At 40.9% G+C, this 57,671-nt stretch carries 50 protein-coding genes (1 of these 50 running past the window's edge); 21 read left to right on the top strand and 29 right to left on the bottom strand.

Annotated features, from left to right (window positions below; all coding sequences use genetic code 11):
• The 3 genes from glpK to IQ274_RS14290 all read right to left on the bottom strand — a co-directional run.
• A protein-coding gene (gene glpK / locus IQ274_RS14300) for a glycerol kinase GlpK (RefSeq protein WP_194142645.1) crosses the window boundary here: on the bottom strand, nt 1-320 show its 5' portion. Its footprint begins 1,195 nt before the window's first position; 320 of the gene's 1,515 nt are visible here — the first part of the coding sequence; it begins with the start codon at nt 318-320; its stop codon lies off the left edge, out of view.
• A 130-nt stretch (nt 321-450) separates the two neighbouring features.
• Nucleotides 451-1,620, bottom strand: coding sequence for a helix-turn-helix domain-containing protein (locus tag IQ274_RS14295; protein WP_194142644.1), 1,170 nt, complete (start codon nt 1,618-1,620; stop codon nt 451-453).
• 950 nt (nt 1,621-2,570) lie between these two features.
• Nucleotides 2,571-3,863: a hypothetical protein gene (locus IQ274_RS14290; RefSeq protein ID WP_194142643.1), complete on the bottom strand. Its 1,293-nt coding sequence runs from the start codon at nt 3,861-3,863 to the stop codon at nt 2,571-2,573.
• Nucleotides 3,864-4,624: 761 nt separating this feature from the next.
• On the opposite strand from IQ274_RS14290, the gene IQ274_RS14285 reads away from it, so the two are divergent.
• Entirely contained in the window at nt 4,625-4,939 is a 315-nt protein-coding gene (locus IQ274_RS14285; protein WP_163926896.1) for a hypothetical protein, read from the top strand.
• A 563-nt stretch (nt 4,940-5,502) separates the two neighbouring features.
• Here IQ274_RS14285 and egtC read toward each other — a convergent pair.
• Nucleotides 5,503-6,291: an ergothioneine biosynthesis protein EgtC gene (gene egtC, locus IQ274_RS14280; RefSeq protein ID WP_194142642.1), complete on the bottom strand. Its 789-nt coding sequence runs from the start codon at nt 6,289-6,291 to the stop codon at nt 5,503-5,505.
• Between egtC and IQ274_RS14275 the strand changes: the two genes are divergently transcribed.
• A complete protein-coding gene (locus IQ274_RS14275; protein ID WP_202985774.1) occupies nt 6,290-7,057 on the top strand; it encodes a DNA polymerase beta superfamily protein in 768 nt (255 codons plus the stop codon). The two genes, egtC and IQ274_RS14275, sit on opposite strands and share 2 nt — an antisense overlap.
• A gap of 189 nt (nt 7,058-7,246) precedes the next feature.
• Here IQ274_RS14275 and IQ274_RS14270 read toward each other — a convergent pair whose 3' ends face one another.
• On the bottom strand, nt 7,247-7,627 hold the full coding sequence (locus IQ274_RS14270; RefSeq protein WP_194142699.1) for a DUF423 domain-containing protein: 381 nt from the start codon (nt 7,625-7,627) through the stop codon (nt 7,247-7,249).
• Nucleotides 7,628-7,721: 94 nt separating this feature from the next.
• On the bottom strand, nt 7,722-8,210 hold the full coding sequence (locus tag IQ274_RS14265) for a hypothetical protein (protein WP_114081027.1): 489 nt from the start codon (nt 8,208-8,210) through the stop codon (nt 7,722-7,724).
• 198 nt (nt 8,211-8,408) lie between these two features.
• On the opposite strand from IQ274_RS14265, the gene IQ274_RS14260 reads away from it, so the two are divergent.
• Nucleotides 8,409-9,065: a DUF1295 domain-containing protein gene (locus IQ274_RS14260; RefSeq protein WP_194142641.1), complete on the top strand. Its 657-nt coding sequence runs from the start codon at nt 8,409-8,411 to the stop codon at nt 9,063-9,065.
• 171 nt (nt 9,066-9,236) lie between these two features.
• Here the strand turns inward: IQ274_RS14260 and bchM are convergent, their stop codons facing one another.
• Nucleotides 9,237-9,923: a magnesium protoporphyrin IX methyltransferase gene (bchM, locus tag IQ274_RS14255; RefSeq protein WP_163926899.1), complete on the bottom strand. Its 687-nt coding sequence runs from the start codon at nt 9,921-9,923 to the stop codon at nt 9,237-9,239.
• Nucleotides 9,924-10,339: 416 nt separating this feature from the next.
• On the opposite strand from bchM, the gene IQ274_RS14250 reads away from it, so the two are divergent.
• Nucleotides 10,340-12,421 carry a cation:proton antiporter gene (locus IQ274_RS14250; RefSeq protein ID WP_163926900.1) on the top strand — a complete coding sequence of 694 codons (2,082 nt, stop codon included), beginning with the start codon at nt 10,340-10,342 and terminating at the stop codon, nt 12,419-12,421.
• Between the two features lie 57 nt (nt 12,422-12,478).
• Here IQ274_RS14250 and IQ274_RS14245 read toward each other — a convergent pair whose 3' ends face one another.
• A complete protein-coding gene (locus tag IQ274_RS14245) occupies nt 12,479-13,444 on the bottom strand; it encodes a DUF4351 domain-containing protein (RefSeq protein ID WP_194142640.1) in 966 nt (321 codons plus the stop codon).
• Between the two features lie 421 nt (nt 13,445-13,865).
• On the opposite strand from IQ274_RS14245, the gene sbcC reads away from it, so the two are divergent.
• Nucleotides 13,866-16,892, top strand: a complete 3,027-nt coding sequence (gene sbcC, locus IQ274_RS14240; protein ID WP_194142639.1) for an exonuclease subunit SbcC — start codon at nt 13,866-13,868, stop codon at nt 16,890-16,892.
• On the opposite strand, the gene IQ274_RS14235 is transcribed toward sbcC, so the two are convergent.
• The 12 genes from IQ274_RS14235 to IQ274_RS14180 all read right to left on the bottom strand — a co-directional run bounded on the left by IQ274_RS14235 (nt 16,889) and on the right by IQ274_RS14180 (nt 26,103).
• Entirely contained in the window at nt 16,889-18,370 is a 1,482-nt protein-coding gene (locus IQ274_RS14235) for a peptidoglycan-binding protein (RefSeq protein WP_322745235.1), read from the bottom strand. The two genes, sbcC and IQ274_RS14235, sit on opposite strands and share 4 nt — an antisense overlap.
• A gap of 194 nt (nt 18,371-18,564) precedes the next feature.
• Nucleotides 18,565-19,113 (bottom strand): SH3 domain-containing protein, encoded by a 549-nt coding sequence (locus IQ274_RS14230; protein ID WP_194142638.1) that lies wholly within the window; start codon nt 19,111-19,113, stop codon nt 18,565-18,567.
• Nucleotides 19,114-19,232: 119 nt separating this feature from the next.
• Entirely contained in the window at nt 19,233-20,744 is a 1,512-nt protein-coding gene (locus tag IQ274_RS14225) for an AAA family ATPase (protein WP_194142637.1), read from the bottom strand.
• Between the two features lie 240 nt (nt 20,745-20,984).
• Nucleotides 20,985-21,293, bottom strand: coding sequence for a hypothetical protein (locus IQ274_RS14220; RefSeq protein WP_194142636.1), 309 nt, complete (start codon nt 21,291-21,293; stop codon nt 20,985-20,987).
• Between the two features lie 259 nt (nt 21,294-21,552).
• Nucleotides 21,553-22,074: a YceD family protein gene (locus IQ274_RS14215; RefSeq protein WP_194142635.1), complete on the bottom strand. Its 522-nt coding sequence runs from the start codon at nt 22,072-22,074 to the stop codon at nt 21,553-21,555.
• A 162-nt stretch (nt 22,075-22,236) separates the two neighbouring features.
• A complete protein-coding gene (locus IQ274_RS14210) occupies nt 22,237-22,764 on the bottom strand; it encodes a protein jag (RefSeq protein WP_114081017.1) in 528 nt (175 codons plus the stop codon).
• Nucleotides 22,761-23,912, bottom strand: coding sequence for a membrane protein insertase YidC (gene yidC / locus IQ274_RS14205; RefSeq protein WP_163926908.1), 1,152 nt, complete (start codon nt 23,910-23,912; stop codon nt 22,761-22,763). Before yidC ends, IQ274_RS14210 begins: the two co-directional genes overlap by 4 nt.
• Before the next feature lie 206 nt (nt 23,913-24,118).
• On the bottom strand, nt 24,119-24,511 hold the full coding sequence (locus IQ274_RS14200; RefSeq protein ID WP_163926909.1) for a PH domain-containing protein: 393 nt from the start codon (nt 24,509-24,511) through the stop codon (nt 24,119-24,121).
• The gene (gene rnpA / locus IQ274_RS14195) at nt 24,498-24,920 is read right to left on the bottom strand and encodes a ribonuclease P protein component (protein WP_114081015.1); all 423 of its coding nucleotides are present in this window, start codon (nt 24,918-24,920) and stop codon (nt 24,498-24,500) included. Before rnpA ends, IQ274_RS14200 begins: the two co-directional genes overlap by 14 nt.
• Before the next feature lie 26 nt (nt 24,921-24,946).
• Complete coding sequence (rpmH, locus tag IQ274_RS14190) at nt 24,947-25,081, bottom strand: 50S ribosomal protein L34 (RefSeq protein ID WP_012408291.1); 135 nt, start codon at nt 25,079-25,081, stop codon at nt 24,947-24,949.
• Nucleotides 25,082-25,185: 104 nt separating this feature from the next.
• A complete protein-coding gene (locus tag IQ274_RS14185) occupies nt 25,186-25,698 on the bottom strand; it encodes a DUF2808 domain-containing protein (RefSeq protein WP_194142634.1) in 513 nt (170 codons plus the stop codon).
• 228 nt (nt 25,699-25,926) lie between these two features.
• Nucleotides 25,927-26,103 (bottom strand): hypothetical protein, encoded by a 177-nt coding sequence (locus IQ274_RS14180; RefSeq protein ID WP_194142633.1) that lies wholly within the window; start codon nt 26,101-26,103, stop codon nt 25,927-25,929.
• A 361-nt stretch (nt 26,104-26,464) separates the two neighbouring features.
• Between IQ274_RS14180 and IQ274_RS14175 the strand changes: the two genes are divergently transcribed.
• The 3 genes from IQ274_RS14175 to IQ274_RS14165 are packed head-to-tail and all read left to right on the top strand — an operon-like array spanning nt 26,465 to nt 29,359.
• Nucleotides 26,465-27,631, top strand: coding sequence for a Re/Si-specific NAD(P)(+) transhydrogenase subunit alpha (locus IQ274_RS14175; RefSeq protein WP_163926913.1), 1,167 nt, complete (start codon nt 26,465-26,467; stop codon nt 27,629-27,631).
• 31 nt (nt 27,632-27,662) lie between these two features.
• A complete protein-coding gene (locus IQ274_RS14170) occupies nt 27,663-27,956 on the top strand; it encodes an NAD(P) transhydrogenase subunit alpha (RefSeq protein WP_012408294.1) in 294 nt (97 codons plus the stop codon).
• A complete protein-coding gene (locus tag IQ274_RS14165) occupies nt 27,953-29,359 on the top strand; it encodes an NAD(P)(+) transhydrogenase (Re/Si-specific) subunit beta (protein ID WP_194142632.1) in 1,407 nt (468 codons plus the stop codon). The genes IQ274_RS14170 and IQ274_RS14165 overlap by 4 nt, the downstream gene beginning before the upstream one ends.
• A gap of 499 nt (nt 29,360-29,858) precedes the next feature.
• Here IQ274_RS14165 and IQ274_RS14160 read toward each other — a convergent pair whose 3' ends face one another.
• From IQ274_RS14160 to petN, 4 genes are all read right to left on the bottom strand, one after another.
• Nucleotides 29,859-30,032, bottom strand: a complete 174-nt coding sequence (locus IQ274_RS14160) for a hypothetical protein (protein WP_194142631.1) — start codon at nt 30,030-30,032, stop codon at nt 29,859-29,861.
• 185 nt (nt 30,033-30,217) lie between these two features.
• Nucleotides 30,218-33,346 (bottom strand): GAF domain-containing protein, encoded by a 3,129-nt coding sequence (locus tag IQ274_RS14155; RefSeq protein ID WP_194142630.1) that lies wholly within the window; start codon nt 33,344-33,346, stop codon nt 30,218-30,220.
• Between the two features lie 152 nt (nt 33,347-33,498).
• Nucleotides 33,499-33,660 carry a hypothetical protein gene (locus IQ274_RS14150; protein WP_012408301.1) on the bottom strand — a complete coding sequence of 54 codons (162 nt, stop codon included), beginning with the start codon at nt 33,658-33,660 and terminating at the stop codon, nt 33,499-33,501.
• 7 nt (nt 33,661-33,667) lie between these two features.
• On the bottom strand, nt 33,668-33,757 hold the full coding sequence (gene petN, locus IQ274_RS14145) for a cytochrome b6-f complex subunit PetN (protein ID WP_012408302.1): 90 nt from the start codon (nt 33,755-33,757) through the stop codon (nt 33,668-33,670).
• 277 nt (nt 33,758-34,034) lie between these two features.
• Between petN and IQ274_RS14140 the strand changes: the two genes are divergently transcribed.
• The 4 genes from IQ274_RS14140 (at nt 34,035) to IQ274_RS14125 (ending at nt 38,546) form a co-directional block, all read left to right on the top strand.
• The gene (locus IQ274_RS14140) at nt 34,035-35,921 is read left to right on the top strand and encodes an ATP-binding protein (RefSeq protein ID WP_194142697.1); all 1,887 of its coding nucleotides are present in this window, start codon (nt 34,035-34,037) and stop codon (nt 35,919-35,921) included.
• Nucleotides 35,922-35,951: 30 nt separating this feature from the next.
• Entirely contained in the window at nt 35,952-37,217 is a 1,266-nt protein-coding gene (locus tag IQ274_RS14135) for a response regulator (protein WP_194142629.1), read from the top strand.
• Between the two features lie 121 nt (nt 37,218-37,338).
• On the top strand, nt 37,339-37,773 hold the full coding sequence (locus IQ274_RS14130) for a hypothetical protein (protein ID WP_194142696.1): 435 nt from the start codon (nt 37,339-37,341) through the stop codon (nt 37,771-37,773).
• A 209-nt stretch (nt 37,774-37,982) separates the two neighbouring features.
• Complete coding sequence (locus IQ274_RS14125; RefSeq protein ID WP_194142628.1) at nt 37,983-38,546, top strand: 3'-5' exonuclease; 564 nt, start codon at nt 37,983-37,985, stop codon at nt 38,544-38,546.
• A gap of 74 nt (nt 38,547-38,620) precedes the next feature.
• On the opposite strand, the gene IQ274_RS14120 is transcribed toward IQ274_RS14125, so the two are convergent.
• Nucleotides 38,621-39,010, bottom strand: coding sequence for a hypothetical protein (locus tag IQ274_RS14120; RefSeq protein WP_194142627.1), 390 nt, complete (start codon nt 39,008-39,010; stop codon nt 38,621-38,623).
• 680 nt (nt 39,011-39,690) lie between these two features.
• On the opposite strand from IQ274_RS14120, the gene IQ274_RS14115 reads away from it, so the two are divergent.
• Nucleotides 39,691-40,488 (top strand): superoxide dismutase, encoded by a 798-nt coding sequence (locus IQ274_RS14115; protein ID WP_322745234.1) that lies wholly within the window; start codon nt 39,691-39,693, stop codon nt 40,486-40,488.
• Nucleotides 40,489-40,608: 120 nt separating this feature from the next.
• Here IQ274_RS14115 and IQ274_RS14110 read toward each other — a convergent pair whose 3' ends face one another.
• Entirely contained in the window at nt 40,609-41,925 is a 1,317-nt protein-coding gene (locus tag IQ274_RS14110) for a hypothetical protein (protein ID WP_228058192.1), read from the bottom strand.
• Nucleotides 41,926-42,035: 110 nt separating this feature from the next.
• Nucleotides 42,036-42,674, bottom strand: a complete 639-nt coding sequence (locus IQ274_RS14105) for a hypothetical protein (RefSeq protein ID WP_163931548.1) — start codon at nt 42,672-42,674, stop codon at nt 42,036-42,038.
• Nucleotides 42,675-43,684: 1,010 nt separating this feature from the next.
• Between IQ274_RS14105 and IQ274_RS14100 the strand changes: the two genes are divergently transcribed.
• The 7 genes from IQ274_RS14100 (at nt 43,685) to IQ274_RS14070 (ending at nt 51,058) form a co-directional block, all read left to right on the top strand.
• Complete coding sequence (locus IQ274_RS14100; protein WP_194142626.1) at nt 43,685-44,113, top strand: hypothetical protein; 429 nt, start codon at nt 43,685-43,687, stop codon at nt 44,111-44,113.
• A gap of 956 nt (nt 44,114-45,069) precedes the next feature.
• On the top strand, nt 45,070-46,428 hold the full coding sequence (locus IQ274_RS14095) for an amino acid permease (protein WP_163931541.1): 1,359 nt from the start codon (nt 45,070-45,072) through the stop codon (nt 46,426-46,428).
• A gap of 104 nt (nt 46,429-46,532) precedes the next feature.
• On the top strand, nt 46,533-47,192 hold the full coding sequence (locus tag IQ274_RS14090) for a class I SAM-dependent methyltransferase (RefSeq protein ID WP_163931538.1): 660 nt from the start codon (nt 46,533-46,535) through the stop codon (nt 47,190-47,192).
• A 219-nt stretch (nt 47,193-47,411) separates the two neighbouring features.
• Nucleotides 47,412-48,221, top strand: coding sequence for a glucose 1-dehydrogenase (locus tag IQ274_RS14085; protein ID WP_114080999.1), 810 nt, complete (start codon nt 47,412-47,414; stop codon nt 48,219-48,221).
• A 314-nt stretch (nt 48,222-48,535) separates the two neighbouring features.
• Complete coding sequence (locus IQ274_RS14080) at nt 48,536-49,945, top strand: glycoside hydrolase 100 family protein (protein ID WP_194142625.1); 1,410 nt, start codon at nt 48,536-48,538, stop codon at nt 49,943-49,945.
• Nucleotides 49,946-50,177: 232 nt separating this feature from the next.
• Nucleotides 50,178-50,480, top strand: a complete 303-nt coding sequence (locus tag IQ274_RS14075; RefSeq protein ID WP_012408314.1) for a hypothetical protein — start codon at nt 50,178-50,180, stop codon at nt 50,478-50,480.
• Between the two features lie 104 nt (nt 50,481-50,584).
• Entirely contained in the window at nt 50,585-51,058 is a 474-nt protein-coding gene (locus IQ274_RS14070; protein WP_194142624.1) for a hypothetical protein, read from the top strand.
• A 57-nt stretch (nt 51,059-51,115) separates the two neighbouring features.
• Here IQ274_RS14070 and IQ274_RS14065 read toward each other — a convergent pair whose 3' ends face one another.
• Entirely contained in the window at nt 51,116-51,298 is a 183-nt protein-coding gene (locus IQ274_RS14065) for a hypothetical protein (protein ID WP_012408316.1), read from the bottom strand.
• A gap of 123 nt (nt 51,299-51,421) precedes the next feature.
• Nucleotides 51,422-54,451 carry a UPF0182 family protein gene (locus tag IQ274_RS14060; RefSeq protein ID WP_194142623.1) on the bottom strand — a complete coding sequence of 1,010 codons (3,030 nt, stop codon included), beginning with the start codon at nt 54,449-54,451 and terminating at the stop codon, nt 51,422-51,424.
• An 883-nt stretch (nt 54,452-55,334) separates the two neighbouring features.
• Between IQ274_RS14060 and IQ274_RS14055 the strand changes: the two genes are divergently transcribed.
• Nucleotides 55,335-57,398 carry a serine/threonine-protein kinase gene (locus IQ274_RS14055; protein ID WP_194142622.1) on the top strand — a complete coding sequence of 688 codons (2,064 nt, stop codon included), beginning with the start codon at nt 55,335-55,337 and terminating at the stop codon, nt 57,396-57,398.
• The last annotated feature ends 273 nt before the right edge of the window (nt 57,399-57,671 follow it).

Here is a 57,671-nt window from a genome sequence, read left to right as displayed (position 1 = left end):
CTATGGAGTGGTTGACCAGTAGTTTTGTCCCAAATCAAGCAGGTTTCACGCTGTACAGTTAGTCCCAATGCTGCGATCGTTGATGGAACAATCTGAGCATTCTCAATTGCCTTTTTTATTACCCAACACGTATCTTCCCAGATTTGTTGAGCATCGTGTTCTAACCATCCGGGCTGAGGATAATACTGAGTTAATTCTTTGTATGCCTGCCCAACAATCTTGCCATCTGCGTTAAACACAAAAGCGCGGTTGCCTGTTGTACCTAAGTCTAGTGCTAAGATGTATTCCGATGATAGAGTTGTGTTGCCAAGTGTGTGCATAGCTGCTTTGACATACTGCGTAGGCGTAGCCCAACCTAGGCATAGTGATTTTAGAAATGCGTATTAAATCACATATACATTATTTTGTGTACATTTAGGTCATCTTTTCTCACCAGATACCCATCTGTAATTAATGGAAATCTTTCAAGATGATGTGTTTTTTTGAGTCAAAACTGATAATACCTTCTTCTTGTAATTTACCCATCAATCGTGTAATTGTTACCCTGGTAGTACAACAGGCGCTAGCAATATCTTCGTGAGTAAAGCGAACACTTAGGCGAGTTCCCTCCGACACAGTTTCACCCACTTCTCGTTTCAAAAGTTCTAATAGATAGTGCAAGCGCTCTTGTACTCTTCGCCTTCCAGAAATAGCTAAAAAAGATTCTGTTTGCCGTAACCTCTGATTGATTTTTGGTAAAAGCGTATGGCTCAGATTTGGAGAAGCCTCTATCTCTGCCGCGTAAATTGATACCAACTTAACATCAGATAAGGCTGTTGCTTGGTAGATATTTAAAGAAGTCAAACTAGAGCCAAAAACCATTCCTGCTGTTGCCAATCCTATCAACACTTCTTCACCCGTTTCACAGTAAGTACTGAGTTTGACCAAACCCAGAGAAACATACCAAATTACTAGTGGATTGAGGGGAATAGTTTCTCCTTTAGAATATTTATGCACTTGACCATCGTTAAACAAGTTGTCGTCATTCTTGACTGTTCCTGATTCTAAATACTGACGGTCACTAATATTACGCACCATCCAGCGCAGAGAGATTGCCTTACCTTGCTGATTGCGGACAACTGTTACTGTCAAAGCTGCATCAAAGGACTCACCATGACGTTTTTGCAAGCTTACCAATAACTCTTCAACTCTGTCTGATTCAGATAATTGGATGAGTTCGCACCGAACCTGTTGACGTTCTCCTAGAGAAACAAAGTTCATCATTGGTTTACCCACCAAAAAATGCTTTGAAACATTGAGTAACCTCGCTGCGGTATGGTTAGCTTCTTGAATGATTCCTTCTGTATTAGTCACTAAATAGCCGTCCGGCGCAAACTCGAATAAATCTTGGTAGTGTTGGCGTTCTGCTTCTAGCCTATTTCGTGTTTCTAATAGTTCCTCATTTTGCTGATACAGTTCTTGTGCCGCTAACTGTACTATCTTTAAGGTGTTATAGAGTTCCTTTAAAGCTTGCGGCAGTAGATCCGGTGGAATCCAAGGTAATACACTAGCAGTTTGGTATAAATCTGCTAAACGCTTGTGTAATATTTCTGTACGTTGGATAAATTTTTCTATGTTCACCTTAAATTGCCGCTACTTGTTTGCAGAGGTTGAGCAAAAAAAATCTACTAGGTAAGAAATTATGGAGTGTCTATTAATACTTATAGATGCTTGAATACTTTATTACATCAAGCCTACGGTATTTTGATAGTTATTACGTCTACCTTTGGTCGGACAATTCGGTAAAATCAGCCAATAGGAGCGCCTAACTTGCTGAACTAAGATTAGGCTCATTTATAACCAAACTAATAAACCAGTAAAAATTGTGACTAGTAGACAAACTTAGATAAGACAGCATAACCAGAAAAAACCCGTTCTCAAGCTGAATTTCTCGCTATTGTTTAAGCCACTTTGTCATTCCCCCAATGAATGATTTAGTATTAATGATAATTATTTTCAATATTAGCTAGAATAACTCATAATATTTTCCCTAACTTCCATCACAAGAATCAAGCCACCACCACCAAAGACATATAATCTAAGTTAAGTTTATTTGTGCTTATGAATACATTTATTGGTAACAAATTTCACAACAAGATTTCCAACTTCTGTAAAAAGTAGGGAATCAAAGTCTTTCGCTCTTAAAATCAATTATGGAATTCTCTAGCATAGGCAAAGGAAAACTGAAGTTTGCTAGTCATATAAAATACCAAACGGAATTCTAATTACTGGATTCTGTTTGGTAAATTAAAAATAGACGTATAGGAAATCACATAACAACTTAACAATTATCCGCCTCTTTAGTTAGAGGATAAATGAAGCAGTCAGCTGATGTAATTTAACAATGCGTAACAGCTAATCAACGCGCAAGTTATAAGGAGTGATGGGTGAGGTGTCAATACTATAAAATCTCGTCACTCCCTTTTATTTGCTTCAATTTACAGCGCTTTTCAAGTAATTGAACTGCACTGTCCTATTCTCAACTCCTCGTCTCAGTTGTGGTGTAAATACCTAAAATCTGCTGTATTAACTTAACGGATGCCATCATTATCAATAGCGCTGTAGCTATCGCTGGGGAAAAGCCCTAACCAGGGGTCAAAACTAGGAGTTAAAAATAGTTGGGCGTATACTTGCTCATTTAGGGCTTCCACACTGCTTGTTTGCTTTCCTTGCATAAACCATTGATGAATTTGGCTGTGTAGCATATATTCATTTCTGACTGTATCTAAAGCCATTGTGGTTTCAAATTTTTTCACTATGATCGGCAAATTATCTTCTTTCGTGTTGACAGGCTGAGACTTTTTAGCTCTGATCAAAGAGATGCTATTTTGATCTAGCTTGACATCAGCGGCATAGAGTTGAGCGATTTTGTTCCAAACTTCCTGGTCGGTAATTTCAGCTAAAGCATTTTGATTCCGTTCAGCATCAGACTGAAAAGCACTCAGCATTGGCGTTTCAACTCTCATCTTAGAAACTGCTAAAGAACTTGCTCTTTCTGCTGTAGGTGGCTGACTGGGATTGCTCGGAACTTTCACCAACTTAGGGGGAGACTGGATACCCAGGCGGGATAAATCTGCAACCCATTGGGCTTGGATAGAGTTTAAACGATCGCTGTGGTATTTTCTTAAAAAAGCCCCGCGATCGCTTTTTGCAAGTTTACTATAATCTTTTACCGCTACTTCAGCCTGCTGTAACTGACGTAAAAATTCTCTGGGACTATATAATCCTGGAATTGCGTCGATTGGACGACCCGATGCATCTAATATATAGTGAATGCTATTACCTGTAATAGTCCGTTCCAACTTGCGTCCGTCGCCAAAATCAATCGTTACTTTAGGTACAGGGCGCACCGATTGCCAGTGCAAGATAAAGTGGTCTTGAAGGAGCTTAGAAATTTCACCATTCGGATACAGCGCTACCCTGAAAAACCTACTATTGGCACAACTCAAATCCTGATCCAGTCTGCCCAGCAAACGCAGAGATAAAATAGGTTTACCACTAGTTCTAGCAGCAGCTTTGGCTTGTTCTATGTCAGTGTACCAGTACAGGCGAGAGGCATAACAATCTCGTTGTTGACAGAGTTCGTCTAAAGCTACCCGGAGTGCAGAAGAAGGTAGAACTGCATCTGAAGAATTAATATCTAGCGTATTCCTATGAGATTTGAGAAATAGTTGTAACCCGCTTGGACCTTGTTTCCGAAGTACTGAAACTTCTTGAGATAACTTGGAGATTTCAGCTACAGGAGTTTGAGCATCAGCTGTCTGCAAAAGACTGAAGCTGGCTAGCATGAGTGCGAAAGGATATTTGAAGATTTTAAATTCCATATATTTCCAGAAAAATAGGGGCGTGGGTATCGTTATTCCTAACTAGAGAAGTCTAGTCTAACTTGTAAGAATCTCCAGATGCTCTGAAAGTTTCAGGTGGGATAGTAAAGCTTAAAATCTCAACAGCTCAAAAAATTATCACTTGATTGCTGGCTGGTTCCTCTGATACGAGCGGGATGCGGCTTTAGGATGTATGGAGATAAACGAATAGTATCTATTACTGAACGTATACACGTATTTATTTACAGAAGCTACTTCATAAAGCTCAGGTTTTATTAAAAGTTCATATACTTTCTGCTTTAGTTACTTAAATATGCGAGTTAAGAGTTGATTTCTTATAAACTAGCTTTATTAAAAAATCAGTAGTATTCCTCTTTTAGTAATAGGTCAAATACAACTAAAGTATAAATGGTTGTGCTGGCTTAGTTGATGAACAAAAACGTCAGCTATTTCAGGTGTATATATTTTATATCTCTCTAACAGACTGATTCAGCAGTCTTGAAATAGCCATTCTCTTTTTATTAAAGGGAAATTTACATCACCCTTAATTTATAGGGATTTGACTCGGTACGCTTAAGCTTTTTCAGATAATTAATTTACTAGTAAGTGCTAGTATTCATTCACTTATGAAACCCGAAAATCAGGTTCCATAGGGCAACATTGCCATGATTTACATCCTATAGCTACGGTTTATTTCTAACTAGGAGCAAGCACAACTTCTTGAAAATTTGAATATTTACCAACCCATTTTGCAAATCTCCATGCAACAATATTTTTCTCATTTACTCATACTGGCATTAGGAACAACTTCGACTTTGATAATTACTCCATGTCAAGGTCAAACTCCGGTAAAGCCCAACAATCAAAATACTGAGAATATTAGTTCCCTATCTTCAAATTCACCTTCGGCTATTCCATTGAGTGATTCTGCTAATTCTACTAATAACAAACCAACTATCCTCTCTGAGGTAAGCAATAACTCTTCTGCTGCGAATGCAAATATAGCTGCAACGAAGCCAAAGCCACGGCTTCCTATATTCAGCAGAATTTTTCCCACACCTTCGATGCAGCAATAATCAACGGCTAATATTCACAGGAAGTTCAAATTTATTGAGTGAAAATATGACCCCAGCAACAAAGGTTCTAATTGTTCTCTTTTGCTGGGGTGAGAAAAATATCATCCATAGCAGTTCTCGTTTGTATGCAATATATCCTGACTTCACTTCCATTTCCCTCTTTTAAAAAAAGAGAAGATTTGAGTGTTATCCCTCAACACAACAAGGTTGGGGCTAGGGTCTATATTGAACTTAACTGAGAACCGCTATATATGTTAGGCATACCCTGACTTCCTTGATGCTTGCATTTGACAAAGCAATAAACCAAACCATTGATTTTGATCTGTTTATATTTGAAGAGGTAATAAACCTTTTACAGTCAGTTACTCCTTGATAGTATCAAGGTCAAATTTGCGGGAAATTTCGGTGAGGATAGTCTCACCTAGTGCAGAATTCACCTTCAAATGAAGAATAATCCCCCTAATAGCTGATTCATGCTACTTTCCAACATATCTGCACACGCATCAATCAGCCGGTATTGCATGGATAGCCTCGATAAGGTTTGAAAAATAGCTTCTTTTATACTAAATTTGCTCGATTTGGATCTCACAATCTGCTCCCGCAGTAATTATGCTATTTTCTGGAAAAGCATTCCAGTTACCTATAAATAGAGGTTCAGACGCAATAATTAGAGAATTTGAAAAAGTCGGATCGTCTCTAATCCAATAAAGAGATGGAGCCGGAGAACTTGTGGCAAATCGAGAAGCTATCAGGCGATGTCCGTCACTAAAGATTACATTGATTGAGGCTTCTACTTGATAGCGCTTTGCCATCTCTAATAGTGTTAATAATGTAGTACGTAAAGCATACTCTAGAGGCCGATGTTTGTTAATTTGACTTTGTGAAAGTAACAATGCAAAAATGTGTTCAGAGTCAGTATTACCATTAATTTTTTCGTAAAAATCTTGAGTTAAAGTGCTGCGGATTTTTCTGTGTAATGTTTTGTGGAAATTTTCAATCCTTCCATTGTGAATAAATAGCTGTTGTTGATGTTTAAAGGGCTGACAATTAGCAAAATCTACAGCTTGTTCGGATGTAGCACTGCGGACATAAGCAAGCACACACTTGGATTCAACATAACGGCTGAGACTGGGTAAGTTTATGTCATTCCAAATAGGTAGGGTATTTTTGTAGGTAAATGGTTCGATATCTTTTTGGCTATGATACCAACCCACACCAAAACCATCTGCATTTACTACCCCAGAAGTCATTTCGCGGGGTTTATAACTCTGAACTATGAGTGAGTGTTCTGGTTTATACAAAAGATACTCTAAAGAAACAGGCGAACCAAGGTAAGCAAGTAAACGGCACATGATGAATATTCCACCTTCTATTAACACAATTATTGGGCAACAGCCTTACCCGCTTTTATTCGCCATCATTAGTGGTTCCCACTTATATGGTTTTCCGTCACCTGATTCTGATTATGACTTGCGTGGGGTGCATATTTTACCAGTTGAAAAAGTTGTAGGATTAGAAACTGGGAATGAAACTATTGAAGTTTCAGAAATTCGCGAAGCTTTAGAAATTGATTTAGTAACTCATGATGTCAAAAAATTCTTTTTAATGCTGCTTAAAAAAAATGGCTACGTATTAGAACAACTATACTCACCTTTGGTATTGAAAAATTTACCCGAATATGATGAATTAAAATTTATTGCCAAAGGTTGTATTACCCGTCACCATTATTACCATTATATTGGTTTTGCAGCAACACAATGGAAACTTTTTGAAAATGAACACACGTATCGGTTAAAGCCTTTACTTTATGTTTATCGAGTTTTATTGACAGGGATTTATTTGATGCAAACAGGTATAGTTGAAGCTAATCTCATGAAATTAAATGAGGTTTTCAATTTACCATATATTCATGATTTAATTGTCCAAAAGCTAGCAGGGAAAGAAAAGTCTGTTGTGTCAAATGTTAATGTAGATTTTCATCAAATAGAATATGAACGTTTACGTAATAAGTTACAGGAAGCATACGAATCTAGCCTATTACCTGAAGTACCTTCAGCAAATGCGGCTTTACATAATTTGCTAGTACGCCTGAGAACTAATGTAAAACTACGGAAATAAGTTTTATTTGTAAATCTTATTTAAAAATATTCTTCTTGCTTTCAAGACTTCCAACTAAAAAAATATCCAATTTGTAGGATGCGTTAGATAGAACGAGGTAATACACTGCGATATGTGAACTAAAAGCACCCTACAAATATCGGATAATTTATTTTTTGGTATTCCCTTAACTATTAATTTCTAACTTTTTTACAACTTAAAATTCCAAGCAGCAAAAGCTAAGGTACCCCAACCAGCGAGAAAGGCTGCCCCGCCTAGTGGTGCGATCGCTCCCAAGGACTTAATACCAGTTAAGCTAATGGCATACAAGCTACCTGAGAAAATAGCAATGCCAGCGAGAAACAGCCATCCACTAGCGATGAGAGTGGGTTGAGGGGACTCAGTGCGACTAATTAGTATTGCTACTAGAAAAAGTGCCAGAGCATGATACATTTGGTAACGAGCGCCAGTTTCAAAAATTTCTAGCGATCGCTCACTAATTTTTTCCCGCAAGGCATGGGAAGCAAAAGCACCAGCAGCAACTGACAAACCGCCTAAAATGGCAGCTATGCTCAAAAAAATCTGCGTCATTAGACCTAGCCGTAAGTTGGTAAAATAGTCATTGGTCATTAGTCATTGGTAAATAACAAAGGACAAATAACAAAGGACTATTGACAAATGACAATTAGACATCAAAATGATATGATACTGCCCCTTCTTCGTTCACCTTAAAGTTTGCATTGAATTCTTTAGCTTTTTCGTCTAAATACTGCCTAGCATGGGCTGCGGGTAGTTGTGACTTCATTGCGAAGCCTAAAACAGTTACACGCCCATGATTTTCTTGTAGCATCCCATAAAAAATCGATTGCAGGCGATCGCTAACTTGTTGATTAAGGGCCTTTTTTTCTTGCCGACTTTGACGATATAATCCCAATGCTAACCATGTGCCCAATGTTAGGCTGGGAACACCAAAAATTAGACGTTCTACCGCAGTATTATCAATTACAGGGGTATCTGTTGGTGCTACGAACTCAATCGAGCCATCCCAGGATAAGGGTAGGGTGATTGATTTTTCCATAGTCGTTTTATTAAATACCTCTGCTGCTGATAGCATTACAAACATAAATCCAAATGTCAGTAGCCAACCGGCAGCCAATTTTTCAGCAGTTTTCATAGTTCCACTTCAAATTTGAACTTTGCTAGCGATTTTAACCTGACTTTCGTAAAGGTTCCAATATTTGAACCTCACACAACTCAAAATCGCGTGATTCTTGCTTCAACGATCTTCGCTTAAATTGCTCGCTTGTCTTACAAACTCTCTACAGATGTATTTAGCATAATAAGTAATGAAGAGCTTTTATTTCAATAACTTATGCAGAACACTGTCAACGCTGAAAACTCTGGAATAACCGTATTAAAAGCCATTAATTTGGCAAAAGTCATTACAATTATTTCTTTGATTGGTTTTGCTATCGTTTTCGGTATCCAAGACTGGCGACAGGTTATTTATATGTGTCTACATATTAGCTACTGTCTGTGGTGGTTGCTGGAACAATGGTTGTTTCCAGAACGACAAAAGATATTCAATGAGCCATCTGGGGTAGTAACTCTCATTTTTACAGTATTAATTGTAGGATTTTTTTATGTCTTACCTGGATACTTAGCATTTATCAATCCTGTTCCCTTATCAATGGCAACAGCGGCTATTGCACTTTTACTCTACATTTTTGGTAGTCTGATCAATGCCACTGCTGATGTCCAAAAGCTCACCGCTAAACAGTTTCAAGCTGGACTAGTACGTGATAATATTTGGCGTTTTTCTCGCAATATCAATTATTTTGCAGATTTGCTGCGGTACTTAAGTTTTAGCGTTGTAGCTGGCTCCTTTTGGGCTTATTTAGTGCCGGGATACATTTTTATCTTCTATCTTTGGCGTATATCTCAAAAAGAACAGGCAATGTCTGTCAAGTATCCAGAGTATGCAGAGTATCAACAATCTAGTTCTCGTTTGATTCCATTTATTTGGTAAGATACAGGATAAATTTTGCCTTTATTACTTAAATATGGCTATGCGATCGCTATAATAACTGTTTATGCTTCCAATCAGAGCGATCGCTGTACTAGAATACTTACCAGTGTTAAGCCTTCAGATTTTTAAATCGCAGCAAAGGTATAATTTGATCTTGCTGCGATCCCAAACTTAGTTGCGTGTAGCTTCAAGTAGGCGAGAAAAATAGAAGCGAGTCTTCGTCATCGCCTTTCTTTGCAATGAAAAGCCATTACTTTCCAAGATTCTCACCACATCAGCTTCACGATGCAAATATGCCCGAGTCGCTTTACTTGGCCCAGGAAAGAAACTGCCAATTTTCTTGAGTATAGTCAGGGCACAGGTCTTTGGCGCAAAACTGAGAATTATCCGTGACTGTGCTAAAGAACAGAGATGAGATATCATCTCATCGGCTTTTTCTTGGGGATAGTGAATGAGAACATCCAAGCAAATAACGGTATGGTAACTACCGCTCAACGATTCCAAGTCCTGCACAGCAAAAGTGGGATTTTCCTCATTTCCCAAGGTAAGCTTTGCTCTATCCTTGCCTTCTTCTACCATTTTTTCAGAGATATCGGTGGCATAGACTTTGGCACCATCTACCGCTAAAGGGATGCTGAGACTACCGACACCACACCCAGCATCGCAGATTGATAGCTCTGGTAAATTGTTATCAGCCTTTAACCAGCCGATAACTGTATCTACGGTTTGCTGGTGTCCATTGCGAATGTCTAATTGAACTTTGTTGACTTCGCCATCGCCGTAGATTCGCTTCCAACGGTCAAACCCTGTGGAATTGAAATACTCACGAACAATCGTTTTATCGTCGGCTGCGTTCATAAACTCTGATTTTTAGGGGTTCCCAATGCTTAAAATTATCATTGATAGGAACTCATAAGTACGGTCTTCCAGATTTTTCTAGATATGGCACATAGAAGTAGGGACACAAATATGTGCGCCTCTAGTCATTTTAACGAGAACTGCTATTTTTAAGTAAATATCAGCGTTTTATGACTTTTTGGTACTATTTACTAGTATTTAAACATTTAATCTTTTTTTTACTATAAATTCCATTATTATTTAAACCTGTAGATGGAAACAACCCCTTCTTTAGGTAGAGTCGTGATTGCGATCGCAACATTTATGCTGTTAACGATTTAGCTTTTTGTAACCAATAAAACTGAATCATAGACAAGTTTTAAGTAAATTTTCTTAGAGCTATTGTATGTTTTCTATTTAATCTTAATTATTTAGACATGGCACTGAACTCGTTAACAGACAGTCCTATCGTTGCATTTACGATTCTCCTAACAGTAATCTTTACTGTACCCCCTATATTTGAGCGACTAAGACTACCTGGATTAGTGGGGTTGTTAGTCGCAGGTATATTATTAGGACAAAATGGACTAAAGTTATTAAACCCTGAGTCTGAAACTATCAATCTGCTCTCGGAGATCGGCAAACTTTATTTGATGTTCGTGGCAGGTTTAGAAATTGACTTAGAGCAGTTTCGTAAAACTAGAAATCGCTCAATTGGGTTTGGCATTTTAACATTTTTAGTTCCACTTCTTGCTGGCATTGCTACAGGAAGATTATTCAATTTTGGTTGGAATGCCTCCTTCCTCATTGGTTCTTTACTGGCTTCTCATACTCTCTTAGCATATCCAATTGTAAGTCGTCTGGGAGTGGTCACGAATGAAGCTGTAACCGTCACGATTGGTGCCACAATTTTTACTGACACAGGTGCTTTGCTAGTATTAGCGATTTGTGTTGGAATTCATGGAGGGCAATTCTCCGCCATGAGTTTAGCGATTTTATTGGGTGGATTAGCAATTTACACTGCTGTTGTCCTGTTTGGCTTTGACTGGGCAGGAAAAGAGTTTTTTCGCCGCTCTGGGGATGAACAAAGTAACCAGTTTTTGTTTATATTACTAGCATTATTTTTGGCATCTGTCGGAGCGCAGGTAATTGGAGTTGAAAAAATTGTTGGTGCGTTTTTAGCAGGTTTAGCTGTCAACGACGTTCTGGGGCGTAGCCCAGTCAAAGAAAAAATCGAGTTTATTGGTAGTGTTTTATTTATCCCTTGTTTCTTCGTGGACATGGGATTATTGATCAATATCCCTGCATTTATCAAAACCCTCAGTTCAATTTGGCTGACTCTGGTAATTGTAATAGCTTTGATTGGCAGCAAATTTATAGCAGCATTCTTAGCCAAATTGTTGTATCGCTACAACACGGCGGAATTGCTAACGATGTGGTCATTGTCACTACCACAGGTAGCAGCCACACTAGCAGCAACGTTGGTTGCTTATCAAACTGTAAATCCTGCTGGTGAACGCTTAATCAGTGAAGCTGTCTTAAACAGTGTGATTGTCCTCATGCTGGTGACTGCTATTTTAGGCCCAGTGATCACATCACGATTTGCTCCTTCCCTACAGCTTTCTCAGACAGATTTTGAAACAGATAGTTTGACAACTTGGTGGCAAAATAATGAAGATGAGCAAGTAGAAAAAAATCAGTATCCATTTACTGTAGTAGTGCCAATATACAACCCTCAAACCCAGCGCTATCTAATAGAAATGGCAGCACTACTGGCTAGTCATGAATCTGGAAAAATTGTGCCATTGGCTATTACTAGAGCGCATATTCAGATGGATGATCCGCAATTAGTAACAGCACTCGACCAAAGTCGAGAAAGATTGAATTTAGCTAAAGAAATTAGTCAAGAATTTGAGGTAGAAGTATCGCCAGCAATTCGGATTGATGATGATGCAGCGTTGGGAATTAGCCGTGCCAGTCGAGAACAAAATGCTAGCTTAGTAGTCATGGGCTGGTCGCGGACAACAGGTTTGCGTGCCCGCTTATTTGGTAGTGTAATTGATAGCGTTTTCTGGTCTTCTCACTGTCCAGTAGCAGTAACACGCCTTTTGAGCAGTCCTAAAACAATCCAAAGAATTCTTGTACCAGTTGGAGACTTAACACGCCAAACCATCGGTGCTTTACGGTTAGCCCAAATTTTGGCTGATGTTAATCAGGCTGAAGTTGTGCTGTTACACGTATGCGATCGCAAAACACCTCAGACTCGAGTAGAAAACTTTGTATCTCAATTGTCTGATATTACCTCTAAAAGCCAATTAGAGGTGAATACAAATATCCAAACAATCAGGGGTGATGATGTTGCTAGAGTGATAATTCGGGAGGCTCAGGCGTTTGATTTAGCGGTGTTGCGTTCCGTTCGTTATCGCACAGCCGGCGGATTAGCCGTCAGCGAAGTGACAACGCAGTTAATTCGAGAATTGAAATGCTCAATTGTATTGTTGGGAGAACCTCACTCGTGATGTGGGGAGTAGTGTGGGCTACTTTTCATAAATCAATGAAAGGTGCGATCGCATGCACTAAACTGTTTGATGAGCTTGTAGCCAATTAAGCAAATCAGCGATCGCACTAAAATCTAACAAAGCCTCACCTAGTGCTTCCAACTGTTCTAGAGAAAGACTTTGAATTCGTTCCCGAACTTCGTCGGGTAACTCTCCTACCCGTTTTTGTAGCTGTCGTAAGACAAGTGCTTGCTCACCTTCCTGTTTTCCTTCTTCCTTTCCTCGCTCGTAGCCAATGCGCTCGCCTGTAGTGATGTAACTCATGGTACGCTCCTGCTCGAATAACTTAAATTCTTGCCAAAATTCTGCTTCTAACGCTTTTGGTAAAATCATAACCCAATCGATAAAACGATAGAGGTTGCGAATATCCCTTTCTTGCAGCCCTTGTTCATATAATCGCCGAATTAAGCTAAATTTCCAATTTTTCCGTTCTCCTGGCTGTTTACTAGTTTGCTGGGTTGTCAAATGTGCCATTACCACCGTTGCAAACGGATTATCGCTATTCTCTAACTCTGTCCATTGTTGTTGATAATCCAGCAGTTTGATAGTTCCAAATCTAAAATTCAGACCACAATCGGGATAATTGTAACTGTATTGATTTGGTCTCCAAGTAGGGTCAGCATCACACAAAATTGCTAGGCTAATGGCTGGTTGAGCAAATTTGTCAAAAATTCGCAGGTTGTAAGAAAACATCCTTTGAGCAAAGGCATCTTCCGATTTGGCCTGAACTTCGACATGAATCAACAGCCAAATTTCTTCTCCTTGAATTTGCCAGACTTTGACTAACTTATCTGCATATCTTCTACCAAGTTCAGCGTCCCGTGCTATTTGTTGAAATTCCTTATCGAGAAACTCATGGGGACGTTCCCAATTAATTAATGCTGCTGTTTGGGGGAAGAAAAACTGCATTGCTTGGGGAAAGTATGCTTCTAAGATTTCTTTCCACGGCGAATCATTATCGGCTCTTTCTCGTTCCTCGATCATCAGTTGATTGGTAAATTCATGTTCTTAATAGTAAGGTGTGAGCAGCCAATATTTTCAGGCAGGTTAGAAGTTCGGCTTTGGCATACATTCCCTTTAGCTTGTAAATCAGTCAAAAGAGACTTGATGCTTAAAATTGTTTTTGGTGCGATCGCTCATAGTCTTTCGAAAATTCGCCACAGTTCTTATAATTTTTTCACCGCAGACGACAGAAAGAAATAACGATCGCTCTCCACGGAAGTTTCATTTTTCTCCGAAAATAGCAAAAATTTTTCATCCAACAAGAGAAATTTGCTCATCTTATTATTAATTTTTGTAAAATTGATGTCTTCAAGACTAGAAACCTGATATCTAGATAGCTAAACTAACAAACAGTGCATCTGTACTGTTAACTATTAAAAGTAGATGTGGCGCTATAGCGTGAATGATCCCAGTACAACTTATCCTCAAAAACTTTCTTAGTTACCGTGATGCAACTTTAGATTTTCGTGGTTTGCATACGGCTTGTATTTCGGGTTCCAATGGTGCGGGTAAATCTTCGCTTCTGGAAGCAATCACTTGGGCAATTTGGGGTGAAAGCCGCGCCACTGCTGAAGATGATGTTATCTATTCTGGGGCGAAAGAAGTTCGGGTTGATTTTACTTTTCAAAGCAACCAGCAAAAATATCGCGTGATTCGTACCCGAATTCGGGGAGGTACTAGCGTCCTCGAATTTCAAATAGAAATACCATCTGGGTTTCGCTCACTCACTTGTAAAGGGGTAAGAGCAACACAGGATTTGATTTTAGAACACATCAAGCTCGATTACGATACATTTATTAATTCTGCTTACTTACGTCAAGGCCGTGCAGATGAGTTCATGCTCAAACGCCCGACGGAACGCAAAGAAATTTTAGCGGAGTTGTTGAAGCTCAATCAGTACGATGATTTGGAAGAACGGGCAAAGGAATCTTCTCGTCAGTTCAAAGCCAGGGCAGTAGAGTTAGAGCGTTCTTTGGAGTCGATAAAAGTTCAGTTGCAACAACGCGAGACAACTCAAGCGCAAAGAGTAGAGTTAGAAGCCGAACTCAACCAACTGCAACAGGTGCAAGCTTTTGATAATATTCAATTGCAAAGTTTGCAAGTTGTCCAGCACCAGCGCCAAAATTGGGAACAACAACTTAATTTTGTAAAGCAGCAATACCAAAATCTTACCCAAGATTGCGATCGCCTTCAACAAGAACAATCAGCTATAGGCTCTCAGCTATCAGATTTAGAAAAAATATTACACCAAGAAGCTGAGATTAAAGCTGGATACGCCCAATATCAAAGTCTCCAATCTCAAGAAGAAGCCTTTGCTACCAAATTTGAAGAATACACCCGCGCCCAACAGACTCGCCAACAAAAGCAACAACAGCTTACTAAACAAATTCACGAAATCGAACGGCAACTGCAACAAGCCCAAGCCCAAATCGAAGCTTTGCAGCAACAAGAGCGAGATATTCAGCAAACTCTGACTAAATCAGGTGAAGTAGAAGCTGCTTTGTCACAACTAACCGCAGCCCGTCACCATGTTGCGCGTTTAGATCAACTGCAAATGCAAGTTACTCCCTTGTTGCAACAACGAGCAACTTTGCAAAGCCAACTCGATCGCACTCATGCTGGTTTAGTAGCGCGACTCGAACAACTCCAAAGTACTGAGAACCAATTGCAACGCCAGCACCGCCGCCAACCGCAACTGCAACAAGCGGTGATGGATGTGGCAATTCAGATTGAGGAACTGGAGAAAAAGCGGGTTTATCTGCAACGAGTGCAAGAAAAAGGGCAAGAAAGGCGGCACTTTATTGAACGTCTGCAAGCTCACCAACGCGACTATGAAAAACTGCTGGGAGAATTAGAGCAAAAATTACAAATGCTCCAAAATCCTGAAGCACTTTGTCCATTATGCGAACGTCCGCTGGATGAACATCATTGGAGCCGGGTAGTGGAAAAAACCCAGGCTGAGATAGAGGATACTCAAGGGCAGTTTTGGGTAGTCAGAGAACAAATGGCTGTATCTGATCGAGAAATTCAGGTACTTAGGCAGGAATATCGCGAAATTTCCCAACAGTTAGCAGGCTACGATGGTTTACGCGAACAACGGGGACAATTGGCAGCCCAGTTAGAAGCTACAACTGATGTCCAACAACAGTTACAACAAATTGCTGCTGAAAAACAACATTTAGAGCGATCACTCCAAGTTGGTGATTACGCTCCTGATAAACAAGCCGAACTCCGGCAGCTAGACCAATATCTCCAACAAGTTAATTATAATGAGCAAGACCACGCCCTCGCCCGGAGCGAAGTTGAGCGGTGGCGCTGGGCAGAAATTAAACAAGGGCAGATTAAAGATGCGATTAAGCGACAAGCGCAACTATTAGCCCGAAAACCAGAATTACAATCCCAAATTGCTCAATTACAAGTCAGAATCCAGCAAGATCAGACTGATTCAGAATGTGCTAAACAAATCGCGGCTCTTGAGCGCCATATTACTGAAATTGGCTACAGTTCCGAGCAGCACAACAATCTGCGTATAGCTGTTCGCAAAGCTCAATCTTGGCATTTGCAGTATCAACAACTGCTGTCAGCCCAGCAGCAGTATCCCCAACTCCAGATAAGATTGCAAGAGTTAGAGGACTCCAGAAGCGCCAGAGTAACGGAACGGCAAAAACTTGGCGGACAAATCGAAAGCATTATCCAGCAATTACAAGCAACAGCTAACCCATCTGCCCAAATTCAAGCTTTAGAGCAGCAGTTAGCAATCCGCAGACGGCAACTCGATGAACAAATAGCAAAGTTGGGGCGTTTAGAACAGCTGGCGCATCAACTGGAAACGCTGCAAATCCAGTATGAACAACAGCAGCAGCAACTACAATCTTGCAAGCAGGAATACCGTGTTTATCAGGAATTAGCGCAAGCTTTTGGTAAAAATGGTATCCAAGCACTGATGATTGAGAATGTGTTACCACAACTAGAAGCCGAAACAAATCAACTGCTTTCGCGCCTGAGTGGTAATCAGTTTCATGTACAATTTATTACTCAAAAAGCTGGACGCAGTGCTAAATCAACCAAGAAAAATGCCAAGCTGATAGACACCTTAGATATTTTAATCGCCGATTCTAGAGGAACACGAGCTTATGAAACTTACTCTGGTGGAGAAGCTTTTAGAATTAACTTTGCCATCCGTTTAGCCCTGGCAAAATTATTAGCGCAACGGGCGGGGGCAGCTTTGCAATTGTTGATTGTGGATGAAGGTTTTGGTACACAGGATGCCGAAGGATGCGATCGCTTGATTGCAGCGATTAATGCGATCGCCTCCGATTTTGCCTGCATCCTTACTGTCACCCACATGCCCCACCTCAAAGAAGCTTTCCAAGCCAGGATTGAAGTGAATAAAACTCAAGAAGGTTCACAGTTGAGTTTGTCAATTTAATTGAATTTTACCCGTGCATCCAGACCATAGGAGCGAAGCATTTTCGTTAGGGTTTCGGCTTGTGCGCGATCGCTAAATGCTCCAGCATTCACATAATCCCCTAGATGGGATTGCTCTGTCACCGCATTGGGTATATATTGTTGCACCTTACTCAGGGTATCGTTATTCGAAATAGGCACTATTACTCTGTAAGGATTACTAGCAACTAATGTGTTGCCATTAGTCCCAGGTACAGCATAGGCAGTGGCAGGAGGTAATACATAGCGATTATTTTCAGATGTAGCATAGCCAGTATTAACAGGTACTAGATAGCGAGTTTCAGGTAATACAGAGCCATTAGCCTCAGTATAATTGCCCCCAGTTGAGCTATCCAACCCTAATGCTTGCCAAGTTTGCCAATCTACATTTCCAGTAACATTAAGTCGAGAATATTGCTGGAATGAAATTACAGATGCTCTAGTGTAATCACTGAAAAATCCATCAGGATTGGTATTAGAGAAACCCAACTGCGATAAACGCTCTTGAACTAATGCGACATTATCTCCGCGATCGCCTAGAGTCAGATAATCTCTGCTCGGTTGTTGAGTAATAGATCCACCAGTTGAGACTCTACGCACTGCATCTAAAACTTGAGCATTGGCAATGCCATCAACCGGAAGACGATAATTTCGCTGGAATTTGATCACAGCATCTCTAGTCATTGGGCCAATCTTCCCAGTAGGACTAGTATTAAAATAACCTAGCTGCTGCAAGCGCCCTTGTAGTTCTCTCACTTGTTGAGTAGAAAGACTCGACGATCTAGACGATCTAGCTTGGGTTGGAGAGGAACCTAGTAGTGCATTCCAAGTTTGTCGATTCACAATCCCGTTCGCAGCTATGCGATAATTTCGCTGGAATTTGATCACAGCATCTCTAGTCATTGGGCCAAATTTTCCAGTGGCATTAGCATTCAAGTAGCCTAACTGCCGCAGACGCTGTTGTAGCCTTGTTACGGCTGCACCAGTTTTGCCTTGAGAGAGAACAGGATATTGGCCACTTGACCGCGATGCACTACTAGTATTCCTACCTGTAGTTCTACTTTGACATGCTCTTTGTAATGCTTGTTGCGTATTAATACCTACAACCCCATCAGCAGGTATTCTGTTCGCTTGCTGAAATTTAATGACAGCGTTTTGAGTCAGACTAGCAAACTTACCACTCACTGGGCCGTTAAAGTAGCCTAACTTTTTTAAACACCTCTGGCTACTGGTAACTTCTGGCCCATTACTTCCGATTTTTTGGAGTGCGAAAGCTTGCCCTGCGATACTCAGAAGCCCCGTAATTATTGCCGCAGACAAAAGACGCATCGCTGCACCGCTAGATAACTTTTTCCAATTCAAAAATTTGAAATTAGCTACGGTAGGAACAACCTTGACGCTTTCGGATGCCTCATAGACTGAGGCAAGCTTGGTTAAATAGCTATCTACCCCTGTTTTCACTTGCTTTTTTTCAAGTTATGACCATACAAGATTATACTGCTTTCTCTGTGTCATGTTTGTTATTTGTATGATTCTTTACAAGTAATTTTTCAGAAGAAACAGGAGGTAGGGGAACTGCTCTGAACAAGGGAGAAACAAGGGAGAAAAATTAAAAGAGCCATCACGGTTTCAGAGCAACAAAATTTATAGAATTTTTATTGCTCTGGTTTTTGTGTATCTTCTGGTTTTTCAGGCTTTTGTTCATCAACTTTTTCAGTATTACCTGCTTTCACCCAACCTTCTTGTTCGCTATCTTCCAAACGGATCTTTTGCCAACCTTTATCCTCGCTTTCTTCCAAAATAATAATTTTTTGATTAAAAGCAACCCCACCAATTTTTTCAGCCTCTAGATTTGGTTGCGATCGCAAACTCAAGCCTTCAGCCCAACTAACACGCCCTCGGTAAGCTCCCGATGGCAATGCTTTTGGTGATGGGGTAGCCTTTGGTGATGCTGTGGGAGTGGGGCTTGAGCTTGGAGATGGTTTAGTAGATGTCCCAGGTGTCAGGCTGGGTTTAGCTCCTCCAAGCTCAGTTCCTTTTGGAGCTTGGGCTTTCACTGAGGGACTATCGTTGGAATAAACAGGTTTGGCAGGGGGTATGCCGGTGCGATTCATAAAATAGAGTGCAATTGCAGCGCCGCCACCTATTAGCACAGCGATCGCTAAGAAAATCCCAAGTATAAATTTTGTTAAGCCAGACAACATAGTTAAAACCCGATCGCCAGTGGTAAATAGTCAATAGTCAATAGTAATTCATGATTCACTGTTGACTATTGACTCAGCAATTATTAACTGATCAATTATTGTAGCTACTGTTGAAGGGTTCACGTAGTGCGCCGGAGGCGTTCGCTTAAAGGATTATGTTTCGATGCTAAACGCGCTCTCCCAGCCGCCGCCCATTCTTGAAGTTGCTGAATTTGCTCAACAGCAGTTCGCGCCAAGGGGATGATCTGACTCGCGGCTTCTAAAATATCGTCAGTAGCAAAGTCGCGATTTTGGCTAAATCCAATATGCATCGCTTCAATTAAAGTTTGCTCAATCTCTGCCCCAGAAAAATCAGGCGTTTCATAAGCTAACCTTTCGATGTCATAACTTTTCAAGTTATGGGGGCGCAATCGGGATAAATGAACATCATAAATTGCTTTTCTCTCTTCTTGGGTGGGCAATCCCACAAAGAAAATTTCATCAAAACGCCCTTTACGCAGCATTTCCGGCGGTAGGGCTTGGATATCGTTGGCAGTGGCGACGACAAAAACGGGTGAGCTTTTTTCGGCTAGCCAGTTAATAAAAGTACCAAACACACGGCTGGCTGTTCCGGCATCACCTTTGCTACCAATTCCAGCAAAGGCTTTATCTATTTCATCAATCCACAAAATACAGGGCGCTAAGGCTTCAGCTACTTGGATCATTTGCCGAGTTCGAGATTCTGATTCACCCACCAAACCACCAAATAACCTTCCCACATCCAGACGTAGCAAGGGTAAATGCCAGTGATGAGCGATCGCTTTTGCCGTTAACGATTTACCAGTTCCCTGAATACCCACCAACATTAAACCACGGGGGTGCGGTAATCCGTACTGTCGGGCCTTATCAGTAAATGAGCCTCCTCGACGGATCAGCCAGTCTTTCAAGTTATCCAGTCCACCGATATCAGAAATTTGCTCAGTAGCGGGGTAGAAATCCAGGATTTGGGTTTGGCGGATAGTTTGACGCTTTTCTTCCAAAACCAGATCCACGTCTTCTGGTTGCAATTCGCCGTGGGTAGCGATCGCCTTTGCTAAAACCCGACGAATCCGTTCCATCGAAAGCCCTTGACAAGAACGCACCAAGTCATCTAAAACTTGGCCAGAAAGTGAGTTACCAGTACTTTGTAGTAAGCGTTCTACCTCAGTTTTAATTTCTGGGGCAGCGGGTAAGGGAAACTCGACGACTGTCAGAACTTCGGTTAAATCGTCAGGGATGGCGATGCGCGGCGACAGTAGAACAATATTTTTTGGTTGCGACTTGAGGAGTCGGGCGAGGTTGCGGAGTTTACGAGCGATCGCTACATCATCTAAAAAGCGATGATAATCTCGGAGAATCAATACCGCAGGTGCGGAAGCTGGTAATTTTTCGATAAATTCTAAAGCTTGCAACGGGTTACGTCGCCCAAACCCCACATCATTGGGGTTTCCCTGGTAGCCATCGACAAAATCCCAGGTATACACTGGGCGATTACCCTGGTTAGTTGCTTCTTCCCGGATAGCTGCTTCTACCCGCTCCTCCTCATAAGTGGGAATATAAATTAAAGGGTAGCGGGCGCGTAGCAGCAGTTTAAACTCTTCACGGAAGTTCATATTTTGCTGTTGTGATTAGTTCTTCTTTCATTGTTCAGCTTTGTATCGCTTATAACAACTAAAAACTAATAACAAGAATTCTAGGCTACTATCCACAAGTTTACAGAGTTGTCGGTGCGATCACTCTGTTTTGATAGCATGATCTAAATTATTAGGTGGTTGATACAATTTAATTGTGGCACTTCTGTATTTGTCCTTGCCAAAAACTTTTCTCAAATTGGATTGAACTTGAAATTTTTCTCAATAGTCTGGCTTTACAAGAGTGAAATTTGGAATTCGCTTTAAAATTTTTTCTGGCGATAAATTAAAAGAAAGAGCCTGAGCTTGATCGGGAATGCTCACTCTAGAAATATGTATTCCTTGTAAACAAAACGGGCACCATATTACCATGTAGCCTATCTTTGTTTGCAAATCACCAACATATTGAAAATCAACTCCTAGCTGATAACAATTTGGACAAGCTAATGCGGTTGAATTGGGCAAGAAATTATTAATATCACTGACTAAATACATCCATTTTAGAAAAAGACTCTTTCTTTTTTGACTCATGGTTGCAGCGCAAGTTGATATAAATTAAGCTTACATAAACTAATTTAGATACTTTTGTAATAGTGTGGCAAGACTAAGATGATGAATTAAAAATTTTGGGAAAATCCAGTTTAAAATATAATTTAATTTTTCTCTTAACACCATTTTTGTCTTGCAGCGCCATTAGGAGCGTTAGGTACTATAGACACATATTTTTTGTACAAAATAGTTAATTGCGCCGTAACGCACCAAATGGCACTTTAAAAAAGTTAAATTCCAGCTACGATCCCGGAAGTTGCTTTTTCAAAGCTTCCAGAGAAGCCCAACGGTTATCAACTGGAGTTTCAGGACTATCAGAACTATCAACAGTATTACTTACAGGAATACCTGGACAATTGCGATCGCATAACTGTCGCTGAGGTACTGCCAAACACATCTGCTCATACAGCCATTCGTTGGGATAAAAATGACCATCGGGTGGCAGGGTTTCAAGCAACTCTTCCATAATCACTTCCCTTTCTAGGGGCAAGTCATTTACTTGATTTGCAGCTTCGTCTAACCAGATGATTTCTTTGGTATCAAGCCCTAAGCGGCGATTGTATTGCTGCAAGCAGCGATTGCAGGTACAAGTAATAATTGTTTCTGCCTGAGCGGACACTTCCAGGTAAGTGCCATGATGCTGCACGCGCACATGACCGCGAACTGGTGTTAACGTTTCCAGACCAGGCAGAAATTCCTCAACTTGAACTTCCTCTGTCCGCTCCGGGGCTTTAGTTAGCTGCGGAATATAAATTGCGTCCATAGGATTTGTGAGACATCCTCACGAAAATTAATGGTCATTACCAGCAATAATACTGATACTACATTTTTATTTTAGCTTTTAGGAACAAGAGAAATTTTGAAATTATATTGAGCTTTCAATTAACTCTTAACTCCTGTAGAGACGCGATTAATTGCGTCTCTACTAACCTCTAACTTCTTCCAACGAAGCTGGTCGCACAACCAGATGACGGTGCGGCTCTTTACCGCGACTGAAGGTTTCCAAATCTCCAAATTCCTTCAAGAAGGTATGGATTTGTCGCCTTTCAGCAGAACTGAGAGATTTGATTTCCACTTCTCTACCAGAAAAGCGCACTTCATCGGCTGCTGCTTCTGCTAATGCGCGAATTTCGGCTTCTCTTTTGACCCGGTAGCCATTCAACTCAATAGTGTAAGAGGCTTGTTCTTCTGGGGGTTGGCTCAGGTTTAAAACTGAATTTGCTAGATACTGAATCGCATCTAGCACAGAACCATCAGTACCAATTAATATCTGGATTTGTTCTGTCGTCAAATTTGTTTGATCGATTGTCAACCAGTAATTATCTGGTTCTGGGGAATCGCTGTCTTGAGATTGGGGAGTTTCTAAATGACCCTGAATCTCAGCAGGCACTCCAGTGAGTTCCAGCAGGGTTTTTAACCACTGCTGACCTCGCTGCATCGAAATGTTGCTCATGATCCCCCTGTAGCCTTTTTCTTAGAACTTTTCGGTTCAAAAGGCAATGCTTTTTGTTCGATGACTGTTGCTTCTTTCTCTTGGGTTTCTACAATTTTTTGCAGTTCTTCTGGTAGAGGTTCGCGTGAGAGAAGATAAGTTTGTGCAGTTTGGAAAATGTTACCAATCACCATATACATCAACACCCCGGCTGGTAGGGGGAAGAACAAAAACATCCCAGAAAATATGACTGGAGTAATTTTGTTAACTGTATCTTGCTGCGGATTGCCACCACTGGAATTTTGCCCAGAAAGCATTTGGCTAACATAAAGGCTGATTCCAAAGAAGACGATCATAGCGACAATATCCCAGTGGATTGTGCCATCTGCATCTTGTGCGCCAACTCTGCCTAAAGCATCAATGAATAGAAAGCCTTTTTCTGCTGCTAGTCCGGGAATTGTTCCTTGAATGCTAACTTCTCCTGGCTGCAAGGCTTCTACATTGCCATCAGCATCAATTTTTATGCGATCTTCGCCTTTGGTTACTTTCCAATCAGGAGTTAGCTTATTTTCTGGGTGTTCTGCTAAAAGTACCTGAAATGGTTTGCCTTCAACAGTCTGATATTGGATCTTAGTTTGTTCTCCCACCGCTAGTTTGTTACCACTGGGAAGGATTGCAGCTACTTTGACGTGTTCCCCATCTGCAATATAAATATTTTGAGGAGCAGTCGCAAAGGCTTGCGGTTGAATTTGCTCGATTTGTTCTGCGGGAACGATTTGCAGGTTAACGCTGTAGTTTGCACTTGCAAAAGGTGAACCCCGCAAAGTGGCAAACAGCGCTAATAAGACCGGCATTTGCACTAATAACGGAAAACAGCCTGCCAAGGGGTTGCCAAATTCTTTTTGGACATTGACCATTTCCTCCTGCTGCTTTTGCGGTTCATCCTTATAGCGCTCTTTAATTTCTGCCATCCGCTTCTGCATCAGAGGTTGTACAATTCGCATCTTCCGCATGTTGCGAATTGAGCCAGCACTCAGGGGATAGAGCGCGAAGCGGACTATCAATGTCAAAGCAACGATCGCCAATCCGTAGCTAGGCACAATACCATAGAAGAAATCTATGATTGGCAGCATCACGTTGTTCGAGAGAAAGCCGATACCAAAATCCATTATTCTGAATTCAACCTGAGGTACTGTAAACTAACTGAATCTAATTTATCTAAATCATAAATTATGTGCGACTACCCTTAGCTACGGATAGCCGCACATGCCAAAAGTAGGGAAGTAGGGAGTGGTATGTATTTTTTGGTAAGTGCGAAGTTCTGAATTTTGTATTTTATCTGAGCAAATTCGGCATTCCCTATTCCCTACTCCCATCACTTATTAGCAGCTACCGTATATTCGGGATTTTTCGCAGCAATTCTTTCATTAATGTAGTCATAGACTTCCCGGAATTTGGGAATTGCACGCAATTCGAGACGACTGCCGTTTTTTAGGGTTAGTACCATATCTCCCCACAAGCCAATGCCACGGGGGATTGTGACAACTTTGACAATTTCTGAGTAAATTATGTCAGTGCGATCGCGCCCCTGCCAACCTCCGCTTACTGTAACTCGGCGATCGGTGATGCGGAAACGCAGCCACAATGCTCTGACAATTGCCCCAACTGTCAATGGTATCCCGACAATGGTTAGTCCAATCAATAGGTTGACAATTAAATCCCCAATATGGGGGCCACCTTCATAATAAACATCTTCACGAATTCCCATCGAACACCTCAGCTTGTGCCAACAACTGCTCTAATTCTTGCAGAAATTGTGGGCTTACGCACTTAGATTCTGCTGCTGTGGGTTTGACAATGAACACTAACCGCCATCCTGGTGATAATTTGGGTAGCAAACTATATAAAGCAGAAGTAATTTGCCGTTTGATTCGGTTGCGAACCACTGCCCTTTTGCTGACTTTTGTGCTTATAGAAATGCCAATGCGTATGCTGGAAATATGCAGTGAGTCAATTGGTTGTGTAGTCTGAGTGGCAGTGTCCAAAGAAGGTTTTCTTGAAGACAACGGCTTTAAGGCTCTCAATGTTAAATAAGAGCCATTACGCCGAATTCCTTCCCGGAAAACTGCCTGAAAATCCTTGCGGGATTTTAGCCGATTTGCTTTAGGCAAAGCCACAGATACTCTTTTAGCTTAAATATGCCCTAAACGCTCAAACGGTGACGGCCCTTTTTTCTCCTAGCTCTAATCACGTTTCTACCATCTGGTGTCCGCATTCTGGCACGAAAACCAGAGGTTCTTTTTCTCTTACGGCTAGTACCGCCTAGTGTTCTTTTCATACTGTTCTCCTCTTAGGTGATTTTTATAAAAACTCACAATCTCTAATTGTATCACTTTTTTAGTGAATTGGGAATTGAGCATTGGTTACACCCAATCAACACTCTTAATTGATGCTCAAAATCCATGTTCCCATGTAGCGCAATAGTGGCACATCACCAGGGGAAAGCACTTGACAGTTAAAGTAGTAAACACCGCCAAAAGATGGATTTTTCACGTTAGATAAGACTACCTCAACTGCGCTACCTGCTGGTACAGGCTCTTGGGGAAAAATATTAATCAGCTTACCTTCTTTGTCCCACTTCACCTCAGAAAGCGGAACTGCTTTGCCTTTGACTCGGACTTCAATTTTGTTCTGGTCAAAAGTTCCTTTGTAATAATTAGGGTAGGTAATGGCAAATTGACCAACAGCCAATTTCATTCTTTGGGCTGGAATCCTTAATATATATCGATCCCAACCATTGGCTTGTCCACCAAAATCTAGTCGGAAGGGCAGTTGATTTTCGGCTTTAACGCCGCTAAACAGCGTAAATCCAGGTAAACTTTGTGCCCAAGTCAGGGCTGGAAATCCAGTCACTAAACAGCTAGTCACGGCTAAAGCGGAAAGTAAACGTCGCATAATTGAGCTTCCTCTACCAAAAAATAAATCTGTTATCTAAAATAACCGTGTGTTAGTATTCGTTACTAAAGTTTACTACTCACTTCCTGACAATTGACGTTCAGTAACAACAAAAAGTGCCATCCTCTCTGATGTTTAGACGGCAGTAAAATTACTTAGCAATAAATTTTACATCCAACCAATTTACTTCATTACCCTTATAGATTCCTGCTTTGATGACTAGGTTGGTCAAATCTGGAACTCAATAGAAACACCGTTGGGATTGGATTGTGTTTCTAAATATGTATAAGTGTATCTAAATTTGAGAATTTTGTTATAAAAATTGAGGCGTGCCATCAGCGATCGCCAGTTAAGTTGGGCTAAATTGATTAAAATAGGTTGGATTGGAATCAAAGTCGTAATCATTAAAATTTGATTTGGAAATTATAAAGCCTTCAAAATTGGGTCAATATTACTCTATAAGACAGAAATACCAAAATTTCTCAATCCCGAAAATAAGCTGAAGATAAAGATGCAAAATTTGGGAATCAATTTAGGATGTGCAATACGTAACCCTGTTTGCAACTATCTGAAAATATGACATCTGCGAACGGCAAAGTCAGGCATTGCCTGGACAGCTAAGAGTGGGAGAGGAAAGTTTCAAGGTTCAATCTACAAGTAAAAGTCATAGCTGATGTTCCTGCCTAAGTACTATGAATACGGGATATCCCTCATCTAGACAATCACTTACTTGGCAGAGATTAGGTATTTATCTTCAGGAGATTTCATGAGAATAGCAGTTGCTAAAGAAATTGAAGTTTGTGAACGTCGTGTGGCATTAATTCCTGACACCGTTGCTCGATTGGTAAAGCAAGGTTTGGAAGTCTGGGTAGAAAAGGGTGCAGGAGAGCGATCTTTTTTCAGCGATACTGACTATGAAGCCGCAGGAGCCACAATAATTGGCGATACTGCCAAATTATGGGGCGAAACAGATATTCTTTTGAAAGTCAGCCCACCACAAGAACGAGAAGATGGACGTTCAGAAGTTGATTTGTTAAAGGAAGGGGCTGTATTAGTCAGTTTCCTCAATCCTTTAGGAAATCCTGTTGTAGCACAGCAACTAGCAAATCGGAAAATTACAGCCTTGAGTATGGAAATGATTCCCCGTACTACCAGGGCGCAAAGTATGGATGCTTTGTCCTCGCAAGCTTCATTAGCAGGTTACAAGGCAGTATTAATTGCGGCAGCTGCATTACCGAAATACTTCCCAATGTTAACCACAGCCGCAGGTACGATCGCTCCAGCGAAAGTATTTATTATGGGCGCTGGTGTAGCGGGATTGCAAGCGATCGCTACTGCCAGACGTTTGGGAGCAGTGGTAGAAGCCTTTGATATTCGTCCCGCCGTTAAAGAAGAAGTGCAAAGCTTAGGGGCAAAATTCGTTGAAGTCAAATTAGACGAAGAAACCGTCGCCGCAGGTGGTTACGCCAAGGAAATTTCTGAGGCTAGTAAACAACGCACTCAAGAAGTTGTCGCCGAACATATTAAGAATTCTGATGTGGTGATTACTACCGCCCAAGTGCCTGGAAGACAAGCACCACGGCTCGTCACAGAAGAAATGGTGGCACAAATGAAACCAGGTTCAGTAATTGTGGATTTGGCTGCTGAACAGGGTGGTAACTGTGCCTGTACCGAACCAGGTAAAGATATTGTGTGGAACGGTGTGACAATTATCGGCCCCATCAATCTCCCATCATCGATGCCAATTCACGCCAGCCAATTGTATGCCAAGAACGTTACATCGTTGATGCAATTGCTAATTAAAGACAAAGCTTTGCAGGTGGATTTTAGCGACGACATCGTTGATGCAGCTTGTGTTACCCACGCTGGTGAAATTCGCAATCAACGAGTGCGCGATGCATTACAAGCTTTGAGCGGCGTTGGAGCAGGTTAATAGCCAAATTACCATAAGGAGTTTTTCAAGCATGACAGAGGCATTACTTGCTGCTTTGTTTGTATTTGTATTGGCATCTTTTATCGGCTTTGAAGTCATCAACAAAATCCCCCCGACTTTACACACGCCCTTAATGTCAGGCTCAAACGCGATTTCTGGGATTGCTGTACTGGGAGCAATAGTTGCTGCTGGTGCGAGAGATACGAGTGTGTCAGTAATTCTCGGTTTGATTGCTGTGGTATTAGCAACAATCAACGTTGTGGGTGGTTTTTTAGTGACAGATAGAATGTTGCAAATGTTCAAGAAGAAGGAGATTAAGGCGTGAGCGACTTTTTACCAACTGGCATTCAGCTGACGTACTTAGTCGCTGCATCGTTATTTATTCTGGGCTTGAAAAAGCTGGGATCGCCCGCTACCGCGAGAAACGGTAATATTGTAGCGGCTGTGGGGATGTTGCTGGCAATTGTGGCGACAATGCTGGATCAGCATGTGTTGAACTACGAGATGATATTGTTGGGCTTGGCGATTGGATCGGGAATTGGTGCGATCGTTGCCTACAAAGTCCAAATGACCGAAATGCCCCAAATGGTGGGTTTACTCAACGGTTTGGGCGGTGCGGCTTCGGCATTAGTAGCTGTTGCCGAATTCTGGCGGTTATTAGATAGTTCTCAGCCGATACCCCTAGATGTCAACATTTCCATGCTATTGGACGTGTTAATCGGTGGTGTTACCTTCACAGGTAGTTTTCTAGCCTTTGCTAAATTGCAAGGTTTAATTAGCGGTTCTCCGATTACATTTCCATTCCAGCAACCATTTAACCTCTTGCTTCTGGGTGCTTATCTGGTAGGTAGTGCCTATTTAATCATCACACCAGATAGCTTACCCATATTCTTGGGAGTGGTTGGTGTTTCTTTAGTGTTGGGCGTGATGTTCGTCATCCCCATTGGTGGCGGCGATATGCCAGTAGTAATCTCGCTGTTGAACTCCTTGTCAGGTGTGGCGGCGGCGGCGGCTGGATTCGTGGTGATGAACAATATGTTAATCATCGCTGGTGCTTTGGTAGGAGCATCTGGCTTAATCCTCACCGAGATTATGTGTAAGGCGATGAACCGCTCCTTATTTAGTGTGCTGTTTAGCGCTTTTGGTACAGGTTCTAGTTCGGGTGGTGCTGCTGCTAGTGGTGGTGCAACCGATCAAACTGTCCGCAGTATCGATCCTGAAGAAGGGGCAATGATGTTGGGTTATGCCCGTTCTGTGGTAATTGTACCTGGTTATGGTATGGCGGTTGCCCAAGCGCAACATAGCGTCCGGGAATTGTCAGATCAGTTAGAACGGATGGGCGTTGATGTCAAGTATGCCATTCACCCCGTTGCTGGAAGAATGCCGGGGCACATGAATGTGTTGCTGGCGGAGGCAAATGTGCCTTATACCCAGTTGTACGACATGGATGATATTAATCCCCAGTTTGAACAAGCAGATGTGGCTTTAATAATTGGGGCAAATGATGTGGTAAATCCGGCGGCGCGGAGTGATAAAAATAGCCCGATTTATGGTATGCCGATTTTGGAAGTAGATCGTGCGAAGCAGACGATTGTAATTAAGCGTGGGATGAGTACGGGTTTTGCCGGTGTAGATAATGAGTTGTTCTACAAGGATAAAACTACGATGCTTTTTGGTAGTGCAAAAGATATGGTGGCGAAGTTGGTTTCGGAAGTGAAGCAACTTTAACAAACCGCAGAGGCGCAGAGAACGCGGAGTAAGAAAAGAATTAGAGAGTTAGCTTGCCTTGGGATTTAAGAATCTTAGGGCAATTCTTTTATGAAGATATCTAAATGATTAAATCTAGTCTTGAACATATTCATATATCTTTTTATTACTAATTGTGTTTTTACAAATTGTAACTATTGGTTGAAAAGGATCTTTATAAACTGTAAAAGTTTTACATTCAACAAATATCCGTGGTACACATTTTTCTTCATCATTAATATTTTCGACCTCATTCTCAATACCTTTGAAACATTCATTAGATAGTAAAAATATAAGTGATAAAGATATTAAAAATATACATATAGCTTTTAACGTCAAATTCTTAACTTTAATATCGCTAAAGTGTGCTAGAAGCAGAAGAGAAGCAAAAAATATCAAGATGAAAATATGATTTAAATCTGATAACATCATAGAAAATTATAGAACTTTTTAAACTAACTGCGGCTGTGATCACAACTTCCTATAATGGTGGATTAGCAACAGAATTTAGCTTTTCCTCATATATTTTGATTACAGAAGAGACAGCATCACGTCCAAGTTTTATCAGAGAATGAGTAGCTTTAATGCTAATATCTGAATTTGCAATAAGTTTATTAACAAGGACAGGTATCGCTTCTTGTGCATGAGTTCCCATAAGATATTTATTCCACAATGTGAGCGATCGCTCTCTTCTTGCTCTGTGTTCTCTGCGCCTCTGTGGTTCGTTAAAAAGAGCGAGCGAGCGCCTGCATAAATCTCTACAGTGCGATCGCCTTTTTCCTCTTTCCTCTGTATCCTCTGTGTAGCCTCTCGTAGAGAATGCTTCGCCTGTTTTTTTCCTTAACTAACTATCCCTTTCATTGGAATTTCTATCCAGAACTCACAGCCATTACCAGGTTCAGAAACACATCTGATATTACCGCCGTGTTTTTCTACAATAATTTGGTAGCTAATAGATAACCCCAAACCGATACCTTGTCCAGGTTGTTTGGTGGTAAAGAAAGGTTCAAAAATTCGCGATCGCATCATTTCTGGAATCCCACAACCATTGTCGGCAATCCAAATCAGAATTGTATTCCCTTCGATTATTTCTGTACGAATCCAAATTTTCGGATCGTCAATTATTTTTCCACAATTTGCTGAGTTTTCAAGTGCATCGATCGCATTGTTGAGAATATTCATAAACACCTGATTCATCTGCGCTGGATAGCAGACTACTGGGGGCAATTCACCATATTGCTTAACTACCTCAATAGCAAAAGAATTAGTTTGTGGTTGCAGTCGATGTTGTAAAATTAGCAAAGTACTGTCGATGCCTTCATGAAGGTCAACAGGCTTGATTCCGGCTTCGTCAAGTCGAGAAAAAATTCGTAATGATAAGACGAGTTGAGAGATTCGCTCTGCCCCCATCTTCATTGAAGTCAGAATTTTGGGCAAGTCATCACTAATAAAATCTAGATCTAATGCTGCTACTTGCTTTTGAATTTCTCCTGTTGCCTTAGGATACTGTTTCTGATAAAAACGCAGTAATTTAAATAAATTTTCGGTATGTTCCGTAATATAGGTGATGTTGCCATAAATGAAACTAATCGGGTTGTTAATTTCATGCGCTACACCAGCAACTAACTGCCCTAAGCCTGCCATTTTTTCACTTTGAATCAACTGGCTTTGAGTGTTTTGTAATTCTTTAAGAGTGTGAGCAAGTTCTTCTTTTTGACGTTGAGTTTGTTCAAGTAATTCCGCTTGCTGAAGACCTACGCCTAACTGAGTACCAATCTGCATCAGCAAATCTACCTCATCTTCTTGCCAATCACGCGGTTTGAGATTTTGATAAGCTGCTAGTAATCCCCAAAGTTTCTCGCCCTGAAAAATCGGCACAATTATATATGCCCTAACCTCCATTAGTTCAAGCAGAGCAATATGACAGATAGAATAATTGGCGCTGTAAATATCTTTAATCACACTACTTTTACCATTAGCAAAGTTTCCACCTTGGGTTTGTTGCAAGTAATCATCTGCAACTACAGGTAAAATTTCCTTTACTGGTGTCCAACTTTGGGCTAAAGACTCAGCAACAAATTCACCACTCCAATCAGTCCTGAATTTATAGATTGTGACTCGATCAACTTCCAATAACCGTCGGACTTCTTCTGCACTGGTGGCAAAGATGGTATCAATATCAAGAGACTGACGAATTTTCTCCACTGTCGCAGCTAGAGCCTTCTCCCTTTCGGCTGCTTTCCGTTCTCGTTCGGCGGCTTTAGACAGTTTTTGGGCTTGCACCTGCATCTGTTTCAATGACTCAGCTTGCTGTAATGCTACCCCCAATTGAACGCCAACTTGTGCCAATAAGTTGATTTCCTCATCTTGCCAATAACGGGGCTGGGAGTTTTGATAAGCTACTAACAATCCCCACAGCTTCTCGCCTTGAGAAATTGGGACAAAAACTTCATTGCGTGCATACTTACCCGCTTGCTTTCCTTGCACAAGAACGCCTTCTGTCACAGGCTGCGGCTTAACCATTGGTGTCCAGCCATCAACTATAGAATCAGCGACAAACTCGCCACTCCAGTCAGGATAGAAGCGATAGATTGCGACTCGTTCCACTTCTAATAACCGACGAACTTCTTGAGTAGTGGTTTTAAAGATGGCTTCAATATCAAGAGACTGACGAATTTTTTCTACCGTGTTTGCTAGTGCCCTTTGCCTTTCAGCAGCTTTGCTGATATCTGCTGCTTGAATCTGCATTTGTTGGATAAATTCCGCTTGCTGCAAAGCCACACCTAGTTGAGTGCCAACTTGATTAAGCAAGTAAACCTCATCTTTTTGCCAATCACGGGTTCTGGCATTTTGGTATGCTGCTAGCAAGCCCCAGAGCTTCTGACCGTGGTAAATGGCAATAATCACATAAGCTCTTGCTTGATAGATTTCTAAGATTTTAATGTAGCAGTCGCTAAAGCCTGAATTATAAATATCATTACAAACACGATAAACTTCACAGCGGCTGAAGCTACCACCCTCTGTATCTTGCAAGTAGGTATCAGCGACTGGAGGTTTAGCTAAATCTTTGGCGCTACATTCACTGACATTTTCACTCAATTCCGGTCGCTGTAATTGTTCGTCAATGAGGGAAATCCAACCCTCTGCCACTGATTCAAACACGAATTCACCACTCCAATCGGGATTGAAGCGATAAATAGCCACGCGATCAGCATTTAGCAGTTTCCTAAGTTCTGCGGTGCTTGTGTGGAAAATGCTTTTTAAGTCTAGAGACTGACGAATTTTCTCAATGGTTATGGCTATGGTTTTCTGCCATTGGGCTGCTTTTTCTCTGGCTTTTGCTTGTGCTAGTTCTGCTGATTGTAGTTTTACTTGTTCTAGGTAGTCTGCTTGCTGTAAAGCAACCCCTAGATGTTCGGCGATTAATTGCACAAACTCAATTTCTGATGCTTCCCATTGTCGAGGACTACCACACTGATGAATACACAACAATCCCCATAAATCTTTACCTTTGATCAAGGGGGCAGTTATATTGGCACGTACTTGGAATTTTTCTAGAATCTGGATGTAGCAATCACTGGCATTAACTTGATAAATATCAGCTATTGCTCTAATCCGGCCTTGCTGATATAGTTCTGCGAACTCCTCACTAAAGCAGTGGTCGCGCAGTTTGGCTGCTAATGCCGAATCCCATTCTGTTGCCACATCTTCATAGATAAATTCCCCTTCCCATGCCAAATCAGGATAGAAACGAAACACACCAACTCGATCGCTTTTTAGAAGTTGGCGAACTTCAGTGACTGTAATTTTGAAGATAGTTTCTATATCTAGAGACTCGCGGATGCGAGCAATAACTCCAGACAAGGCTTTTTGTTGCTCGTTCTGACGCAAGGAGGATGTCACAGCTGAATGAGATTCTTGCTGTTCTGAATTTGGTTCTATGGGTTGAGTAGTAGAGGAGTTTTCCATTCCCAGTGGGACTTTAAATATTGAAAGTCTTCTATCTCATGATTCCCGTTGCGATCGCAAAGGTAACAGTTCTTTCCTTAGAATGCCAAAAAACAATATAGGGACACGATACTATCGTGTCCCTACAAGAACATTTTTCAACCACGAGAAAATTATCGCCGCTTGGGAGTGGCGCTGCGGCTGGTGCGTTTCTCTTCATCTCGGCGACGGCGATCGCGCCAATCTGCCACGGTTAAATAACCAATACCACCGGTGACTACTACAAGCAGCAGTACGGCAACTAAAGCTAAAATACTCAAAAATGGACTTTCCACAATGCCTCTATAGTCCGTTACGTCCCCAAACTACCATTGCAATTGACCAAGTGAACACAACTAACAGCGATACCCAACCTAGTGTCAAAATCTCCATAGTCCCGCTTTTCAAATAATTACAAAAGGTTTCTAATATTTATCATACAGGGATTGGGCAGGCTGAGATTTTTTTATAAATGGCATTGTAACTTTGGCTGGCGATGTCTACGACGGGCTACGCCTACGCAAAATATACACCATTTTTCTTGGTAAGCTAGCACTTCAAGCATTAATAAAGACGAATGTAAAAAAATAGCGATCGCGCTTTCCTACTAGATGGTTTGGGAATACTAGGGTTACGGGTATATATTCCAAATCCTACAACCCCTAGTATGATGCAGACATTCTTCAACTATCCTTTCCAATCTAACGGTTTTATTCCCCACGGACATTGTTATCTTTGGCAAACTGGATTAGTTTGGCTCCACATTATTTCTGATGCCACGATCGCTCTGGCCTATTATTCTATTCCCTTCCTATTGATTTACTTTATTTCCAAACGCAAAGACGTTCCTTTCAATGGAGTTTTTTTGTTATTTGGTGCTTTTATCATTGCCTGTGGTACTGGACACTTAATGGATATTTGGACACTTTGGTATCCAAACTATTGGATTGCAGGTGGTTTAAAAGCTTTAACTGCAATTATTTCAATATACACGGCATTTGCGTTATTTTATCTTATGCCTCAAGCTCTGATACTACCCAGCCCAGCCCAGTTAGAGGTTATCAATCAAGTCCTTTCAACAGAAATTGTCGAGCGCAAGCGTATTGAGAAAGAACTACGTCAAGCAGAAGAAGTCGCTCAAAACTCTAGCCAAGCCAAGAGTGAATTTCTGGCTAACATGAGTCATGAACTACGCACACCTCTTAACGGCATCCTGGGCTATACACAAATTCTCCAACGCACAGAATCTTTAAGTGAAAAAGGACGCAAAGGACTCAGCGTTATTTATCAATGTGGTTCTCATCTTTTAACCTTAATTAATGATGTCCTGGATCTCTCTAAGATCGAAGCCCGGAAGTTGGAATTGTATCCTGTTGATTTCTACTTGCCTGCCTTTATAGATAGCGTGACTGAAATTTGCCGCATTAGGGCAGAACAAAAAGTCATCGCATTTCATATTGAAATCGATCCTAATTTACCAACGGGTATTCATGCTGATGAAAAACGCTTGCGGCAAGTACTGATTAACTTGCTTAGTAATGCCATGAAATTTACTCATCAAGGCAGTGTCACTTTCAAAACTCAGGTCATCAATCAAGAATCAAATGCTAATGGAAAAACTAACTACAAAATTCGCTTTGAGGTAGTAGATACTGGCACTGGTATAACTCCTGAACAAGCCGAAAAAATCTTCCAGCCCTTTGAACAAGTGGGAAGCCAGAAACGACACTCTGAAGGTACAGGCTTAGGATTAGCAATCAGTCAAAAAATTGTTTTGTTGATGGGTGGTCAAATTAAAGTGCAAAGTGAATTTGGCAAAGGTAGCACTTTCTGGTTTGAGGCAAACTTTTCAGAATCTAAAGACTGGGCAAAGGTTTCTAGAGTAGTTGAGCAGGGAACTATTATTGGTTATCAAGGGCAAAGGCGCACCATTTTGATTGCGGATGATAAATGGGAAAACCGATCGGTAATTGTTAATTTACTAGAGCCGGTTGGGTTTACTGTTGTAGAAGCTAGTAATGGTCAGGAAGCATGGGTACAGTCTCTAGCCCACAAACCAGATATGATTATCACTGATTTAGTGATGCCGATATTGGATGGATTTGAGTTAATTAGGCGTTTGCGTCAGTCTGGGCCATTTAAAGAAATTCCGATCGTCGCTTCGTCAGCAAGTGTGTTTGCAGTAGACCAGCACAAGAGTATTGATGTAGGTGCAGATGCCTTTTTACCAAAGCCTGTAGAAGCTGAAAATCTACTAGAAATGCTACGACAGTTTTTGCAACTAGAATGGATTTTTGACGTTAAGTTAGACACTATCAAAAAAATCTCTAAAGATGGTTCTAATCAACAAAATGAAATGATTCATCCTAGCAAAGATGTTTTGCAAGAGTTACTCGAATTATCACAAGACGGCGACATTCAAAATATTTTAGAACTGGCTGAAAAACTTTCTGCATCTGATGAGAAGCTAAACATGTTTTCTCAGCAGCTCATGCAGCTTGCTAGTAATTTCCAACTCAAACGTTTGGAAACTTTTATTGAAAAATACATCAATTAACTTCAGCTAAATTCCAATTTCCAATTCATCATGATCAAACCCCTAAATAACGGATTTATTTTAATTGTGGATGATAATCCAACAAATTTATCTGTCCTGTGTGCAGCGCTCAATAGTGAGGGTTTTCGTTTCCGTGTTGCAGTGGATGGAGAAACTGCGATCGCCCAGGCTGAACGCAATCAGCCAGAGTTGATTTTGCTGGATGTACAAATGCCGGGTATTGATGGATTTGAAACTTGTCGTCGTCTTAAAGCCAATCCTGCCACCCAAAACATTCCGATTATTTTCACTACTGCTTTGGCGGATACAGAAAGCAAAACGAAGGGATTTTCTCTTGGCGCAGTAGATTATATCCCTAAACCGTTTGCACAAGAGGAAGTCATTGCGAGAGTGCGCGTACATTTACAGCTCAAAAAATTGACTGAATCTTTGGAACAACAAGTTAGCGATCGCACCAAGGCTTTGCAACAAGCTCAAGTCCAACTGGTACAGCAAGAAAAACTATCAACACTCGGAGAGTTAATTGCTGGTATTGGCCATGAAATCAACAACCCCATCAATTTTATTTCCAGCAATATTCCACCCTTGGAAGAATACATTGCAGGAGTAACCGAGTTACTCCTACTGTATGAACAAGAGTATCCCAACCCAACAGCTAAAATTACCACTGCGATTGAAAAATTGGATCTGAACTTCGTTCTCGAAGATATGGTAAAAATTTTAAACTCACTTCAGCTAGGAAGTGAACGAATTCAAAACCTTTCCAATTCACTCCGCAACTTTTCTCGTTCGGATAGCGATACAAAAATACCTGCTGATTTGCACCAAGGGCTAGATAGTACACTAATGATTTTGCAACACCGCCTCAAAGCTAATGGCGAGCGTCCCAGTATTGAAGTTATTAAAAGTTATGGAGTATTGCCAGAGGTAAATTGCTATTTAGGTCAAATGAATCAAGTATTTATGAACATTCTGGCAAATGCAATTGATGCCCTTGATGAAGCTATAATGCAAGGCAAAATGAGCAATCTAATTCCTGAGATTAAAATTGCAACAGAAATAGATTCTGAACAATTAGTTATAATTCGGATTGCTGATAATGGAATTGGTATTCCTGAGCGGCTTAAACAAAGGTTGTTTGAGCCGTTGTTTACCACAAAAACCGTTGGTAAAGGTACTGGACTTGGCTTATCGATCGCTTATGAAATAGTTGTAGAAAAACATAAAGGTGTATTAGATGTAAATTCTCAACCAGGTAAGGGAACCGAATTTATCATCAAAATTCCTATAGAATAGAAGCATTTAATTAATTACAAAGCTGCTTTAGCATTTATCATACTGGAGACAAGGAAAAATTTCTCCAATACCTAATCACTAATTTATATATAGAGTGAATCCAATTTTAGATCCTCAATTAATGGCAGAACGCATAGAATCCCTCAAAGCTGGAATACTGGGAGGTTTCTCTGTGTGTTTTGCTTTTGTACTTTTTAGTCTTTTAAATACTTTTGTACTAGCAAAGTATTTTCAGAACCTTGCAAGTCTGCACAGTGATATTAACTGGCACTTGTTGGTGAGTGGTGCAATCGCAAGTTTTAGTGGCTTACTATTTGGTGTCACTTACCGCTATATCATCCGCTCAGATAAAAATCTCCAACTTAAAGCTGGTGGGGTTCTGGCCTTTGGTTTGGTGCGGGGATTGACTCAAATGGAGCTTGGATTGAATTCAAGTATCACAATTTGGTCTTTTTTGGTATTAGCGGCAGAAAGTTTATTGTGGTTTGTGTTTGCTGCCATCGCTCTTGATTTTGCGATTAAACTCGGTTGGGTTAAACCTTTTTCATCAATCTAAATTCCTTTCTCTAAGTATACTAGTCGCATATAGATGTGAAATCCTACAAAAGGTTGTGGCGAAAATAGATAAAAAGCTGGAAGCATTACGCCTTTGTAGTATATTTAATACAATTAATCTACAAGTAATACTTATGTAATATATTGTGTTAGTTTTAAAAGCAAGTATAAATAATTACTAATATTCGTTTCCAGTATTTCTTCCCTAATATGCAAACTAAAATATCCCACTATTATTTGATAGTCGATCTGGAGGCTACGTGCTGTGACAAGAAGACTATTCCCCGTCACGAAATGGAAATCATTGAAATCGGTGCGGTAATGCTCAATCGAGCAACATGGGAAATTGATTGTGAGTTTCAGCAATTCATCCAACCTGTGAGACATCCACAACTGACAGATTTTTGTATCAAATTGACTAGTATTCGGCAGCAAGATGTTGATGAAGCACCAAAGTTCATTGAGGCAATTTCTCGATTTAAAGAATGGATTTGTTCATTTCCCAATCATATTTTTTGTTCTTGGGGTAATTACGACAAAAAGCAATTTATTCAAGATTGCGCGTTTCATAATTTCGCTTACCCTTTTACTTCAGAACACATAAATATCAAAGAGGAATTCTCAGAATATCTTGGCGTATCTAAAAGATTTGGTATGGCACAAGCTCTCAATGAGCTAGGGATAGAATTGAAAGGTACACATCATCGCGGCATTGATGATGCTCACAATATTGCATCTATCTACAGACAGATTAAAAGCGCCAAAATAAGCTGAATAATGGAACAGCCGTAATGTACCATCTTAAACTGTTGCAGTAGATTACGAAGATTGTTGCTATAAAATTATTTCTACTCAAAAGGATTTTTGGAGGAACCTTTTTTGTTATTAGGTGAGTATTCAGAACAATTCATTGCTTCTCCGGTAAGAACAATAGAAGGATTGACTGCACATTTTAGATAATGATTATTTGAATAAAATCGACAGTTTTTACAGGGGAGTTTGTGTAAACCGTTAATAGAAATAACCATTTTATCATCGAAAAATGCCCGGATTTTTTGCAATATTAGAAAAAAAACTACCCAACCAATTAGAAAGCCAACAGGAGATAAAGATATCGCTAAATCGGGGATGCTTAAGTCATGCGTTTGTGCTTGCTCATTTCTTGCTTCACTCAAGTTTCCTTGATGTAAATTACTATTGACTACTAAAGTTTTTTGCAAAATTAGATCGTGATACATATTATTTACCTTTTCCTATATGTTATGTATTTACTAACTTGATTTTTGATAGTCGGCTAACTAGAAATTTGGAACCATAACAAACTTAAAAATTATCCATATTTGTTCATATTAGATATGTAGATATCAAAAAGCTTTGAACAATAAGGGTATTTATGGATTAGGTTGTATCATGTGTATTTTAATTAACTAACAATCACTACACAACTGTCAGTAGCACATATTTTAATGTTTACAATGGTTTAATTATAGGTTTAGCAAAATAAGACTTCGCCTATATCTGCCAAGAGTTTTGCTTGTTATTTTAAGTTATATACCCAAGGGAAGAAATTAGATAATGGACTTATAACTAGATATTTCTATGTTAAGATAAATCTAAAAATATTCTTAAAATTTTCTAGACATAAAAGCCATATCAGTTTTCAGTTATTTATTTTATAAAAATTTTGAATGCAACAATGCTTGTATTGGAAATTTATTAGAGATTTTTCGTTCGCAATGGAGATTTTGGGGTGTGTTAAATAGCCCCATAGACTTGTAGGGATTAATTCTATTGTCTTGAAAATTTTTTGTTCTAATTACCTGATAAAGTAAGATATATATCTGGGTTAAGTGGGCTATCAAATAATAGTCCCTTATCAGATTGCAAGCCAATAATATTGATTTTGAGGCTACAATTTATGATAAGATTTTGGCGAAAAAAAATAGTTTTTTTCTTCACAACAATTGTGCTGGCAATTCTGCTAATTTCTCATCAACCAGTACTAATAGCTGAGGCACAATCTTCTACACCAACACCAAAGCCTGCTAGGTCATTTCCCCCTGTGGCTTATCCTAATAGGGCACTAAGCGCTTTCCCTGCACAGCTACCACCATTGCCTTATGGTTATGGGGCATTAGGAAAAGCTATTGATGCTGAAACGATGAAATTGCATCATGATGCACACCACGCTAGCTACGTCAAGAATTTAAATGATGCATTAAAGCAGTACCCAGATTTGCAAAAAAGAAGTGTTGAAGCTTTATTAGTGGATTTAAACAGCGTACCTGAAGATATTCGGACAAAGGTGCGTAATAACGGTGGTGGTCATCTCAACCACACGATTTTTTGGCAACTGATGAGTCCCGACAGTGGTGGACAACCAACGGGAGCGATCGCTCAAGAAATTAACCAAACTTTTGGCAGTTTTGATGCCTTTAAAAAACAGTTTAATGCAGCAGGTGCTGCTCGGTTCGGTAGTGGCTGGGTTTGGCTAGTACGCAATCCTCAAAATCAACTTCAGATTGTTACTACAGCAAATCAGGATAACCCAATAATGGATGGTTTCTATCCGATTATGGGTAACGATCTATGGGAACATGCTTATTACCTTAAATATCGCAACCGTCGGGCTGAGTATTTGAATAATTGGTGGAATGTTGTGAATTGGCCGCAGATTAACAGGCGATCGCAACTTTCATCACAACAGCCTCGTTAGCAATACCATCAAGGATATCAAACCGCCTATAGAAATCTTTACGAAGCTACCTGTGGAGGTAGCTTTATTTATAGCACTGCTACGCCTACGCCTCTACATACTTTTTTACCAGATGTCTAATTATGAATTACGGATTTTTAAAGACCGATGTTTAGAACGAACTATGTATAGTAGAACAATTAGCAATACAAGCGCTTTGATCGTTGATGGCTCCACTACCTTCTTCACTTCGGTAGGGGGTTTAGGAGTAACATTACACGGAATCTCAATGATCTGTGTGTGATCGGAGCCACTACCACTAGGAGTCAGATCGCATTCGCCTTTGCTGGTGAGAGACAAAGGTGTGGGTGGAGGTGTAGGTGTAGGTATAAATGTATTTTCCGGAGGAACAGATGTTTTACCTGAAGAACTATCGCCATCCATCAATAGAATCATCGCTATAACAAGAGCTCCAATTCCTAGTGGCCAAAGTGGAAAGGAATCAGGGCTGTCTGCTACGACGACTTCTCCCTCAGAGCCAGGGATATCAAAAGCTATTGTTTCTCCATCCAACGGTACTGGACTGTCACTAACCAACATATCTCCTGGGATATCTTCTCCCAAAAGCTGATTAAATTCTTCTGGAATCGCGTTGTTGGGTCGTCCGAGTTCCCCACCATCTTCGGAGTATGGATAGGATAGTAGCTCAAAAACCCTCTTTTCGAGTTGGTTTGAATCTCCAGAATTCAACGCATCTAAGCCTGTAGAGATTTTATTTATATAAAAATCTGTCATCTCTGGCGACAGACCTAAAGATTGAATTTGCTCCTTAATGTTGGAAATTTTTGAGGCTTCCTCAAACAGCAGTCGTCCGTATGAGAATTTCAAGTCTAGTAGTCCATCACGGAGGCTGACCGAGTTATTGCCTCCTGAGTATGGAGACCAGTAGAACTGGTTTGTTACCAGTCCGAGTCCTTCTACTGGATTGCGACCAAAATGTTGTCCAAGAAGGTATTGAGAGCTATCCATGATTGCGGGGGATTCGTTTCTCCAAAAAGAGGCGAAAGGTACCGCAGAGAGATTGGGATTGTTACCGTAAAAGCTAGCGAAATTCTGGAAATTTTTCTCTCCACCTGCTGCTCGGATCAGGAGGTTTTGATAAGTACTCCCACCGTTTAATTCCACTAATCGTTGGATTACCGATCCAGTTTTATTGCAGGTCAAACCAAATCCCACATTACATCCAGGAATGACTCGCATCTGGTTCAAATTCTGGTTATTGATTTGGTACTGGAGATACTCAGACTCCAATCCTTGTTGGATACCATAGCGTCCAATATTGAGTTGTGCAAAAGTAGACTGACACGTAGTGAGTCCTACTGCAAGAGATGAGAATGCGATCGTTGCAAAACGAACCGCCTTCGATATTGCAATTCTTTGAAAAGTTGATTTAGGCAAGATGCACCTCCAATAAACGACAGCAATTTAATTGGGCTGGGAATTCGGTATTGGTTCTTCTCCCCAATCTCCAGTCCCCAACCCTAAGTCAGCAATCCCCACTCCCAAATTCAACTCTTAGGTAAATAAATGTTGATCGTGATTCCGGTACCTTTGAGATTCCCTGATGAGAGTGTGTGATATAAGACCATTCCTCGATTTGGTTGATCGAAAAGAAATGCACGACGTGTAGGTTTGATCTTCCCTTGCTTTACTAAGGAAACGAAGGCTTCTAAATATCTACGTATACCTTTGCGGTTCTCTTGAGTCGTATTCAGATGATGCTCGATCAGCATCATAAAGAAGTTCAAGCTACGATTTTCTTGCCCCTCAATCAGACTACCTTCATCTAGAAAAGAACTTGCTATGAGCCTGTTATCCACTCGTTTAACCTTAAACAGAGTAAAATAACGCCCTTCTTTTTTCGGATCGTTTGCATAACAGACCCAAGAACCCTCTGTATTTTGGGTAAAACCTTGTTCAGCAAGGTAAGAAAGCAAAGAATTATTGGCCTTAGTCTGTGGTGGAGGTAATAAATCTTCAATGGGATCTAAAGAGCAAATCCTCTGTGTTGTTTTCCGTTGAGACACAGCAGCCTCCTGGATACGGAGGCGCAGGGGCTTGTCAGCAGACATTGCCATGCTAGACATTGCAGCCAATACAGACACTTGGAGAGCGATCGCTCCAATTAAACGAACAATGATATTCATGTTTTACCTGTTACTTTTACTTACGTTGTCAATAATCAAGTCGTTACTAAATCAGGATTGATTTAGCAGTCCTAAACCATTTGTTAAATTTAAGTGTTTGCCTCATCTGATCGAGGTCGCTTAAGTTTTCACCAGTCAAATAGGAATTGTATATATAGGTAACTAAGCACAAAGATAATCAGTATCTAAAGAAAAGACACAATCTTAATGTTTTATTGGTAACAAAAAACGTGCTTTCTGTTACTTTTATGTATACAAAAAACCCTTGACATTGCGTCAACACTTTTATATTTACTGTTGTCTAATTTTTTGCCGATGCTAAGAGGTTTTTATGCCTTCTTCGCTAGCTATCATGATTCCTAAAAAAGGGCTTTTTTAGCTCTTTAGTATCTTATATAAGCAGAGTTTCAAAAGCTCTGTGCTTTGCACATTGCTGCTTTTGGTGATTTCCTTGCTGGGTTGAATAACTTTTTGTTTTTTGGAGGTAGCACGCCTGACTAGCTGTTTCAGCATGGTCGTAAGTTGATGTATAAATAATATCTCCTGACAGTAAAATAATATTACCATGAGCTTGAGACATGCAACTGTATTGTGGACAGTTATCAAAGTTGTACACAGTAAATCGTCACTACCTCTCTATGAAATTTCATGGCAAATAGCTGAGAGTCAAAGTCCATTTACTTATATATCGTTAGTATTTTTAAAATATAGTACTCTTGTTCTTAGACTATTCATTTTTTTGTCTTAAATGTAACTTGCATTTAAAAGGCATACGTATATCAAGATATTCTTATTGCTGGATAAGCTTGATTATCTGAACTTTAAGCTAGAAGCGATCGCATCATATCCTGACTTTTCACGGCATCTGGAAAACCTCACTTCTATTTCTCTCTCCTCTTAGGAGAGAGACTTTGAATTTTCCCCCTCCCCAATACATCAAGAGGATAAAAAAAGCGTATCTTTGACTACAATTAAGATATTAACTTGGTATTTTTATAAGCCTTGACAGTATGAATGTGGAATTTTTTAACAGGATTCCTTTTATGCCTTTAGTATTACTATGGCTAGCTTACACTCTCCTGGGATGGTATCTTGCTGCTAATCATATTGTTTGGTTAGTGGGAGCTTTTGTGGCTGCTATGGTTATAGTTATTGTGCGAAAGAGTACTTCTTGGTTAGAGCGTTTAGTTGAATTTGGATCTCAAACTTTAGCTGTCATATTATTTTTAAGTATATCAATTGCTTTTGTAGCAACTTGGTCGCTATTATTAAGGCTTTTTCTCATACCTTTAGCAACTACGATTTTAGCTGATTTGGAAATGCGCTTTTCTGGCTTTAACAAGCTAGATTCATTCTGGATTTTAACGGTTATAGCAGTATTAGGTTTGGTTGTGGGTGAATTAATCGATATTCTACTTTTTCCCAGTAGTAGATACTAAAAAATTAAGAGGATGTTTGAAAAGTTCTTTTCTTGGTAGCAAAACGTTTTAGATCCCCCTAAATCCACGCCAGTTGCTCATGGGGGAAACCCCCTTCTCTACGAGACGCTCTGCGAAGGCGCTAGCCTCTCCCTTTGGGAGAAGACCGCACTGGCTCCCCTTAAAAAGGGTGACTTTGATTCCGGTTCCCCCCTTTTTAAGGCTACTGTGTATGCACAAGTTCTAAAATCCTTGCCTGGTAGGATACAAGCCTTAGTAGGCAAGGTTTTGAACCGAGCAAGCTAATTATCAATAGTGTCAGCTTATTGATATAGGTTTAACGGATAATCTTGGATTTTAAAAAAAATTTTCCGTTCTTTTGTGTCTATGTGATTCCCAACTCAACTTGTGTATACACGGTAGCTTTTTAAGGGGGGTTAGGGGGGATCAATAAGTGCAAAGATACAGCCAACCACTTTTCAAACAACCTCTAAGAGTAAAAAGAAATTTTTATGATTTATTACTCGTTAATCCCTACTAATCTCAAATTTTAGGTGATTACTAGTAGTTCGCCAAGTGAACTTGGCGGGGTAAAGGGAAAGGGGGAAGGGGGAAAGGTTTTAAATCCCTTACCCTTTCCCCTTTCCCCAGACCTCACATAGCATTTTTGGGTTGGCAGACTACTAGATCATCTACCTGCTTATCGAAGCAATGCACGATTTCCCACTATTAGTCAATCATTCTCTAGATTAATTTGACATTCTCCCCACCTTGCTATGAAAAGCAAAATTGAAGCGATCGCTGTAGGTACATTGATCTGAATGTGGCGAGATGGATATTACCGCTTGAAGACATATCACTGATGATTGTCATTTTTGAGTCACATTTGTTTTTAACCATAGAGACATAGGTAAAACAGTGCAAAAAAAGATGAAACAAAGCGGAGAGTTCCCACTCAACACTAGTAAGGAAGTGACGTGAGTAGACGTAAAGACTACAGTTTGCTTCAGCAGACAGCAACAACTGAAGTAGCAACACCCAAGCCATCACTGACATTACCAGATGCAGTGGCTCTGATTGTCGGTATTGTCATCGGGGCAGGGATTTTTGAAACCCCGGCTTTAGTGGCAAATCAAGCAGGTAGTAATATTGCTGTACTGCTTTTTTGGCTAATTGGCGGTGTGGTATCTCTGGTAGGAGCGCTGTGCTATGCAGAGTTGGCAACTGTCTATCCCGATGTTGGTGGTACTTACTATTATTTGAAACGTGCATTCGGGCGGGGAGTTGCCTTTTTATTTGCCTGGGCGCGGATGACAGTAATTCAAACTGGTTCCATTGCTCTGTTGGCATTTGTTTTTGGCGATTATGTTTCTCAGATATGGCGGCTAGGAACGTTTTCGTCTTCTATTTATGCAGCCATCGCGATCGCACTTTTAACTGCTTTGAACATCATCGGTTTGCAGCAGGGGAAGTGGACGCAAAACTTGCTAAGTGCAGCAAAAGTTCTGGGTTTGTTGCTGGTAGTGATTCTTGGGCTTACCGCCATTCCTAATTCTGCTCCCCCTGGAGAATCTGCATCATCAGGAACCTGGGGATTAGCGATGGTGTTTGTGTTGTTGTCTTACGGCGGTTGGAATGAAGCGGCTTACATCTCCGCAGAAATTCAAGATGGACGACGTAACATTGTGCGATCGCTAATGTGGAGTATTGGGATCATTACAGCCATTTATTTGCTAATCAATCTGGCTTACCTACGGGGGCTAGGATTAGCAAACATGGCCCAGTCGGAAGCAGTAGCCGCAGATTTAATGCGCTCTCTTTGGGGCGCACCGGGAGCCTTGTTTATTAGTGTATTGATTGCGATCGCTACTTTAGGAGCAACCAACGCCACAATCTTTACCGGAGCGCGTACCAACTACGCACTGGGACAGGATTTTTCGCTATTTGGTTTTATGGGACACTGGAAACAGCGTCCAAGTAGTCCCACCTATGCCTTATTCTTGCAAGCAGCGATCGCTTTAGCATTAGTTTTTTTAGGCACGCTCACCCGCAAAGGCTTTCAAACAATGGTGGATTACACCGCCCCAATATTTTGGTTCTTCTTCTTGCTTTCTGGCATATCCCTGCTGGTATTGCGAATCCGTGAACCCCACATAGCACGACCATTCCGTGTACCATTTTATCCTTTTACACCATTGCTCTTTTGTGCCGTCTGCGGTTACTTGCTTTATTCCAGCTTGGTTTATACAGGCGTGGGAGCAATTGCAGGTGTTTTAGTTGTCGCAGCAGGTATCCCCCTGTTGTTCTGGAATAACTATCGCCAAGGTAGGACTTAATACAATTTTGGATTTTGGGTCGCACTTTGGTGCGCTTCTAGCGCAACTTAAACCTCATGTGAGTTGTTTTACTAACTACAACTACCGAATCAAGTAAAAAATTTATGAACTTCAAAAAAATTCTGTTTTTACTGGTTACAGGCGTTAGTATCAGCAGTTTGGGAATTGCTGGGTGTACGCCAACACAGCCAAATTTGGAAGCTGGGATACAACCTTCTACTTTAACGGGTCAGACCGAAACTGAAACACCATCTGCAACAACTCCTACAACTCAACCACAAGAACGCGCCGGCGATGTTCCTTATGTACCTACACCACAACCAGTGGTAGATGCAATGTTGCAAGTGGCAAAAGTGGGTAAGAATGATGTGCTTTATGACCTTGGTAGTGGTGACGGAAGAATTGTCAACACTGCGGCACAAAAGTTTGGTACGCGTGGTGTTGGCATAGATATCAATCCTGAACGTATTAAAGAAGCTAATGATAATGCTCAAAAAGCAGGAGTAACCGATCGCGTCAAGTTTGTGCAACAAGACTTGTTCACCACTGATTTTAGTGAAGCAACAGTAGTTACACTTTACTTACTGCCAGAGGTTAATGCTAAACTCCGTCCGAAGCTGTTGAAAGAACTCAAACCTGGTAGTCGCATTGTCTCCCACGCCTTCGATATGGGCGATTGGAAACCACAGCAGACTCTAAATGTAGAGGGAAAAACTATTTATTACTGGGTAGTTCCTGAACAAGTACCAGCGAATTTGCGATAGGAACTAACCAATTCGTAATCTAAGAGGCATCAGATTCAAGTTGAGTTTCCATCTCTTGGATCTGTAGCCTAATTTTTAAGAATTGATTTCCTAAATTCAATTTTTTTAACTTTAAATTACCTCCATTGGGGGTTGACAAAACAATTTTAGATATTTAAAAGAATAATCTAAAATTCAAAATTGTTTGACTAAGTTCAAATTCAAGCAAGGTCAGGAAATATGATAGGGTTAAAGGGAAAGAATGCTTTAATTACAGGTGCAACTTCAGGAATTGGTCAGGCGATCGCTATCAGACTCGCTCAAGAAGGGTGCAACATCGCTATCAATTACCGCAAAAGCCCTGAAGCTGCGGTAGACACAGAAGAAATGGCATTGCAAAAAGCCTGCGGAAATATCGAAAATTGTGGTGTGAAGTCACTACTACTTCAGGGTGATGTCTCCCAAGAATCAGACATTATCGAGATGGTCAACACCGTAGTAAAGGAATTTGGCAGTTTAGATATTCTAATTAACAATGCTGGGATTCAAATAGAAAGTCCATCCCACGAAGTTACGACAGCAGACTTTGACCGAGTAATTGCAGTCAATCTCCGGGGTGCTTATCTCTGCGCCCGTGAAACTATTAAACACCTCCTATCTCTAAATCGTTCGGGGGTGATTATTAATATTTCCAGCGTTCACGAAATTATTCCGCGACCGATGTATATCAGTTATTCCATTAGCAAAGGCGGTATGGAAAACCTGACTAAAACCTTAGCTTTGGAATATGCCAACCGAGGTATTCGTGTCAACGCTATTGCCCCCGGAGCAACAATTACACCAATAAATCAAGACTGGATAGATAACCCTGAAAAAAAGGCGATTGTGGAAAGTCACATCCCAATGGGACGTGCTGGCTCTTCAGAGGAGATGGCAGCCGCAGCAGCTTTTTTAGCTTCGGATGAAGCCGCCTACATCACCGGACAAACGCTATTTGTAGATGGTGGATTGACTCTATATGCTGACTTCCGGGAAACCTGGTCAGCTTGAGGAAGAGGCTAGGGGGCAAGGTGTGGGAGGTGTGGGAGGTGTGGGAGGACGGGGAAGAAGTCTTACTCCCCACACTCAAAAAGCAAGTTATATCAGGGCTTTGCGATTAACAAGCGTGCCATTCACACATGATCACCCCTGTTGCGTTAGCTTCCGGTAGAGTACGAGAACCACGCTTGGTTGTTGTGGGGGACTCAAACCCATTTTCTGCTCCACAGATGGAGAAAGAGGTCATTTCCCCCTGCCTTTTTGTTGAGTAAGGCTGGCGTACTTTCCATAATTAAGCCGATACATACCATTATTAGTGGAATTAAATGCCCATGACTAGCACCATCGATAAGAACAGTCAACTGGAAGCAGAAGCTTGGGAATTATTGGAAGAGTCGATAATTTATTACCAAGGGAAACCCATCGGGACTGTAGCCGCCCACGATCCAGAGGCAGATGCACTCAATTATGACCAGTGCTTTCTCCGCGATTTTGTCCCTTCTGCCTTGGTGTTTCTCATGTATGGGAAAGCAGACATTGTGCGTAACTTCTTAGTAGAAACACTGAAATTACAAAGTCATGAAAAGCAGATAGACTGCTTTGAACCGGGAGCGGGATTAATGCCTGCCAGTTTCAAAGTACATTCTAAAGGGAATGAGGAATTTTTGGTCGCTGATTTTGGTGAGCAGGCGATCGCTCGTGTTCCCCCGATTGATTCTTGTATGTGGTGGATTCTCTTGTTACGAGCCTATGAAAAAGCTACAGGCGATTTGTCACTAGCGCGTCAGCCAGATTTTCAAGCCGGAATCAAACTAATTTTGGATCTTTGCTTAGTACATCGGTTTTCCATGTACCCAACAATGTTAGTTCCCGATGGCGCGTTTATGATTGACCGTCGTATGGGAGTCTACGAACATCCTCTAGAAATTCAGGTGTTATTTTATGCGTCCTTGAGGGCTGCTAGTGAATTGCTTTTATCAGATGGAAATGGCGATACTTACCTCGGCAAAGTCAATAGGCGATTGGGGTCTTTGAAATATCATATCCGCAACTATTATTGGCTAGACCTGAAGCGATTGGGGGAAATCTATCGTTACAAAGATAACGAATTTGGTAAAGAAATTGTTAATAAATTCAACATCAACTCAGAATCAATTCCTGGTTGGTTGACCGAGTGGTTGCCAGAAACGGGAGGATATTTAGCGGGAAATCTGGGGCCGGGACGGATTGATTTTCGCTTTTTTGCTCTGGGAAATCTGATGGCAATCTTAACTTCCTTAGCAAGCGAAAAAGAATCTCAAAGCATTATGAATTTATTCGCCCAACGTTGGCAAGACTTGATCGGCTATATGCCTGTTAAAATTTGCTTTCCCGCAATGGATGGTTTAGAGTGGAGAATTGTTACAGGATGTGACTCTAAAAACAGGGCTTGGTCTTATCACAATGGTGGCAACTGGCCAGTTTTACTGTGGTTATTTGCGTCGGCGGCGCAGAAAGCAGGTCGAACAGAACTTGCTCAAGCAGCGATCGCTATTGCCGAAAAGCGGTTATTTAAGGATCAATTCCCTGAATATTACGATGGCAACAATGGCCGTTTAATTGGCAAAGAAGCTAGAATCAATCAAACTTGGAGCATTGCTGGATTGCTGGCCGCTAAAAAGTTCGTGGAAAATCCAGATTACTTAGAATTAATCAGTTTTGCAGAGGGTCTTGAAGTCCCAGGCTGTAGCCTGTAGGTATTTAGCGGTGTCATTATCAGGGTGTCTCTACTAACTATTTTCCTAGTCCCCAGCCACCAATCCCTAGTCCTTAGACCTCTTATTTAATCATGAGAAGGGAAAAATAACCTCAAATTCTCAAATACTCGATAACTGATACACTATATTGTAAGAGGTATCTGAAGTGTCATACTTAGTAATATCATCAGATAGTCTTTGCATCCTTAACACGTTTTAACGTGTATAACACATGAAAACTACTTCAGATTTAATTTCAGAATTTGAACAACTATTCAGACAAAAATTACAACTAAATAATTGTAAACTGAGAAAGAAAAGACAAGAGAATAATTATGAAATTATTACTCCAGCTAAAGACATTTTTTTGATGTATTGGTCTGAATTCCCAGAAGTTAGCTTAATATATCAGGCTGTAGGGGTACGAACTCAGCAGACTAGTGTTTATGAACGTGCTATCCGGTTGCACATTAGTTCTTGTTTGAGTAGTATTCAGGAGAATCCTACCTCCGAAACACCATTATTGGTGAAATAACTAATACTTAGATAACCCACATAATATTTACTAAACTCTCGCCAGTTTTTGTAATATAACTGACGAGAGTTTTTCACCTAAAATCTGTTGATCGAGAGATAAAAATGCAATCTGAAAAAAATCAAGATCGAGATCAGCTAGATTATAAAACCTTGTTAGCCAATGCAAAGCAAGCCTTAAAACTTGAATATCATAAATCAGCCGCATTAGCGTCCCAACTGCAAGCCATAAAAACTCAGTTAGAGCAAGTTCAGGCTGAAAATAAAACTCTCAGGGAAAGTGCTTATGAAGATGTAGTTAAGCACTTTGAGGCGCGGACTCAAGCAGCAGAAGCACTCGCATTAAAAACAGAAGTACGTCAAAGGTTCCTTGAAGCCAACGGTTGTAAGGATGATGAGAGTTTTGATACTCTATGGGATAGCATTAAAAATAAAATTCAGATTCAAGATGGGGAAGTGAGAATCGTTGCTCCAAATGGCACTCCCAAATTCACCTTAACGGGTAGCATGATGACTTTGAGGGATTTTATTCAATCCCTCAAAAAAGACCCAATCTCGGAAAAATTTTTCTTGAGCTAGAAAGCCAAATTAATGAAAGGCTTTCGCTATAAGTAGACTAAAAATTGTAGCAGAAAGCTATTCATCTTCGTCTCCTGGCGGTCTTTCGCTCTCGCTTTGTTGGGCGTTCCACTCCAAAATAATGCGTTCCAACATCTCAGACTGCGTACAGCTATTAACATCCGCGTACATTTTAATCAACTGCCTCACTTCGGGACTAATGTGACGGATCTCTAGTTGGTTATTTTGTAGCATGTCCATTAACTTTTAGTGTCTATTACATTATGTTGAACCATTAAACTATGTCTGTTGCAATAAATTTTGTTAATGGCGATCGCTGTCTATCCCCTGCTATGTAATTATTTTTACTTTATAAATAACCTCTTAACCAGGTGGGGCTGCTTCTTCAAAGGGACGAATAATTGCAGGGGCTGGTGTAACTTCTGGTTTAAAAATTCCCTGTAAGGCTTGTTCTAAGGTTTGGGCCATGACAATCCGGTTTTCGTAAGCCACAACTACCCGCACCAGAGTTGGTAGACTATTCTGTGTGGCTTCTAGATAAATTGGCTCGACATAAAGCAGCGATTGCTCAATGGGAATTACTAATAGATTGCCTTGAATGGCTTTCGACCCTTGGCGATTCCACAGGGAAATTTGCTGAGAAATTACCGGGTCTTGGTTGATCCGCGCCTCGATTTGCTCTGTACCGTAGACCAGCCTTTCTTTTGGAAAAGTATATAACAATAACTTACCGTAATTAACACCATCCGATCGCGCCGCTAACCAAGCGATTAAATTAGTCCGTTGTCTAGGAGTATAGGGTAGAAACAGAATAAACTCTTCTGTACGAGAGGCTGCGTCAACAACAGGTGCAGTGGGTAGACTAGTAATCAAATAGTATGGCTCTACCGGACGAGTTTCACTGCCATAGATTTCATTAGGAATCTGCCACTGGTCTTCCCGATTGTAAAATACCTGGGGATCGGTCATGTGATAGGTCATCAACCGCTCAGATTGAATTTTGAAAAAATCCACCGGATAGCGGGTATGACTGCGGAGATTAACAGGCATTGTACTGAGCGGTTTAAACATTTGGGGAAATATCCCCGACCAAGTGGCAATGATTGGATCGCTCTTATCTGCAATATAAAAATTGACAGTGCCGTTGTAGGCATCAATTACTACTTTGATAGAATTGCGAATGTAGTTGATTCCATCGCTGCCAGTGTCTGAATAAGGATAGCGATCGCTCGTCGTGTAGGCATCAATAATCCAGTAAAGATAACTGGGATTACTGGGGAAATCTTCATTAGCAGCAGCAGCTACTAAATAGGGATCGCTGTCAAATTTCAAAAAAGGTGCGATCGCTTGAATTCTTTGCTTGACATTTCGCCGCAGTAGCAATTTTGTCTCTGGTAAAAAGTCCTGCGTCAGCACCATCTGCCAATCTTTCAAATGCATGGCAAATAACCACCGTCGCCATACTGAACCGATTTCCACGCCACCCAGACCATCGTAAGAGTTGTAAACATTGTCACTACCACTGGGGTAGTCTAACTCTCTAACCCTTGTGCCAGTCATTACGTAGGTATTGGCTATTTCACCGTAATAAATTCGGGGTTGACCAATGGGAATGCTTTTACGAATGGCTGCACTAGAAGTTGTGAGGGCGCTACTATCATCACTAATATCTTTGACAAAATATTCTGGTAGTCCACCAGGCCCAACTGTATTAACTGGGCTAACAGTAAACCCAAAACCGTGGGTATAAATTAAATGGCGGTTAACCCATGTTTGAGCTTCCTGTGGTACAGCATTGTAGTCTAATTCTCGTGCGGCAATCAGTACCTGCCGCCGTTCTGTTGCTTCATCCGCTTCCTGCTTAGGTTCTGATGACTTTTGGGGCGTTGATGGTCGGGGTGAAGTTATATCTGTTTTCAGAGTATATCGATCAATATCGGCATCAGGGAAGCGATAATACGGCCGAATTTGTTGCAGTTGACGGTTAGTTTCTAACAGTGGTCGTTGATCCCAAAGGCGGATATTCCGAATTGTCAAGTCATTCTTTTGAATATCAACTTCAGTCAGTGTTCCTTGAGGGTTGAAGCCTGTGGAATCGATCGCTTCTAAATCGAACGCTTGACGAGTCAAGGCGATAGTCCGCTGAATGTAGGGTTGCTCTCGCTGCAACTCATTAGGTTGAACAATTAAATATTGGACTACCGTTGGTAAAACAACCTCAGCCGCTACAACTAATACTAAATAAATCCCCAAACCGTAAAATACCAAGGAACGATACCGAGATTTGGGTTTCCAGAAAAACGTTCGCCAAAGTAGGTAAAAGGCGATCGCTACTGCCACAACACATAAAAAGGTATAAGCTGGCAACTGGGCTGTCACATCTGTATAGCTAGCACCATAACTTACACCACGGCTAGAATACACAAGTTCATAGCGACTTTGCCAATAACTCAAAGCCACTACCAGCATTAATAAACCACCCATACCGAATAAATGACGCTGCTGCTGGGGCGAAAAACCAGGAAAAATCCCCTGACTTAAACTATCCGCCGACAAAAGATAAGTAAGGGTAACGGCGACGAAACCATACAAACATAATCCCATCAGCCAGAGTTCTAGCAATTCCCAAAGGGGTAAAGAAAATATGTAAAAGCTGATATCTCGACCAAATAAAGGGTCAGTGCTGTTGAAAGGGGTGGGGTGGAAATATTGCAGTACCTTTGGCCAGTGTTGGAATAGGATGAATGCAAAACTGGGACTGAGTATAACCGCGATCGCAGTGAGTAAAAATTGGGGATAGATTAAGATTGCGATCGCTACTCCCCCAATTAAACCGAGATACCAAACTTGAGAGAAAATCTGCCTCAAAAGTTGCCAGATTGTCTCTGGTCGAAATAGGGCGGGAATGGGTAAAATGCCCTGATTAACTGGAGAATCCCAGTAAGAAAAAGCAATTTGACCATAGTGAACCAACATCACCCCGATCAACAAGCTTAATATCAGGCTTAGGGATAATAACCCGCGCAATCTCAATTTTTTAAAGCGTTGCGGTGTAAGTATTCGGGTTTCGTCGCGTCTTGAATAATGAGGGCTGAGAAAATTTGTTAATTCACTCGTGAGTTTTGCTTCCTCACGCCTAACTTCCTCAATCTTCAAAGACTGGGAATATTTGAGCCGTTGTGCCAAACCCAGATTTAGCAATAGATAGACAGCAGTTATCCCAGCTACTACTACCCACAAAACACCACGAGTCATCACCCTCAACAAAAATACTTGGAGGTAGCCGACTTCCTGAAACCAAAAAATCTCTGCTCCGACGCGGGAACCGAGATCCAACAGTAACCCCAGCCCCAAGAATAAAATTAATAGTCTAAAGCCCCATTTCCAGATCATTCCTTGGCAGCCAAACTATCTGCAAAGCCAAACTTACCGCATCAACGAAGGTATTTGATGCTTTCCTAAAAATTATTACTACTTTCCACGATAGCTGAATTCAACGACAGCTTAAAATTTATATCTGAAAGTCAAAGTTTAATTCACACACTTTACAAAAGAATCATGTTGTGTATAAACGTAAATAAGGCGATGTGCAACTTATTCTTATAACCCCACTTCCATTTCTCTCCCCGAAAGGTCAAGAGGCTTGATTCTTGCTCCCCAATGCTAGCTTACGGTGTACACAAATCATCTCTACAAAACGTAGATCCTCCTTAAAAAGGAGGACTTTGAGAGGTTTTTGCCCTTTTTTAAGGGGGGTTGGGGGGATCAAAAGTTTGTGGGACAACTTTAAAAGACTTGTGTGTACAACCTAACCAACGCTAGCAGAGAAGGGACTGGGGGTTAGGTCTGAGAGAAAGTTGCACACGGCGTATTCTTTGATAGGAAATACACTCAGGCGCTAGGGCTAATTCATGTAGATGCAAAGGGGTAAGCCATTCCGGTGAACGGGTTCTTAGGCATCAAGGAACTGGGATTAGCGTACCCCTGCGCGTAGGGCTTACCGATTGCCTTACGACAAATATGATTTTAAAAATCATCCATATTTGGTATTTCCTATCAATGCGTAAGTATTATATTATTGTTCATTTTATGCAAATAAATTCTTCAAAAGGTATCGCTTAAGCACAACTTTTTTCAAATTATTTAAATTCTTCAATACCTGATGAGGTAAGGAAATTGGGGATATGTATAGGTTCTCAATGAGATTAACTAAGAACAGAGATAATACTGCATGACTTAAGATGAATATATACTCCCATTCAAATGGATTCCCAGTATGCTCTGTTGTGTGAATCCCGATTGCCAAAAACCCCTAAATCCTGATAAAAATAACTATTGCCATAGTTGTAGAGCAGAATTAATACCCCTGCTGGGAGGTCGCTATCGTCCCACTCAGGTGTTATCAGATGAGGGCGGATTTGGTAGAACCTATTTAGCAGAAGATGTACATAAGCTGAATGAATGCTGTGTTGTTAAGCAATTTGCCCCAAAACTTCAGGGAACTGGGCCACTAACAAAGGCCATTGAACTATTTAAACAAGAAGCAAGCCGACTACAAGAACTCGCCGAACATCCACAAATTCCAACTTTATTGGCTTATTTTGAGCAAAATGGCTATCTGTTTTTAGTACAACAATTTATCAATGGGCAAAACTTGCTTAAGGAACGGGAAAGGCGCGGAAACTATAGTGAAACAGAGATTCGCGAACTTTTGCTAGATTTACTGCCCGTACTGAAGTTTATCCATGTACGGGGAGTAATTCATCGGGATATCAAACCACAAAATATTATTCGTCGTCAAAGTGACGGGCGATTAGTGCTAATTGATTTTGGAGCCTCTAAGCAGCTGACAGCAACAGTGCAGACTAAAATGGGCACTGTTATTGGCTCACACGGTTACACTGCACTTGAACAGATGCAAGATGGCAAAGCTTACCCAGCCAGCGATTTATTCAGTTTAGGAGCCACTTGTTTTCATCTACTGACTGGGGTTCGTCCATCTCAACTGTGGATACAACAAGGCTATAGTTGGGTTGGATCTTGGCGACAATATTTAATCAGTCCAGGTAAAGATGGTGTTTCTGTATCTATAGAGTTGGGTGAAGTTTTGGATAAGCTGTTGCAACTAGATATCCAAAAACGTTACCAATCGGCTGATGAAGTCATCGCTGACTTGACACCTGGGCTATCACCATTGCCATCACTGCCCGTAACTGTACTTACATCAACATTTGCATCTACTCCAGGTAACAAAAGGCCAGTTTCACCAAAACTCAATAACACGTTAAAAAGTCAACTGCTGTTAATTTCTAGCATTTCGGTATTGGGATTGGCGGGAGTTTGGTATTTCCAGACTCGTCCCCATACAATGAGCGAATATTCTCCCTCTAATTCTCCGCCTACTTCTTTGCCTATTTCTTTGCCCTCAAAAAGCGATTTTCTACCCAAAACCCTCAAGGGGCATTCCAGCGATGTGAATTCTGTAGCTTTTAGTCCTGATGGCACAACCCTTGGTAGTGCCAGTGATGATAAGACAATCAAGCTATGGAATCTGGCCAGTGGAGAGGAAATCCGCACTTTAGAAGGACATTCCAATTGGATTTGGACTGTAGCCTTCAGTCCTGATAGTAAAACCCTCGCCAGTGGTAGTGCAGACAAGACAATCAAACTGTGGAATGTGGAGACAGGAAAGTTAGTCCGCACCCTAGAGGGAAATTCCGACGGAGTTACTTCTGTAGCTTTCAGTCCTGATGGCAAAGCTCTCGCCAGTGGTACTGCTAGTAAGGATATAAAAATCAAACTGTGGAATCTGGAGACAGGAAAGTTAATCCGCACTTTAGATGGACATACTGATGGTGTTCCATCTGTGGCTTTTAGTCCTGATGGCAAAACCCTAGCTAGTGGTAGCTGGGATAAGACAATTAAATTGTGGAATCTCAATACAGGAAAGGAAATCCGCACTTTAAAAGGAAATGCAGAGTCGATTCTTTCAGTCGCTTTTGCACCTGATGGCAAAACCCTTGCTAGTGGCAGTAAAGACAAAACAATTAAATTGTGGAATCTCAATACAGGAAAGGAAATCCGCACTTTAAAGGGACATAAAGATAAGGTTAATTCTGTTGCCTTTTTGCCCAGTGGAACTCAAAATGGCCTTACCCTTGTCAGTGGTAGCAGTGACAAGACAATTAAACTGTGGAATCCTTTAACAGGTAAGGAAATTCGCACTTTAGATACAGATTCTGGATATATTTATGCGATCGCCATCAGCCCCGATGGAGAAACTATTGCCGGTGGCGGGAGTGGTGAAAATATTCTCAAGATTTGGCAGCCGATTCACTGAAAAATACAATGATTTTTACAGCAATTGATAGATAATGCAATACAAGTTTTAGTATAAATATTAATTATGGGTATGCAGATTTGCAGCATCAAATTCCCACACAAAAATGCCAAGTAAAATCTATAAAATCATCCCGCATTTATTTATTACAGCATTTACGGCTGTTATGAGGTACAGTAGCAGCAACTGGCAAACCAGTTTCTTAAATGTTGAGGATTTATTAAATCGAGTGCAACTGAGATTAGTTTGTCAACCATTTCTGTTGTAGTTGGA

The organism is Nostoc sp. LEGE 12447, assembly GCF_015206985.1.
GTDB lineage: Bacteria > Cyanobacteriota > Cyanobacteriia > Cyanobacteriales > Nostocaceae > Nostoc.
Note: the sequence above shows the minus strand (reverse complement) of the source record. Positions and strands in the feature narration are given on the sequence as shown.

Coding starts and splice junctions, on each gene's coding strand:
- IQ274_RS14115 (WP_322745234.1), top strand. CDS start 39,691: ATGATAAGATTTTGGCGAAAAAAAATAGTTTTTTTCTTCACAACAATT.
- IQ274_RS14285 (WP_163926896.1), top strand. CDS start 4,625: ATGCAACAATATTTTTCTCATTTACTCATACTGGCATTAGGAACAACT.
- IQ274_RS14175 (WP_163926913.1), top strand. CDS start 26,465: ATGAGAATAGCAGTTGCTAAAGAAATTGAAGTTTGTGAACGTCGTGTG.
- IQ274_RS14100 (WP_194142626.1), top strand. CDS start 43,685: ATGAATGTGGAATTTTTTAACAGGATTCCTTTTATGCCTTTAGTATTA.
- IQ274_RS14265 (WP_114081027.1), bottom strand. CDS start 8,210: ATGAAAACTGCTGAAAAATTGGCTGCCGGTTGGCTACTGACATTTGGA.
- IQ274_RS14225 (WP_194142637.1), bottom strand. CDS start 20,744: ATGAACTTCCGTGAAGAGTTTAAACTGCTGCTACGCGCCCGCTACCCT.
- IQ274_RS14140 (WP_194142697.1), top strand. CDS start 34,035: ATGCAGACATTCTTCAACTATCCTTTCCAATCTAACGGTTTTATTCCC.
- IQ274_RS14105 (WP_163931548.1), bottom strand. CDS start 42,674: ATGAATATCATTGTTCGTTTAATTGGAGCGATCGCTCTCCAAGTGTCT.
- IQ274_RS14135 (WP_194142629.1), top strand. CDS start 35,952: ATGATCAAACCCCTAAATAACGGATTTATTTTAATTGTGGATGATAAT.
- egtC (WP_194142642.1), bottom strand. CDS start 6,291: ATGTGCCGTTTACTTGCTTACCTTGGTTCGCCTGTTTCTTTAGAGTAT.
- IQ274_RS14185 (WP_194142634.1), bottom strand. CDS start 25,698: ATGCGACGTTTACTTTCCGCTTTAGCCGTGACTAGCTGTTTAGTGACT.
- IQ274_RS14130 (WP_194142696.1), top strand. CDS start 37,339: ATGGCAGAACGCATAGAATCCCTCAAAGCTGGAATACTGGGAGGTTTC.
- IQ274_RS14200 (WP_163926909.1), bottom strand. CDS start 24,511: ATGGGAATTCGTGAAGATGTTTATTATGAAGGTGGCCCCCATATTGGG.
- IQ274_RS14090 (WP_163931538.1), top strand. CDS start 46,533: ATGAACTTCAAAAAAATTCTGTTTTTACTGGTTACAGGCGTTAGTATC.
- IQ274_RS14220 (WP_194142636.1), bottom strand. CDS start 21,293: ATGAGTCAAAAAAGAAAGAGTCTTTTTCTAAAATGGATGTATTTAGTC.
- bchM (WP_163926899.1), bottom strand. CDS start 9,923: ATGAACGCAGCCGACGATAAAACGATTGTTCGTGAGTATTTCAATTCC.
- IQ274_RS14075 (WP_012408314.1), top strand. CDS start 50,178: ATGAAAACTACTTCAGATTTAATTTCAGAATTTGAACAACTATTCAGA.
- IQ274_RS14275 (WP_202985774.1), top strand. CDS start 6,290: ATGATGAATATTCCACCTTCTATTAACACAATTATTGGGCAACAGCCT.
- yidC (WP_163926908.1), bottom strand. CDS start 23,912: ATGGATTTTGGTATCGGCTTTCTCTCGAACAACGTGATGCTGCCAATC.
- IQ274_RS14230 (WP_194142638.1), bottom strand. CDS start 19,113: ATGTTGTCTGGCTTAACAAAATTTATACTTGGGATTTTCTTAGCGATC.
- IQ274_RS14260 (WP_194142641.1), top strand. CDS start 8,409: ATGCAGAACACTGTCAACGCTGAAAACTCTGGAATAACCGTATTAAAA.
- IQ274_RS14080 (WP_194142625.1), top strand. CDS start 48,536: ATGCCCATGACTAGCACCATCGATAAGAACAGTCAACTGGAAGCAGAA.
- IQ274_RS14070 (WP_194142624.1), top strand. CDS start 50,585: ATGCAATCTGAAAAAAATCAAGATCGAGATCAGCTAGATTATAAAACC.
- IQ274_RS14120 (WP_194142627.1), bottom strand. CDS start 39,010: ATGTATCACGATCTAATTTTGCAAAAAACTTTAGTAGTCAATAGTAAT.
- IQ274_RS14245 (WP_194142640.1), bottom strand. CDS start 13,444: ATGATCGAGGAACGAGAAAGAGCCGATAATGATTCGCCGTGGAAAGAA.
- IQ274_RS14155 (WP_194142630.1), bottom strand. CDS start 33,346: ATGGAAAACTCCTCTACTACTCAACCCATAGAACCAAATTCAGAACAG.
- IQ274_RS14085 (WP_114080999.1), top strand. CDS start 47,412: ATGATAGGGTTAAAGGGAAAGAATGCTTTAATTACAGGTGCAACTTCA.
- IQ274_RS14210 (WP_114081017.1), bottom strand. CDS start 22,764: ATGAGCAACATTTCGATGCAGCGAGGTCAGCAGTGGTTAAAAACCCTG.
- IQ274_RS14065 (WP_012408316.1), bottom strand. CDS start 51,298: ATGGACATGCTACAAAATAACCAACTAGAGATCCGTCACATTAGTCCC.
- IQ274_RS14125 (WP_194142628.1), top strand. CDS start 37,983: ATGCAAACTAAAATATCCCACTATTATTTGATAGTCGATCTGGAGGCT.
- sbcC (WP_194142639.1), top strand. CDS start 13,866: ATGATCCCAGTACAACTTATCCTCAAAAACTTTCTTAGTTACCGTGAT.
- IQ274_RS14160 (WP_194142631.1), bottom strand. CDS start 30,032: ATGGGAACTCATGCACAAGAAGCGATACCTGTCCTTGTTAATAAACTT.
- IQ274_RS14250 (WP_163926900.1), top strand. CDS start 10,340: ATGGCACTGAACTCGTTAACAGACAGTCCTATCGTTGCATTTACGATT.
- IQ274_RS14180 (WP_194142633.1), bottom strand. CDS start 26,103: ATGATTACGACTTTGATTCCAATCCAACCTATTTTAATCAATTTAGCC.
- IQ274_RS14290 (WP_194142643.1), bottom strand. CDS start 3,863: ATGGAATTTAAAATCTTCAAATATCCTTTCGCACTCATGCTAGCCAGC.
- IQ274_RS14270 (WP_194142699.1), bottom strand. CDS start 7,627: ATGACGCAGATTTTTTTGAGCATAGCTGCCATTTTAGGCGGTTTGTCA.
- IQ274_RS14215 (WP_194142635.1), bottom strand. CDS start 22,074: ATGGACGCAATTTATATTCCGCAGCTAACTAAAGCCCCGGAGCGGACA.
- IQ274_RS14055 (WP_194142622.1), top strand. CDS start 55,335: ATGCTCTGTTGTGTGAATCCCGATTGCCAAAAACCCCTAAATCCTGAT.
- rpmH (WP_012408291.1), bottom strand. CDS start 25,081: ATGAAAAGAACACTAGGCGGTACTAGCCGTAAGAGAAAAAGAACCTCT.
- IQ274_RS14170 (WP_012408294.1), top strand. CDS start 27,663: ATGACAGAGGCATTACTTGCTGCTTTGTTTGTATTTGTATTGGCATCT.
- IQ274_RS14060 (WP_194142623.1), bottom strand. CDS start 54,451: ATGATCTGGAAATGGGGCTTTAGACTATTAATTTTATTCTTGGGGCTG.
- petN (WP_012408302.1), bottom strand. CDS start 33,757: ATGGAGATTTTGACACTAGGTTGGGTATCGCTGTTAGTTGTGTTCACT.